Genomic DNA, 57,671 nt, shown 5'->3' with positions numbered 1-57,671 from the left:
TCGTCAGGGGGGGAGTAATTTCCCCTGTCTTCGTCAGGGGGGGAGTAATTTCCCCTGTCTTCGTCAGGGGGGGAGTAATTTCCCCTGTCTTCGTCAGGGGGGGAGAATTTCCTTCTTGTCCCCCCCCTTGGTAAGGGGGGGTGAGGGGGGGAGAATTTCCTTCTTGTCCCCCCCCTTGGTAAGGGGGGGTGAGGGGGGGTGAATTTTCTTCTTGTCCCCCCCCTTGGTAAGGGGGGGTGAGGGGGGGTGAATTTCGCAGCCATCGCTCCTGCCATTTAGCGAATTCTGCAATATCAAAAGCATTTTCTAAACTGTATAGAGGAATATTGTGCTTAACGCTATAAAATTGAGTAGCGGGCTTTTCTCCGACGCGCTGAGTTGGACTTTCTGCGGTGATTAATTCAGGATATTCGGATTCTAGGCTTTGTAATTCGCGATAAAGGCGATCGTACACCTCATCTGCCAACATCGGGGCATCCAAAACATAATAAGCATAGCCAGCTTCCTGTAGCTGCTTCCTCAATTGTTTAACTCGCTGTTTAATTTCGGGCTGCATCTTAATTTTAAAGTGTATATTTTTTAACCGCCGATACTGAGGATAAATACAGATAGTATAAATTTTAGCATTATCCAAGTCGCTCGACGGTTAAAGTTGGCACATTTAAGCTTGATTAACGATCCCAATCTTCAACTTCATAAAGGAAACGAGTTCCCCCCATCAGTTTGCGATTGGCAGAGGTACTTTGTACAAAAACCGCATACTTTTCTAGATTACTCGGTTTGATGCGAACTGTCTCGCCCATTGGTAAACCCAACATTTCTCGCGCTGCTACTCCTTCAAACAAATCCCCTGTGGAACGCTCCATCAACACAATTTCTTTCTTACCTTGAATCGTTTCTGTTTTAGTAAATTCATAAAACCCACGACCGGTTTTAAAACTCAAACCATTCTCCAGAACAAATGCTTTGATTGAAATTTCGTTGTCTACTTCCATAATCTGAAATCTCCCTGGTTTTACGGATCGCAATTCGGCTGATTCGTAAGCAGCAACTCCTTCCCGCTTCAGCATGGTATCAAACATTTTGTTTAATCCGCGATTCATCCGACCTTGACTGACAACTTCTTGTTCGTAGGCTTGTAGTTGTTCGCTAGATGACTGTTGGTAACAAACGGCTAAAAACAGGTCTGTAATGTAGGAAAATTGGTCGAGATTGAGGTGAAAACCGCCTGATTTTTCGGCTAGTTCTTTGTAGAATAAAGTAGCGTGCTTACGGTTGAGAGCTTGGATGCCATAAACGGCTATTCCCATCTGTGCTAATTTATCTACTTCGTGACGCCAGTTAAGTTTTTGAGGAGTTTGAGCCGGTGCGTGGGGGATATCGTCGCCAATTAGTACCAAGGTTTTGGAATTAGTTGGAGTCCAAGAAAGTGACTGAGCTTCGTGTAATACTAATTCGTAACATTCGGGAGCATCGCCACCACCTGTAGGCTGGACATTTTGCACAAAATTGCAAATGGTGGCGACATCGCCGGACAAATCTAGGTGTTTAGTGACGTAGGTGCTGCCAGCATCGCAATAGTCTCCGTGGGCAATAATTCCTATGCGAATGCCTGGAATTTCATCGAGCAGTCTTGTTACCGTTTCTTTAATTTTACGGCGAACTTGCGTCAAGCATGGGTACATACTGCCCGTGGTATCAAAGCTAAAAACGATTTCAATGTTGCTGGTTGTCATCAGATAGCTCTCCCTAACAAACAACGAGTTATTAACTCTATTTTACCTCAAACAAAAAGAGTCAGCAACTAGGTTAATATTTTTGAATCCTAATTCTGGCTCCCTGGATTTTCGTCAGTGTTAATGCTGCGATCTGATTAGAGATTTAGATCGGGAAATTCGTTAAATTTCTTGGTTTCTCCGGAAAGTGAAAACACTAAATTTTCAGCATCTTTTTCTCCCTTTAAATTGCCTTTTCCAGGATATTTGAGCAAATCTTGAGAGTTGACTTTGGTGAAAGCGAGGGGTTCAGCGTGTTCTACCTGAAAGACATTAGCGTAGAGGTTAGCAACAATCTGTTTTCCGCCTTGGGTTAAGTCTAGATAGTTGAGAGCGGCCGGAATGTAGGGAAACACTCCATTCCAATAAAATTTGGCATAGTTTTGTCGCAAATCTCCTGGAGATTTGTAACCTAAAATTTTATTAGTGCCGACTTCTTCAAATTCGTAGAACAGGGCACTAATTTTTCGCAGGTAATTGGGGTCGCTCAATTGACCAATTAAATCTGCGGCTCGCGCCAGTCCCGAATAATTGTTTCTGTCTTGATGGGTTTCGCTTGCAGGAACTGGAAAGCGAGTCAATTCAATATTGCGTTTGATTTGTTCGGCATCAATTAGTGTGTGGCCGCCGAAGCGTTCGTCAATTACCAGTTTGCCCCGATCGACATGATAAGGAGTTAAACTGGCGGAAGTTGCGCCAATCGGTACGGACACCATGCCGCCGTCAATACCCGTTGCGTAAAGACCGACAGCTTCTTGGTCTTGGCGACAAACGCCTTTGATGTAGCCGATATCGTGGCACAGTAGGGATATGAGGTAGTGCAGCCAATCTTCCGGCGACACTCCCCCCTCACGAATATGCTTGCCCCGGAGAATTTCTTGTCCGACTAGGGCTACGAGCATAGTATGTTCTACGTTGTGGTATAGAGCATCACAATTAGCGATATTTTCCAGAGCCATTGTCCCAGCCCAGGCGATGATTTCTGGGTAGTCTGGCTTGTATTTGCCGTAGGTACGGCGATAGCCAGCCTGTAGCTCTTGAACAAAAGCGTCTATCAGGATAGCGGTGGCATTGAACATCATAAATTCTCTCACTCAAACTTTACTTACAGATGCGATCGCAGATATCTAAATGATGGCAAAAATAATTAATGGGGATGTTAGCAGGCTTAACATCAAGACATTGAATTGGAAAAGGAAGCTAGGCTTGTTAAAGCCCAAATGTGATTTAGGGTGATGTTTTACACCATAACCTAAATTTATGGGAAACCGATCGATTTTTCCCTATTAAATATTGGTGAAACAATATAGACTGTTTGATCGACTAATTATTAGAAGTCCTGGGTATAAAAGTTATGAACTTTCTGTTTCCGAGTCCATCCCCTGGTGCCGATCGCACTCGGCTCTCTGGCATCCAAAAATACCTAGGATTGTTTGCATTTACGGCTGTTTGCACGGCCACACCTGCGATCGCAGCCGAACGGATTTACGTAACTTACGGCCCACTAGAAGTATCAGTTCCGATCGACTCCCTGGCACTGTTCGCCACAGAAGGCAAAATAGACTCCTACTTAGACGGCTTCGCTCAGTACGCCAAACCAGAACAGCTAGAGCAGATTCAGACCGCCTTGCAAGCTCGTGCTGAAATCAGCCCCGTGACGATCGCCCAATTCCTCTACACAGACCAAGGAGAATTGCTGCTGGAGCGCTTGGGTAGAGTAATTCAGACGAAAGCTAGACAGCCTGGATTTTACGCGATTCGAGCTGCCTTAATTTTAGCGGCATCAGACCCAGAAGGTGTCACAATTGTCAACGTGTTACGGAAATTTCCCACCTATGGGATCAGGATTGACATCTCTCGTGGCTTGGGCATCGCCAACGAACTGACGACGCTGATCAACCGTTCCAATCGGGCGATCGAAGGAGTCGCCAAATTGTCGGAAGAACAAGCAGTGTCAGAACCGGAAATTCCCCCCGCCCAAATACTACAGCCCCAAATACCAGGCCCCTATACCTGGAAAAAATCATCGGTAACTCTGAAAAATCCCAATCGCGATCGCACCTTTCCCATCGACATCTATCTGCCCCAGGGTAGCCCTCGACCAGCCCCAGTAGTCGTAATTTCCCACGGTTTGGGCTCCGATCGCACTTCCTTTGAGTATTTAGCCAAACACCTAGCCTCCTACGGCTTTGCCGTCGCCGTCCCCGAACACCCCGGCAGTAACGCCAAACAACTGCAAGACTTAATCACAGGCAAAGCCAACGAAGTAGTAGGACCAGCAGAATTTGTCAATCGCCCCCTGGATGTCAAAGACTTGCTAGATTATTTAACCAGCCTGTCTGTAAGCGATCCAACTTACCGAGGGCAATTAGACTTGCAGCGAGTCGGCATCATCGGCCAATCTTTCGGCGGTTACACCGCTTTGGCCTTAGCCGGGGCACCCATGAATTTGGCACAGCTAGACAAAGACTGTCGGCTAGAAAACGACACTTGGAACATCTCACTACTTTTGCAGTGCCGCGCCCGTGGATTGGACCGCCTAGAGTACAATTTCGGCGATCCGCGCATCAAAGCTGCGATCGCCGTTAACCCGATTAGCAGCAGCATTCTGGGAGAAACCAGTCTCAGTAAAATTCAAATTCCAGTCATGGTAATCGCAGGCAGCGCCGATACAGTCGCCCCCGCTTTGGTCGAACAAATTCAACCTTTCACTTGGTTGACATCACCCAACAAATATCTGGTATTAATGAAAAACGGCACTCACTTCTCCACCATCGACCAATCCCCTCAAAGCATCTTTATTCCACCTCCCGATGTCATCGGACCAGAACCCGCCTTAGCCCGTCGCTACCTCAACGGACTCAGCGTTGCTTTCATGGAAAGCTATTTGAACAACCAGTCCCAATTCCGTCGGTATGTGGAACCCTCCTACGCTCAAAGCATCTCCAGAGAATCCCTAGGGCTGAGAATTTTGCGATCGCTCACGTCGCAGCAATTGCAACAGTTACTCAACATTCCCCCACAGCCGAGTCGCCCCGCCTCTATACCCCCAACTCCTCAACCTCAGCCGAGTCCTGTTCCCCGATAAGCTGGCCATGAGGCAATCAAAAATCCGATCGCCATTGAGATCTGGGTATTCTGTGAGAAATTAGGTAAGTTAGAAGTGCAAATTTTTAATTTCTAATTACCCAGGGTCCCACAATGCCATCAGCAGTCCCTTTAAAACCAATTCCCAAACCAACCCCAACCCCAAGTCCCACACCCACCCCCGGTGGTACAACAGTGTCCCGGATTGGCAAGATTGGCACCTCCGGCCCGGACTCCCTCACAGGTACTAGCGGCGCTGATACTATTTTCGGTTTGGGAGGCCCGGATACAATTTTTGGCTTAGGAGGTAACGATCTTATCTACGGCGAAGACGGCGACGACTCCATCCGCGGCGACGCTGGCAATGACTGTCTGTTCGGCGGTAGCGGTCGCGATACTATGTTGGGTAATGAAGGCGACGACACTCTTTATGGTGGCAAAGGTGCTGATTCCCAAACTGGAGATGATGGCAATGACTTGCTATTTGGCAACCAAGACAACGATACTTTGTTGGGAGGCGCGGGCAATGACACCTTGTTTGGGGGTTCTGGCGATGACTCCTTGTTTGGGGGTGCTGGTGATGATAGTCTTTCTGGCGATAAAGGTAAAGATACTTTAACTGGGGGGCTGGGAAATGATACCTTTGCGCTCAGTTTTTCGTCAGAATCGGATTTGATTACAGATTTTACTGATGGTAGCGATCGCATTCGCTTGGCCGCCGGTCTTACTTTTGCCGAACTCACAATTGTCGCTGGTACTAGCGGAACTAGGCCAAGTACAATTATTCAGCTTACCAGCACTAAGGAAACTCTGGCTACTCTGTTCGGAGTTCCCCGCACTTCTATTAGTCAGGCTGACTTCATTCTTTAAATAGGTTAAATGACTTTTGAAGGTTTTCTAAATTTAAATAAACCAGCCGGCATGACTTCCCACGACTGCGTGGGGAGAGTCCGTCGCCTCTTGCAACTCAAGCGAGTCGGACATGGAGGAACCCTCGATCCTGCTGTGACTGGAGTTTTGCCGATCGCCCTGGGCAAGGCAACCAGGCTGTTACAATTTCTCCAACATCATAAAGCTTACAAAGGTACGATTCGGTTTGGCTTAACTACTGCTACGGATGATTTGGAAGGAGAAATCCTGACTTCTCAACCAGCACCGGATTTAAGTTTAGAAGAAGTGCAAACTCAACTGCCCAATTTTATCGGAAAAATTGAGCAGTTCCCACCTAGTTTTAGTGCCATTCAGGTGGGAGGAAAACGCCTTTATGAATTGGCTAGGAAGGGCGAAACTGTGGAAGTTGCTGCTAGGAAAGTAGAGGTGTTTAGCCTGGAAGTTTTGGATTGGCGGCCTGGGGATTTTCCTGAATTGGATTTGGCCATTTCCTGTGGGGCTGGTACTTATATTCGGGCGATCGCTCGCGATTTGGGTGCTATGTTGAATGTAGGTGGCACTTTAGCTCGTTTGACTCGTACTGAAAGTAGCGGTTTTGCGATCGAACAAAGTCTCAGTTTTGCCGAATTAGAAATACAATTGCAGGAAAATAAATTCTCCCCCATCTTACCGTCAGAGGTTTTAGCCCATTTAGGGCCGATCGTCCTTTCTCCTGAATATGCCAAACGCTGGTTTCAAGGTCAACGCCTCCCGATAGCAGAAATTATTGAAAGTAGGCACTCAGCAAAAAATACCTCCATTCCCTTATCTTCTCCGTTGCAGGTTTATCATGAAGATGGTCAGTTTTTGGGTATCGGTCAAGTAGTTGAGTCAGAGACAAACAAGATCTTGGCTCCTCAAATTGTCTTTTAGCGATCGCACACACCAAATAATAAATATCGAGATGAAAATATTGGTAATCGGATTAATACAAGGCTACAAAATCGGAATTTCCCCTTACTTACCCAACGCCTGTAGATTTTACCCAACTTGTTCTCAATATGCGATCGAAGCAATAGAAAGATTTGGAGTTGCTCGCGGTGGCTCCATGGCAATTAAGCGGATTTTGCGTTGTCAACCTCTGCATCCTGGGGGGTATGACCCCGTACCGCCCCCAGATAATTGTGAATAGTAAATTCAATACTGATACTTTTAACCGAGACATTCCCTTGAATTGAAGCAAAAGGCTCATCCCGTAAAATTTATGTTAAATAGACGACTTATTTAAGAAGTCGCTGAGTAGAGGCGATGTGGATATTGTTAATATTCAAAAAAACTCAGTAATATTACTGTTGGTCCCGACTTCTCAAAAGTTGTAAAATATGATAAAGGGACTACGGGGGATGCAAGTGAAAATGTGTACTACAGCAATCGGGTACAAAATGCTGTCTCATACGCTGGCAGTGCTCAGCCAGAAGCAAGCAACTGGAAAACTGCTATTAGAGCAAGGGGAGCAACAATGGCAACTCTACTTTTTTCGAGGCAGTCTAGTTTATGCGACTGGAGGATGGCATAGGGCGAGACGTTGGTACAGGGCTGTAGGTCAACACTGTCGCAGCTTTCAAGTGGATCTCAGAGGTCTTGATGCTGGGGAGTTGTGGGAATATCAACTGCTTCAGCAAGGAATTGCCAAAAATGAAATGAACCTGGAACAAGCTAAGGCGATCGTCCACACCAGCCTTTCGGAAGTGTTATTTTCTTTGATGGGTCAATCGAATTTGCGCCGAGAGTGGCGCCCCTCAAAAAAATATGTGTCTCATGTTATCCCTTATTTGCTAGTGTCTTTAACAGAGCTACAGCAAGTTTTGTATTCTACACAACAAATGTGGCAGAAGTGGAAAGCAATGAGTTTGTGGTTGGTAGAACCAGAACAAGCACCTCTTTTAAGATTACCGCCGGAATTAAAAAATCGATTTAGTTCTAATTCTTTCCTAACTCTAGCTAACGTCTTCAACGGCGAGAATACTCTGTGGGATATAGCATTTAAAAAAAAGCAATGTGTTACCGTCGCCACCCGCGCTTTACAGAACTACATAAAGCAGGGTTTAGTTAATTTTCGCACCGTTCCCGATTTGCCATCGCCCATCGAACAGTGGCGTTTGGCGGCGGCCATTGCTAAACCAGGTCGCCCTTTGATTGCTTGCATCGATGACAGCCCTACAGTCTGCGAATTTTTAGAGCAAGTTTTATTGGATGGAGGCTATCGAGTCCTGAAAATTCAAGACCCGATGCAGGGAGTGAGTCTCCTGGCTAAGCACAACCCTGCTTTGATTTTTATGGACGTGCTGATGCCTAAGACAACAGGCTTTGCTTTATGCAGTTTTTTGCGGAAAACATCGGCTTTTCGGGAAACTCCGATCGTATTTTTGACCGGTAAAGACAGTATCGTTGACCGCACGCGGGCGAAACTGACAGGTGGTTCGGATTTTTTGAGCAAGCCGGCTTCCCCAGAAAAAATTTTGCAAGTAGTAGACAAGTATTTGAAAGCAAAAAGCGATCGCAGCCCTCTAGCAGTTCGCCACAACGATTTACTCAATTCCCACCGACTTACCTTAGCAAATTCTTGATCTTGAGATATCTATCTGGAAACTATCCGAGGGTGCACACGTCAGCCAGCCGAGAAGGTACGATGTGAACCTGCAATAGCTTATAATTAAACACGCCAGCGGATTTCATACTCTGAGTGATGGAAACCTTGTCGGGAGTTACGAAATTTTTAATTGCTGAAACCATCGATTTGATTGCATTTCCCTTCTTCCTGATTCCTGAATTTCCCCCCTTGGGGGGGGGCTGGGGGGGTGACTTCTTCCTGATTCCTGAATTTCCCCCCTTGGGGGGGCTGGGGGGGGTGACTTCTTCCTGATTCCTGAATTTCCCCCCTTGGGGGGGGCTGGGGGGGGTGACTTCTTCCTGATTCCTGAATTTCCCCCCTTGGGGGGGGCTGGGGGGGGTGATATCAAATCCGGTAACATCGGAATTATTCATCTCTCTTATCTCCCTCTGTGTTCTCTGCGTTCTCTGTGGTTAAATCATTCCGATGCAGCCGGAAACGATATGACTTCTTCCTTCTTCCTTCTTCCTTCTTCCTTCTTCCTTCTTCCTTCTTCCTTCTGCTATATGAGTGATGTTACGAGGGATTTGGCGAACCCCCCACAAGTCAGCGTGGTAATTCCTGCCTACAATTGTGCGGCTTACATCGGTCAAGCAGTCGATAGTGTTGTGAGCCAAACCTATACTGACTGGGAAATTATTGTGGTTGACGACGGCTCCAAAGATGATACCAGATTAGTTTTAGAGAAATATGGCGATCGTCGAATTCGCTATGTTTATCAACAGAATCAAGGAGTTTCCCTTGCCAGAAATCACGGCATCAAGTTAGCGCGAGGAGAATTTGTCGCTTTTTTAGATGCAGATGACTTCTTTCTTTCCGGCAAATTAGCATCACAAATGGCGGTGTTTGCTGCACAACCAAATTTAGGAATTGTTCACAGTGGCTGGCGCTTAGTTAATAGTATAGGCGAACCACTTCAAGATGTCAAACCCTGGCAAAATGTGCCTAAATTAGACTTAGAAATGTGGCTCCGGTGGAAGCCAGTATTGCCCAGCGCGATGATATTTCGCCGCCATTGGTTAGAGCTCGCTGGTGGCTTCGATCCGCGATTTCCACCGGCGGAAGATACAGATTTAGTGCTGCGCTTGGCTTTAATGGGATGCGAAGCAGATTGGCTGCGCCAAATAACAGTTTGCTACCGCCAGCACGAACAAAGTGCCATGTACAAAGGTTTACCCCAGGCTAAATCCCTCGCAGCGGTAATGGACAATTTTTTTGCCAGCCCTGAATTGCCAGATAAAATACGTTTGCTGGAAAAGCAAATTAAGTACAGTACCTTAGTTTGGATTGCTTGGTATTTGCACCGCACTGGTCATCCCGTGGAGATGGTACAGTTTTTGCAGCGTTCTTGGAATTATACTCCTTATTTACCCGTGGAAACAGTCATTGATTGGGCGGAATGTTTCACAGAATTTTATCAAAATTCTGGCAATGAATTGGATGCAGATTTATTAGCTACGTCTGCTGAGTGGCAAGATTTAATGCAGTGGCTCCTAGTTAAAGAAGCAGTGATTCATTAGTTTGGATTGCTGATTGGTGATGCCACATCCGTGGAAAACTACTCCCTTTTTGGTGGCTCACTAATTTCTCCATCCTCCCACTCTCCCTCTAGATCGATACGGGGAACTGTCGGCAGGACAACTTTAACTGTTGTGGTTTCACCAGGTATACTTTTGATGTTTAGTCCTCCTCCATGCAGCTCTGCTAGAGATTTAGCGATCGCCAGTCCTAATCCACAGCCTTGTTGTTCGTAAAGTTTGCGCTCAAATTGCGTATAGGCTCCCAGGGAGGAAATCTGAGCGAGGGTCATACCCCTTCCGCGATCGGTGATGCGCAAAGTAAACATCCCATCGCTAGTAGTGCCGATCGCCTCAATAGGAGTTCCTGGTGGAGAAAATTTTAGGGAATTATCGATCAATTCTTCCACCAGTTTTGCGAAATGACTTTCTGACATCACAATGGTGGCATCTTCTATGTCCAAATGCAAATCATTTTCGCGATCGACTTTTTTTGCTTGTTCTATACATTGATAATTAATAACTGCTTTAGCCGAGAAAGTTTGGTGGCTGCGCATCAATTTTAGTCGGTCTGCGTCTAGTGCTACCAAATTCATTTCTGCATATAACAGATAATTTTGAATCAGTCTATACAAGCGTTGACCAGAAGTTTTGATGTAGCCCACCATCTCTCTAATTTCGGAGGGTTCCAGCAAATTACGTTTATCCAAAATCAAATCAGCCGAAACCAAAATTCCATTTAGAGGCGTTCGGAGTTCGTGAGGAAGGGACTGGTTAATGCTGCTACGCAAATGATTTAAATTTGCTTGTAATCGTTGCTCTGTAGCCATCTTTTTTTGTAATCTAGTAGAGATAGTGGCTAACAGTTCTTCTCTGGTAAATGGTTTAGTGAGATAATCATCTGCTCCCAATTCCATGCCTTGACGTAAATCATGTTTGCTAGATTTTGCCGTGAGGAAAATGAAAGGAATTGTTTCTGTTGCAGGATGTTTACGCAAATTAGCAATCACACCATAACCGTCTAGTTCTGGCATCATGACATCGCAAATAATTAAATCGGGTATAATTTCTTGTGCTAATTCTACCCCAATGCGACCATTTTCTGCCCCTGTAGTATCAAAATCCTCAGCATTGAGTATTTCTATCAGGATTTCTCGAATATTGTTTTCATCTTCAATCACCAAAATTTTTGTCATAGGTTTAAATTTCTTTATTTAAGGGAAGTTGAACTGTAAATGAAGTACCTACTCCTATTTCACTGGTGACGGATATCTCACCGCCGTGTAAATCTACCGCCTTTTTGACAATTGCTAGTCCTAACCCAGTTCCAGAGATTTTACCCACATTTTTAGCTCGATAAAACAGATCGAACAGTTCTTGTAAATCTTCTGGGGGAATGCCAATTCCTCGATCTTTGACCTCAAATCTTGCTTGTTTACCCTCAAAAGCGAGGTCGAATTCTATAATACCGCCGGTTGGCGAATACTTGACAGCATTCGAGAGCAAATTGCTGAGGATATGTCGCAGCAGTTTTTCATCCATACAAGCAGGAGTAGATTCGCCTAATACTTGAAAAGAAATTGTATACTGGCTGCCAGCACTCAGTTCCAACTCTTCCACTAAGCTACTGCAAAATTCGGTCAGATCCAATGGTAAGGGATAAAAATCTAGTTTTCCCGCTTCTGCTTGACCGATTAATAGCACGTCATCCAATAGGTGAACTAGGTGCTGAACGCTATTTTGAATGCGGTGGAGATAGGTAAGTTGTTTTTCGTGAGTCCATTTATTACCGTAATGTTCTAACAACTCTGCCGAACCCAGAATTGCCGTCAACGGAGTGCGGAATTCGTGGGAAGTCATGGTGATAAAACGAGATTTAAGCTCATTGAGTTCCTTTTCTTTTTCCAGAGAGCGACGAATTTCTGTTTCGGCTTTACACCTAGCCAGAGCAATCTCAATCGTGGTGTGTAAATCTTTTTCTTCAAAGGGCTTGATGATATAACCAAAAGGCTGTGTCTCCTTGGCTCGCTGCAAAGTAATCGGATCTGTATTGGCTGTTAAATAGACGATCGGCAAATTGAACCTTTTTCTAATTTCTGCGGCAGCCTGTACTCCATCTATGGAGCCTTTCAACATAATATCCATCAAAATTAGATTTGGCTGAAGCTGTTTGGCTTTTTCGATGGCTTTTTCTCCAGTAGCGATTACCGGTGGCACAGAATAACCCAACTTTTTTAAGCTGTTTCTAATGTCCATACCAATAATAGTTTCATCTTCGACTACCATAATCGTCGTTTGGTCCATTGTATTTTTATCCTGAGATTATCCGGTGAGTGATTTTTAGATGAATTTAATTTTTACTTATACATTTTTATGTTAACCTCAAATTCCTTACTTTTGAGATTAACATACAACCCTTATTTTTTTTTCATTTTGTTATGGTTCTTAGCTAAAATCCGGGGAAAGCTACCCCCTTTTCGGTGGCGAGTTAATTTCTGGCTCTACCCCTCGGTATGTCTCAATAAATAGGATTTTTTCACCAAGATTTGGTATCACCCCTGATTACCTGTTTAAATAAAATTTGAAAACAAGTTCCGCCATTGCTCCCATAGGTGAGGGTTCCTTCTAATTGTTCAGTTAAATTAACAACTAACTGCAAACCTAGGGATTCCGATTCTTCTAAATTAAAATCGGGAGGCAGTCCCGTACCGTTGTCTTTGATCGACAGCAAGAGATAGTCGCTGTCTTTTTTGATAAAATGAATAGATATCTCTCCACATTTTTGATGGGTAAAAGCATACTTGAGGGCATTAGAAACTATTTCATTGATGATTAATCCACAAGGAACTGCCGTATCGACATCCAGCAAAATTTTATCAACTTTTAAGCACAAGTCAATTTTTTGTGTAGAAATGTTGTAAGAACGAAATAAATTATCTACTAAGTTGCGAATATAGTCACCAGCCTCAATTTTGGCTAAATTAGAGGTTTGATAGAGTTTTTCGTGAATCAGTGCCATGGAACGGACACGATTGTAACTTTCTGTAAACAGGCTTTGCACGTTTTCATCGTCGATATATCCGGCTTGCAGTTTCAGCAGGCTGGAAATCACTTGCAAGTTGTTTTTAACTCGGTGGTGAATTTCTTTCAGGAGCACTTCTTTCTCTTTCAGGGAGGCTCTTAGCTGGAAATCTGACTGTTTGCGATCGGTAATATCTCGATCCATGCCGCGATAACCCCGAAAGGTACCATCGGCATTGAAGATGGGAACGCCACTGCTTTCGAGTACAACTAAATGACCGTCTTTGTGAATATTGGTATTTTCCACACAATTAAAGGGTTCTTGCGCTGCTGCAATGGCATAAAAAAAGTTAGCAACCCGTGCTAATTCTTCGGGAGGCATCAAGTCAAAGGGAGTTTTGCCTAGCAGTTCTTCAGGTTCATAACCTAAGAGTTCGCGTACTTTGGGACTGGCATAAGTATAGAAGTCGTTGGCATCTACTTCCCAAACCCAATCGCTGCTAGTTTCGACTAAATTGCGGAACCATTCTTCACTTTCTTTGAGGGCTGACTCAGCTTGCTTGGCGAGAGTGATATCTGTATGGGAACCGGTCATCCGCACGGGGTTTCCTGCTTCATCCCAAATCGCCTGACCTCTGGCCAAAATCCATTTGTATGTACCATCTTTGCAGAGAATGCGGTGTTCTATGATATAAAAAGGTGTTTGCTGAGCAAAATGCTCTTTAACTGTTTGCATAGTGCGGGGAAAATCCTCTGGATGTATTCGTTTTTCCCATTCGCTAAAATGATTGGCAATTTCGTGGTCTTCATAACCTATCATTTGTTTCCAACGAGGCGAGAAAAAGGTTTGATTGGTTTTGACATTCCAATCCCAAATACCGTCATTGTTGCCGCGCACTGCTAACTGCCAGCGTTCTTGACTTTCTAGTAATGCTGCTTCGACTTGTTTGCGCTGGCTGATATCTTCCACACTGCCTTCATAATAAAGCGGTTGACCCTCGGAGTCGCGGACGATGCGAGCATTTTCTGAAATCCAGATTTTCTTGCCGTCTTGACGATAAATTTGCGACTCAAACCGGAACAAAGCATCGTGCTGCTGCATCAAGCTGACAAATTCATCGCGACGGTTTGGATCGACATAAACTTGTGTTTTAATATTAGTAATATTTTGGATAATATCGGCTGCTGATTCATAGCCATAGATGGCGACTAGGGCTGGATTGACATTGATGAATTGACCATCGAAGGTGGTTTGAAAAATGCCTTCTACAGCGTTTTCAAAGATGTTGCGATATTTGGCTTCTGCTTCTCGCAGGGCATTTTCTGCTTGTCGTCGGACGGTGGTATTGCGAAATACTAATACTGCTCCGTAAAGTGAGCCGGTATTGCGGAAAATGGGGGTGCAGTTTTGGTCGATCGGTATTTCTTGACCAGATCGGGGTCGCAAAAGAGTGCGATCGCTTAATTCAAAGGCAACTTTGGTTTGCAATACCTGTTGGACAGGACTTTGGACCTCTTGTCGCGATCGCTCGTCAATCATGCAAAATACTTGGTCAATTTGTCGTCCTAAAGCTTCCTGTGCCGGCCATCCCGTCAGCACTTCTGCCCAAGGATTGATGAAGGTAATATTAGCTAGTTTGTCAGTAGCAATCACAGCATCACCGATACTAGCAAGGGTTACTTCTAACAACTCGCGTTGGCGCTGCAAGGATGCCTCGGCTTGCTTTCTCTGAGTAATGTCACTGCCGATAAACAAAAATCCGGTAATATTAGCTTCTAAGTCGCGCAAAGCTGTCACGGACAGCAGCACAGGAAAATAGGAACGGTTGTCATTTTCTAAGAAATTAGTAATATCTGAGGGTATGCTAATTTCGGCTGTATCTGTAATATTTTTGGTAATGTAAGTCCATTCACTCTCCTCAATTTTTCCCAGGAGGGCTCTCGTTACAAAAACTTCAAATCCTGGCTCAATCATCACTCCCAATTCTTGGGACAAATCTTCAGCGTGCTTGGATATTTCCTTAAAGTTGTGGAAGAGCAGAGGGGTGGTTTTTCCAACTACTTCAGAAGCATTATATCGCAACAATCGTTCTGCCGTTGGATTGAAAGTAAGAATAGTGCCGTTGACATCTGTAGAAATGATTGTGTAGTTGGCGCTGTCCAAAATTGCCCGCTGCAAGCGAGTGGTTTCTTTTAGTCTTTCTTCTACCCGCTGACGCTGAGAAATTTCTTTTCCTAGTCTCTGATTCACCCTCTCAAATGTCTGTGCCCGCCGTCGCGAAAGTTGAGTTAGATAGACTGTCCATGCTACCAGCCCAGCCATCAAAAATCCGCCAAATAATATGACTATTGGAAGAGGAGATTGTTTTTTAATTAGGGAGTTTTGAAGCGGAAAAACCTGGATTTGCCATGCTATGTTATACAGTTGTATCCTGGTGGTTTTTGACCAGCTATTCGCTGCTAAATCTCGATCGAATATAGAGCTATAAATTGTTTCATTTCTATCATAGATTGACAGCGCGTAAGTAACTTCCGAACTTAATTTTAATGAATCAAATAAAATATTAAATAATTCCTTAAATCTAAAAACACCAACAATAAAACCTGCAAATTTGTCTTCCCTGACAATCGGAACGTATACCAAAAATCCCTTGCCCCCCTGCTTGAGATTAATGCTATGGCTGACTATTACTTTCCGTTCTTTAGTGGCAATTGCTTGTGCTATCTGCTGCTTGAGTTCCAAGTTGAAGTTTTGCTCGGTTCGATCGCCTACAACTGGTAGACTCCAGGATACATTGAAGGAGGGGTCTACCCATTGTATGGCTTGGCAACTTTTGCAGCTCTCCAGATAAAATGCTGCTTGAGCTTCCCATATTTCTTTGGATGGCTTTCCTGATTTTTCCCACTGCTTAGCCATGTTAACTAGCCCGGATATTTGCTCTTGTACCTCGTGGGCGATCAGGATTTTGGTATTGGTTACTTCTAAGTTAATTGCTTTTTCAATAGAGTGGCGATCGTTTGTCAGTAGAGTGTGCGACAGAACCATAGTAATCGCACAAATACTCACCGCCACTATCATGGGTAGCGATCGCACAGTAAATACCCGCTGAGTTGTTTGGTGAATCCTAGCAAATAGTTTGATTAATTTTTTTCGCCACAGCGACGAATCTAGACTGGATTTTTTTTTATTGACACGATCGATCATAGGATTATGTTCAGCTATTTTTAAGAGCGATATTGACGATTACATTTAATTTAAGTGGTCATTAGCCAAAATTTAGAATATTTTAATTTCGCGGCTTGGGTAGATCGAAAGTAATCTGAAAACAAGTGCCAGCTTCACTAAATATTTGCAATTCACCTCCCAGTTGTTCTGACAAATTAGAAACCAGTTGTAGCCCCAAAGAGTCACTTTCTTCAATGTTAAAATCTGATGGTAATCCTACTCCATCGTCCCTCACCATCAAGAGGAATTCAGGGGAGTGATGATAGACAAATTTAATGTGAATATGGCCATTTATTTTACCTAAAAAAGCATATTTTAAACAATTAGACACAAGTTCATTGACGATGAGACCACAAGGAATAGCCGTATCAATATCTAATTCTATTCGATCGATTTCTACCTGCAATTGAATTTTGGTATCGGTTACTGTATAAGACTGGAATAAATTAGCGGTTAAATTACGGATGTAGTCCGCAGCATCAATCTTTGCCAAAGTTTGAGATTGGTAGAGCTTTTCGTGAATCAGTGCCATCGATCGGACCCGGTTGTAGCTGTCAATAAACATAGTTAATGCTTCTCGATCTTTGATATACCCCGATTGCAATTTCAGGAGACTAGAAATTATCTGCAAGTTGTTTTTGACTCGATGATGAATTTCTTTAAGCAAGACTTCTTTATCTTTGAGTGATGCTAGGAGTTTGCTTTCGGCAAGTTTGCGGTCTGTAATATCAATTCCCACGGAAACTGCGGCTGCTCCTTGCTGATATTTCTGGGCGACTACCAAGTAATTGCGGGTAGAATTGTCAATTTTTAAATCAATGATTTGACTGGTGGCGGTCCCTGGTAAAATCATAAATTTACGCATAAATTCAGCAAAGTTAGCACTGTTTTTGAGAAAGCCAATATCTTGACCAACAAAAGCATCTGGGGCTAGGTTAAAAGTGGCAGCAAGGTGTTGGTTAACCCCAAGGTATCGTAGATCGGAACCAATCCAAGAAACTGAACCAGGTACGGCATCTAATACAGCTTGCAATTGATCTTTAGCTTGTTGCAATGCTGTCTCAGCTTGCTTGAGGGCTGTGATATCGCGCATCAAAGTGGAATAAAACTCTACAGTGTCTGTGGGTGACTTGTGGGCGATGATCATTTGGGAAACGGGCATTTCCGTCCCATCCTTTCTTAATAAAGCTGTTTCACCAACCCAAACTCCGTTGTGGGTGGCAGAGGGGAGGCCTTCATTTTGAATAATTTCCAGTGCCCATTGGGGGTGATATTGGGGAATATCAGACTGCAAGACTTCCTGGTTGGTTGGGATTCCGATGGCCTGTTTCATCTGGTTGTTGTTCCAGAGTATGTTGCCTTTAATATCGGACATACCTACAAAGTCGGTGCTGGCTTCTAGAATTGCTACCAAGCGCGATCGCTCTGACTCTGCTTGTTTGCGATCGCTAATATCTGCCAAATAACCAACTATTTCCCGTGGCTTACCCTCCCCATCTCGTACTAGCTTGGTTTGATTGTATAGCCAGCGGTAAGTACCATCTTGGTGGAGAAAGCGGTATTCCTGAATGTTTGATCCTTGCTCAATTAGTGATTGTAGATTTGCCATGACGCGGGGGGCATCTTCTGGGTGAATTTGACGGTTCCAGAAACTAGAATCTGCTAGGAATTGCCACGCTTCATAGCCCACAAGTGAGGTGATATTTTCGCTAATAAAGGTAGGGCAGTAATCTCCCGCAGATTTGGTACTGTAGATTACCGCTGGACTACAGGAAAGTAAGTATTTTAATCTATCTTGGGTCGCCCAAAGTGCTTTTTCGGCAAGTTTGCGATCGGTGATATCTGTTTGAATACCTATGTAATGAGTAAGATTTTGCTGGGCATCGTAAATGGGAGAAATGCTTAACTCATTCCAGAACATAGTACCATCTTTGCGATAATTCCGTAAAATAACTACACAATTTTTATTTTCTTTGATAGCGGTACTGAGTTGATCTAACCCCGGTTGGTTGGTTTCTGTTCCTTGCAGAAAACGGCAGTTGCGTCCGATCGCTTCGGCCGCAGAATAACCAGTTATGCGCTCAAAAGCGGGGTTTACGTAGATTAATGGATTATCAGGGAGCCTCGCATCGGAGATGATAATACCATTGCTACTAGCAGTAATTGCCCGGTCTCTAATTCTTGAGGTTTCTTCAGCAACTTTGCGTTGGCTAATATCGCGACAAACACAAATAATTCCTCCTTCTTCTATTAATGTCAGAGAAATTTCCTGGGCAATTTTTGTTCCATCCCGTCTTTTACCAATTGCTTCTCCTTGCCATTTTCCTGATTGCGAAAATAGGGGAAATATTTCACGATCGAATCGTTCAATTTCTTCTTGAGAGTAGAGTTCGCGCCAAGTTTTACCTAGCAGGCTACTGCTGCTGTCGTATCCAAATATTTGGTTGTGGGAAGCGTTCAAGTAGATGTATTCACCTTGGGCATTCAGAATTGCAATCCCATCTGTTGCGGCTTCTACAGCAGCTAATTGTCGTCGCAGGGTTTCTTCGGCAATTTGGCGATCGGTAATATCTGTAGAAATACCACAAACGGCATAGGTAACTCCTTGGGCATCTTTGAGGGGAAATTTGATGGTAATATAAGTGTGGATTCCATCCTGCAAAGGTATAGTTTCTTCGCTTTTTATGGGTTTTCCGCTTTCAACTACTAGGCGATTTTTCTCAGCAAAATAATCGGCTACTTTTTCGGAAAATTGAGTGTAAATGCTTTGACCAATCAGTTGTTTTGTGGTAACTCCAAACAAGTTTTCAAATTTGTGATTAACCAGAATATATCTGTTTTGAATGTCTACTACATAAATCACCGCTGGGGAGTTATCAAGAATGGCTTGTAGCTGCTCTTGACTGGCTCTCAAGGCTGCCTCAAATTGCTGGCGCTCCCTAATTTCTTGGTGTAATTGCTGGTTGGCTGTCCTTAACTGAGCTGTACGTTCCTGGACTTTGTTTTCCAGATCTTCATTGAGTAGTTCCCAGGCTTTTTCAGCAGCTTTGCGAGCAGTAATATCGCGAGCAAAACCATAGCTGATACCTTCTTCTGGGAAAGGAATGCTGTTCCAAGAGAGCCACTTGTAAGTACCATTCAAACAACGATAGCGAATTTCCAAATCCCGCACTGCATGACCAGTGTTTTTTTCTTGATCCCATACATGGTGGACGGTTTGTAAGTCATCGGGGTGAATGAATTCAATAAAATTTTGACCTTCTAATTGGTTTTTGGTATAACCAAGGATTTCTGTGCAAGCTGGGTTGACTAGCTTAAAACAACCGTTGAATTCGGCGATCGCCATTAGATCCATCGAATTATTGAAAAAGCGATCGCGATCGTTCTGCGCCTGCTTTAATTCAGTAATATCGCGACCTTCAGCAATCAGCATTACCACTTCTCCCGCCTCGTCTTTCATTGGCTTGATGGAGAAGTCAATAGTGGCTATTGTATTACCCACACCCCAAACATCAACTTCATAACGGATAAATTTACCAGATGCGGCGTAGGCGATCGCACTTTTTAAACGTTCTTGAGTCGCGGTGGAAATTGTCCACCAGCGAGTTTCCCACAAGGGAAGCCCAACCACATCAGCTAACTGCAAGCCACCAAAATCTAGTACCGTCTGGTTTGGTTCCACCAAAGTACCATCTAATTGCAACAAGCCAGTAAACTGAAATGTATTATTGAAGATAGCACTCAATTTTATCTGGCTCTCCCGTAGGGATTCTTCTGCTTCTTTGCGTTCTGTAATATCAATCCCGACGCACACCGCTGCCGTTTCTTGTTGATATTTGTGAGCGGCGAGTAAGTAATATCGCGTTCGACCATCAATTTGTGATTCAATAACTTGGGAAGCCTCCACATCAGAACTACCAATAAACTGAATCATAAATTCTGTAAACAGGGGGCTATTTTGCATAAAACCGAGTTCTTTGCCAATAAAATCCTTGGGCATCAAGTTAAAGCTGTCAGCCAGATGTCGGTTAACACCAAGGTATTTCCCATCAGCATCAATCCAAGAAATAAATCCAGGTACGGCATCCAATACCGCTTGTAATTGCTCTTTGGCTTGTTGCAGGGACTCTTCAGCAACTTTACGCTCGGTGATATCAACACAGGAGCCAATGTAACCTGCAAAATTGCCACTGGGCGTAAACCGAGGCACGCCTCTATCTAAAATCCAACGAAACTCTCCATCAGCATTCCTGAGACGGTATTCCATCAGGAATTTTTGACTGGTGTTAAAAGAGGATAGATAGATATCTAAACAATGGTGCAAATCATCGGAATGGACTGCTGCTGTCCAACCGTTATCTAGTTGTTCTTCTAAAGTTTTACCTGTAAAATCTAACCAGCTTTGGTTAAAAAAATTCCGCAGATTATCAGTACCTGACATCCAGATAAATACTGGGGCTGTATCTGCCATTAAGCGGAAGAGTTGTTCGCTCTCCCGTAGGGCTTGTTCGGCTAATTTGCGATCGGTAATATCCGTAGCGACACCAAGGATTTGACAACTGGTACCATCGGCAGATAACAGAGGTTTTTTGACTATTTGAAAGTACCGAATTTCTCCCGTCGGCGTGGTAACGGTTTCTTCTAAAAAAAACTTGGGCTGTAAGGTGCTGGTAATTTCTCGAACATCAGCCAAAAATCTCTCAACTTGTGCAGGGTTATCAATAAATTCTGCATCTTTTTTGCCTGTCAATTTTTCTACTGTTGTACCTAAGAGTTCGGCAAGAGATTGATTAACTAAAACATATCTTCCCTCACAATCTTTAACAAAAATGGCGTGGGGGCTGGTGTCGATGACATTCCGCAGAAATTCTTTTTGTGATTGCAGGGCTGCTTCGGCGCGCTCTCGTTCGGCAAGTTCAGTTTGTAGTTGTTGATAAAGTTTGGCTTGATGAATGGCGATCGCACAATGAGTAGAAATCGTCTTGACAAATTCCAATTCGGAATCGGTCCATTCTCGTTCGCGATCGCACTGGTGCAGACAAATCGCACCCAGGAACTGTTGTTGATATACCAGCGGTGTAATCAACATAGCACGAACACTCAACTGATGGGCAACTGCTTGCAACTCTGGGGTTAAAGAGTCGTCAATTTTGCTAAATAGAACTTGATGGCCGTGAATTAATTGCTGTTTGTAGCGGTTCAATATCGGACAGTGCATTCCCAGTAATTTTTCTGCTTCTGGGGTAGCTTCACTACAGTAGGTAATGGAAATTTCTCGGTGGCTGTTTTCTTCCAAAATTACGCAGCGACTGACATTCAGGGATTCATGCAACTGATCTACCGTCGTCTGCAAGATTTGATCGACAACCATCGTATCTCGCATCACCTGAACAATTTGGTTAATGAGTGCAGCCTGTTTTGCTTGTTGTTCAACCTTTGTCAGTGCTGCTTGGAGTTCAGCAGTACGCTGCTCTACCTGGGTTTCTAGTTCCGCATTACGACTGCGTAGCAATTCAGTATTTTCGATTTGTAGTTGACGAATAGATTGCTGTGCGCGTTTGAGTCCTTTATAAATTTGGGCTGGTTGCAACAAACCCAATAAGTCTACCTGGGCGACGATTCCTAACAGAGAACTATGGACATTTTCCCGAAACTGAGATACTAATAGGGGCTGCATTTGCTCTTGCTGCATTTGCTGACAAGCACGCCACAGGGAATCTTCTGGGTTGAGGTGAGTTCCCAGCCTTCTCATAATAGCTGAAGCATGGGTTTGTGCTAAATCTATGCCGAGAGCTTGTGCTTGTAAAATCTTATGTTCTGTGACGATACCTGCGGGAATGATGCGGGAAATTTCTGCTACTTCGTACTCTACTCCCTCTCTCAGATTGTCGGTAATTAGCGCCCAACTTGCGAGATTTTGTACCATCAACTGAGCAGTTTTAAGTACGGAGGTATGTCTGGGTACGCTCAGGATTTGAGTTTTCATGACTTCTGCGACAGTGCCTAATTTGAGGAGATTAGCGCTTTGGAGATTTTCCAGGATACTTTCGGGAGTAACTATCCCCAAGAGTCGATCGCGATCGTCTACAATCGGCAGATAGGAAATTTGATGTTGGCGAAATATCAATAATGGCGTAAAAATATCTTGAGCTTCCGACAGCTTGAAAACCACTTGGGGCTGTCTCATCACATCAGCGATTTTGATCGGGCTTAAGCAAGTTATACCCGACGCCGCCAGACACATAGCATCTCTGGCAGTGAAAATTCCTGCCAGAGATGTTGTGCGATGATTGGAGGACTCCTCCACTACCAAAACGCAACCATTGTGTAAAAGTGACATCCTCTGGTTACTTTCTAGTTCATCGCCACTCTCAATAACCGTTGCTTGTGGGAACCAGAAACTATCCTCGCCATCTACTTGCCCCATCAAGCGCAGAACATCGAGGAGTGATGTTTGAGGTGCTACAGTTATGGGGTGGCGATCGATAGCTCGCTCTAGAGTTGGCAAGTCTTTAAGCTGCATGACGGATCATTTTATTAGTAAGTCTCCAAAAATAACTTTCGGAAAAAGTGGTTTTGCCATGAGATTTTCAGAGCGATCGCTATTTTATATTTATACTTTACAATCTCAATTATTTCATCAGTATATTTACTAGAAAGCTGACAGATCAAGGATGATAATCATCTCACTTGATAGTTCAACTTGGTAGTCTAGATCTGCTTATTTGAAGGTTTTTTGTAATTTTTATAAATCTTTAAATGTCATCCTCTTGGTTATTCCTTAATAATTGGTAAGGTGCGTCAGCCACTAGCATATTCACAACTAATAGAATTAGATGTAACTGACGCACTCTAGAGGTTGAGTATTTATCCCTAGGCAGAAAACGAATTGCCGCAGCTACAACTTTTAGCCGCGTTAGGATTGTGAAATCGGAAACCTCCACCCATCAAATCCTCTGAATAGTCCAAGGTGAGCTCGTTGAGATATTTTAAATGCTGAGGGTCGATCGCAATTTCAATGCCCTCCGACTCGCAAACATTGGCTTCTGAGTCGATCGCATCCTCAAAAGCCATGGTATAAGATAAACCGGAACAACCGCTAGATTCCACGCCTAGACGAAATAAAGCATTGGGGTTTGGATGCTTAGATTTGAGGCGCATTACTTCCTGAGCTGCGGTTTTGCTAAGATGAATCATTAATTTTGGGAATGGGGAATGGGGAATTGGGAATTGGGAATTGGGAATTGGGAATTGGGAATTGGGGAGGGAATTGGGAATTGGGAATTGGGAATTGGGAATTAGTTATTAGTTGCGGCTTATTACTAATTGTTTATTGCTTACTTGTTGGTGCGAATACCCTATGCCCTATGCCCTATGCCCTATGCCCTATGCCCTATGCCCTATCCCCAATTACCAGTTTATAGGTTATTTAGCCTTAGATTCAGTCCGGGCATAATCATCTTGAAAACGTACAATATCGTCTTCTCCCAGATATTCGCCATTCTGTACTTCAATTAAAATCAGGGGAATCACACCAGGATTTTCCAGACGGTGATTGATGCACTGAGGAACGTAGGTAGATTGATTAGTAAATAGAACTTGTTCATTTTCGCCGCAAGTAACTTTAGCAGTACCAGAAACCACGATCCAGTGTTCGCTGCGATGGTGGTGCATTTGGAGGCTGAGGCGATGTCCGGGCTTAACTTCTATACGCTTAATTTTATATCCTGGGCCTTCTTCAAGAGTTGTAAAAGAACCCCAAGGGCGCATTTCTGTGGCGGTAATTCCGTTGATTGCTATAGGTGCTTCTAGAGTAGATATTTGAGAAATTTCTTGAGTCTGAACCATGTTTTTACTCCTTCAGGATTGCTTGTTGAAGCTTTAGTAGACAAAGTTGGTTTTTGAGGTTAGCTAATTTGTGGTTAAAATTTAAGCTTACCTGCGCCGATGGATTAGCGAACGGTACATTTTTACTGCGAAGTCTGCTTTGCCCGATCGACCAGCCTTAACAACCATAGCAAAATCACCATAGTAGTTGTCACCTGTCATGGGTGCGATCGGGCAAATCTACATCAAATCTTTATCTGCGGCTGCTAGTTCTTTATTTAATGGGATTCTTATACTATTGTCAAGAACCGGCAAGATGCCTGTTCCACAAAGAGTAATTTTTATTGCGGGCAGTTGATCCTAGCCCGCCCGTAGAAGGCTTATTGAGAATGCTGCTGCAAAACTGCTAGCATCTCTTCATAGAAAGGTAGCCCTTGACTCTGGCTATCGCTGGCGGTGGCTAGGATTTGCAAGGTTTCGATCAGCGAGTACCGCGCCGCATCTACAATCAAATCGAGGAGTGGATGAATCCCTGAATCATCTTGTTGGGCTTGGGCGATCGCCTCAATATACGCAGCACGCACCTGATTAGATATAATCACAATGGGATATCCAGCCCGCAAGCTACAGCTTTTTTTCACTGCGGCGGACGAATTACTCTAATCAATTTACCTGTGAGATTTTCGACCGTAGAAATAGCTTCATTAATCAGTGTAGCTTGTCTCTCTGTATTCAAATCTTCTTTGCAAATAATGATACCATTGTGGTCAGGTTGCAAACGGTGCAGGTGTCTAAAATCATCCCAATTGCGCGTCAAAACGGCTCGATTGTGGCTAATAGCAAAAGCTAACACATCTTCATCAGGAATCCCCAGTCCACCATTTCCAGCTTCCTGCACTGTCAAAACATCGTGACCAAAAGTTCGCAGTAATTCCACGATTACCAGTGGAAAATTTTCATCTGCATAAAGACGCACCATTGGTCAATCTTCCTCATTTCTAGCGATTGCTGCTTCAATTTCCTCTGGGTGTGCCTCAGCATAAGCCCAAGCATTCGCCAAATCCGCTGCACTCAAATGGGGAAAGTCTTGCAAAATCCGCACATCATTTGCACCCAGAAGGCGATAATTTACCATCGACCAAATAGGTATGCGAGTGTTGGCAATTCTAGCATCCCCACCACACACGCCAGGAGTTTTTTCAATTCCTTGCCAAGTATTGCTTAAACTTTGGACTAATAGCTGTATTGCCTGAGTTTTTTCACTAGGAGTTAAGGCAAGGAGTTGTTTTTCTAATTCTTTCAGTGTCATTTTTTACAATCTCAATCATTATTACTTATCTCTCTTCTCTTCCTCTGCGTTCTCTGCGGTCTCTGCGGTTAAAAAATCTAAATATATTTAATTTATCATCTAATTAACCAACAAGCTGTTTTTAACTTATTTATGAACAGGCAAGATACCTATTCCACAAGAAAATTCACTCTTTGTGGAACAGGCATCTTGCCTGTTGCTGACAATGATGCAATATTTCACGTTTAACTATTTTTTCACGATCGCTCGATCGCACCAGCTTTGATTTTTTCCTGCATCTACCCAATGCAGTAAATCTATATATAATACATCATACTAGATCGATCGCCATCCCACGCTCTACTCTAGATCAAAATCTTTTCATCACTTTGAGAGACACATCAAAATGAACAACCACGGACTGCCACAAAAACAAGGGCTGTATGATCCGCAATTCGAGCACGATGCTTGCGGAGTCGGATTTATTGTACACGTCAAGGGTAACAAATCCCACGAAATAGTCGAACAGGCACTGACAATCCTACTCAACCTCGACCATCGGGGCGCCTGCGGCTGCGAAGCCAATACCGGAGACGGCGCGGGCATTTTGATGCAAGTGCCCCACAAGTTTCTCAAAAAAGTCGCAGCAGCCCAAAACATCGAACTTCCAGAAGTTGGCGAGTACGGCGTTGGCGCAATTTACTCGTCACCAATTCAAACTGAACGGGAAAACGGGCAACGCATTTTTGAGGAAATCGCCGCCGAAGAAGGCTGTCCCGTGTTAGGTTGGCGCGATGTCCCGACAGATAACTCGTCCCTGGGCGACACCGCCAAATTCAGCGAACCCTTCATGCAGCAAGTGTTCGTCAGCCGCGCCGCAGGTATGGACGAGGCAGCTTTTGAGCGCAAACTCTACGTCATTCGCAAACGGGCACATAATGCGATTCGCAGGACTAACGTAGACCCCTACTGGTATAATTCCACACTTTCCTGCCGGACGATCGTCTACAAGGGAATGCTGATGCCCGTGCAAGTCGGAGATTACTATCCCGAACTGCATGACCCAGACATGGAAAGCGCTCTAGCCCTAGTTCACTCGCGCTTCAGCACCAATACTTTTCCGAGTTGGGAGCGATCGCACCCTTACCGCTACATCGCCCACAACGGCGAAATTAACACCATGCGCGGCAACATCAATTGGATGAACGCGCGGCAATCGATGTTCGAGTCGGAACTATTCGGCGATGACTTGAAGAAAATCCCGAATTTAATCAATGTCGATGGTAGTGACTCCACTATTTTTGATAATGCCTTAGAATTGCTGACTTTGGCCGGGCGTTCTTTGCCTCATGCCATCATGATGATGATTCCCGAACCTTGGACAGCCCACGAGTCGATGAGTGATGAGAAAAAGGCTTTCTACGAATACCATTCCTGCTTGATGGAACCTTGGGATGGGCCGGCTTCCATCGCCTTTACGGATGGTACATCGATCGGGGCTGTGCTCGATCGCAATGGTTTGCGTCCTTCTCGCTACTGTATCACCAAAGATGACTTAGTAATTATGGCATCGGAAGCGGGTGTTTTGCCGATCGCACCGGAACGAATTCTTTCAAAAGGCCGTTTGCAACCGGGCCGGATGTTCCTGGTAAATACAGCAGAAGGCCGCATCGTTTCTGATGATGAAATCAAACATCAAATCGCTTCGGAACATCCGTACCGCGAGTGGATTGACCAGCACATGGTGGAAATTGCTAAATTACCAGATGCGGAAGTAGTGGCAGAATCCAACCCAGTGCCTTTATTACAGCAGCAAATGGCTTTTGGCTACACCTTTGAAGAACTCCGGTTGTTGTTAGCGCCGATGGCACGAGATGGGGTGGAAGCTGTCGGCGCAATGGGCGCGGATACGCCGCTGGCTGTTTTATCGAACAGGCAAAAGTTGCTTTATGAATATTTCCAACAACTGTTTGCTCAAGTTACGAATCCGCCCATTGATTCGATCAGAGAAGAGATTGTCACTTCTGCCGAAACAACGATCGGATCTGAACGCAATTTGCTCAAACCGGAACCAGAAAGCTGTCACTTGATTGAGTTGAAAACACCAATTCTCAGCAATGAAGAATTGGCTAAACTCAAACAGGTTTATGAGGGCAATTTCAAGTCTGTTACCGTGCCGATTTTGTTTGACCCCAAAACAGGAGTAAAAGGTCTGGAACAGGCGCTAGAAGATGTTTTTGCAGCAGCAGATAGCGCGATCGCCTCTGGGGTGAATATCCTGATTTTGAGCGATCGGGGAATCAATGCCGAAAACGCTCCAATTCCGGCGCTGCTAGCAGTTGCAGGCCTCCACCACCACCTGATCCGCCAAGGTACGCGGACGCGGGCGGGACTGGTGCTCGAATCCGGGGAACCGAGGGAAGTTCATCACTTTGCAACTTTAATCGGCTACGGTTGCGGTGCGATCAATCCGTATTTGGCCTTCGAGACGATCGCCGATTCGATCCGCCAAGGTTTGCTGGTAAATGTTGATACCAAGACAGCTAGCAAAAACTACGTGAAAGCCGCAACTAAAGGCGTGACCAAAGTTGCCTCAAAAATTGGGATTTCGACAATTCAAAGTTACCGTGGTGCTCAGATATTTGAGGCGATCGGCTTAAACAAATCCGTAGTCGATAAATACTTCACCTGGACAGCATCGCGGATTGCAGGAGTAGACCTCGAAGTCGTCGCCCAAGAAGCGATTTTACGCCATACTCACGCATTCCCCGATCGCCCATCCAGCGGACACACCCTTGATGTCGGCGGCGAATATCAATGGCGCAAGGAAGGCGAGGCTCATTTGTTCAGCCCGCAAACTATTCACGCCCTGCAACAAGCAGTACGCGAGGGAAGTTATCCGCTTTTCAAACAGTATTCCGGGCTGGTTAACGAACAAAGTCAACAGCATTTTACCCTACGCGGTTTGTTGGAATTCAAGCAGCGGGAATCGATTCCGATTGAGGAAGTTGAGCCGATCGAATCTATTATCAAACGCTTCAAAACTGGGGCGATGAGTTACGGTTCGATTTCCCAAGAAGCCCACGAATCTTTAGCCATAGCGATGAACCGCATCGGTGGCAAATCGAACACTGGTGAAGGTGGCGAAGATCCGGAAAGATATACTTGGACAAACGATCGCGGTGACTCGAAAAACAGTGCGATCAAACAAGTTGCTTCCGGGCGTTTTGGCGTTACCAGCTTGTATCTTTCCCAAGCGCGGGAACTCCAAATCAAGATGGCGCAAGGGGCAAAACCCGGAGAAGGCGGGCAGTTACCCGGTAAAAAAGTATACCCGTGGATTGCCAAAGTACGGCACTCAACTCCCGGTGTCGGCTTGATTTCGCCTCCTCCTCACCACGACATTTATTCGATCGAAGATTTGGCAGAATTGATTCACGACTTGAAAAATGCCAACCGGGAAGCGCGGATTAGCGTCAAATTGGTGTCGGAAGTGGGGGTAGGGACGATCGCAGCCGGTGTCGCCAAAGCCCACGCTGATGTGGTGCTGATTTCAGGCTATGACGGCGGTACAGGCGCGTCACCGCAAACTTCGATCAAACACTGCGGATTGCCTTGGGAGTTGGGATTGGCCGAAACTCACCAAACCCTGGTACTCAACAATCTCCGCAGCCGAATCGCCGTTGAAACCGACGGACAACTCAAAACAGGCCGCGATGTAGCAATTGCTGCACTGCTTGGTGCAGAGGAATTCGGTTTTGCCACCGCGCCGCTGGTAACTTTGGGCTGCATTATGATGCGCGTGTGCCACCAGAACACTTGCCCCGTGGGTGTTGCAACCCAAGACCCCCTGCTGCGGAAAAACTTCACCGGAGATCCTGAACACACGGTAAACTTTATGACATTCATCGCCCAAGAAGTCCGGGAAATCATGGCGCAGTTGGGCTTCCGCACGCTGAATGAAATGGTGGGGCGCACCGATGTTTTGGAAGCGCAACAAGCGGTGGAACACTGGAAGGCTAAGGGTTTGGATTTCTCGAACATCCTGTATCAGCCGGAAGTTGGGGCGGATGTCGGGCGCTATTGTCAGATGGCGCAGGATCACGGTTTGGAAAAGTCGATCGACCTTAGTGTACTGCTGGATTTGTGCAAAAGTGCGATCGAGAACGGCACACCAGTCAAAGCAACTCTCCCAATCACCAACGTCAACCGCGTTGTCGGCACAATTCTCGGCAACGAAATCACCAAACGCCACTGGGAAGGCTTACCCGATGACACGGTGCACCTGCACTTCCAAGGTAGCGCTGGGCAAAGCTTTGGCGCATTCGTACCCAAAGGAGTCACCCTAGAGCTCGAAGGCGAAGCCAACGACTATTTAGGCAAAGGCCTCAGCGGTGGCAAAATCGTCTTGTACCCGTCGTCAGTTGCCACCTTCGTCGCAGAAGAAAACGTGATTGTCGGCAACGTAGTGCTTTACGGAGCGACATCTGGCGAGGTTTTCATCCGAGGGATGGCCGGCGAACGTTTTGGGGTGCGTAACTCCGGCGTGAATGCGGTAGTTGAGGGTGTGGGCGATCACGGTTGCGAGTACATGACTGGCGGCAAAGTTGTAGTTTTGGGTGCCACCGGGCGCAATTTTGCAGCGGGAATGAGTGGCGGTGTTGCTTACATTTTGGATGAGGCGGGTGATTTTGCTACTCGCTGCAATATGTCGATGGTGGGATTGGAAAAGTTGGAGGATGTTGAGGAAATTAGCGATTTGCGGCAGTTGATTGAGACTCATTTCGATTTGACTGGAAGTGCGAAAGCGGCGAAGGTTTTGGCAAATTGGGATGCGATGTTGCCGGTGTTTGTGAAGGTGATGCCGATGGATTATAAGCGAGTGTTGCAGGCCATTGAAAGGGCGATCGCTGCGGGTTTGAGCGGTGATGATGCGCTGACGGCGGCTTTTGAAGAAAATGCTCGTGATGTCGCTCGGATTGGGGGTAGCTAGGCTATAATGAGGAATGGGTAATGGCTGTTACTAAGCAGCAATTACCTGTTCCTCGTTATCGATCGATTACAAACTATCAACTATAAATTACCCATGCCAGCACAAAAAAATGTCAGGTCACAAAACATCAGTATTGCTGTTGTTGGTCATACCAATACCGGAAAAACTACTCTCATTAGAACTTTGATGAAAACTTCTATTGGAGAAGTTGGAGATTCAGCCAATGTTACAAAAAAAGGGCAATCCTATTTTTTCGAGGGTCTCCAAGCAACATTTATAGATACTCCGGGATTTCAGTATGCCTCTAATGTAATGATGTACCTTGACTCATTGAATGAAAATCCTGAGTTCAAGATGCCACAGAGTTGGCAAGAAAAAATGGTCTATGATATGAACGCAATAGCTTCGATAGAATCCAGCGATCTAGTTTTATATGTAGCTAGTCTAAGTGTTGTACCTGATGATAGTTACAAGGATGAAATTGCAATTATCAAGAAAAAATGTTCAAAGGTTGTAGCTGTTATCAATCAATACAAAAAGCAACTTGAAGCAAGCGATAAGATATCTGTTGAAAATCGAGTCGCTCAATGGAAAAATATGTTTAGAGAACATTCAATTAATGATGTGATTGTTTTTGATGCTCATTGGGATAATCCTGTCAAAGTAAAGGGAATTTATGACAGCATTTTAAATATACTTGATTGTGAGGAAAAATCGCGTTTTACTGAAGGTTTAAAACGATTTAATGAGAGACAGTCAGAAATCAGGAAAGAGGCTTGTAATTTGTTGTCTGTTTTTATTATTGAACCGTATCAGGGAAAACCAATTTTGACTATTCCCAAAGCAGAATTCAATAATGAGCATAAACGCGAAATAGCAAAGGAAAAAATCGCAGACAAGATCGACAGCTCGTTTGCTGCATTCATTTATAATATCACCTATCTATACAAGGTAGCAGCAGAAAATCCCACTACTCCAAAAGAGCAGTTGGGTCTAGACTTCCAGACAGATCATAACTGGATGAATCGCCTCAGTATGGGTTCTGGATTAGCAGCAGTTGCGGCAGGTTTCTTCTCTTTTTCAATGGCTGTTGTTGGAGCAGGAGTTGTGGGTGTATTGAGTGGCGGGGCAGGTATTGTAGGTGGAGCAATTGCAGGGGCGCAGATAGGAGCATCTGTGGGGGCTGCTTTAGGTAGCTTTGCTGTTTTTTATGAGGAGCAGGATACTGTGAATATCAACATTGAAGTAGAGCAAATGAGAACTATTTTAGTTAAAGCAATTGCTCTTATATGGGGATCATCAAATAATGGTTATGGACGAGGTAGATATCTTACAGCTAATGAAGGTGAACAGATTGAGAAGCAAATTTCTATAATACAACCTTTATTAGGATCTAAAATAAATTTGGCTAGGGCTGATAAAAACACCATAATAAAACATTGCGAGAAAATCCTTGACTATCTGGAAAATGAAATTGAGTAAAGCTTGTGAAAGCAGTAGTTGACTACGAATCAAGAATTGCATATCTTTAACATAAAGACAAAGGTAGACCATGAAAGCAATTGAAACCACCGGAAAAATTGACAATCGAGGGCGACTTTCTCTCGATCGCCCCCTTGCGCTTGCCAACTACAGCCACGTTCGGATTATTGTCTTAATACCAGAAGGCACTGACATAGATCGAGATGATGACCCCATCGAAACTGTCATCGAAGGGCTTCAGCAAGGCTTCCATGAAGCAATTACCGGACAAACTCTCCCTTTGTCTCAACTGTGGGACGGCATCGATGATAATCGATCGAACTAGCTATTTATGAAAATTGCCAATAGCGATCGCGCAATTATTGAGCCATCAAAGTTGACTGACTATCTACTTAATATAGAACATAAGCGAGGAGGGACTAAAGCAAAACTGTTAATTCAATGCGGATATTCTCAAGAAAATTGGCAGCAATTAGAAACGGATATTCGCGATGCTCACCTGTCCGCAGATGTTGATGTCGTTAAGGACACAGGATACGGAACGCGATATGAAATTAGCGCCTATCTCTCGACACCTGTTGGCAGACAACTTCTTGTCAGGACGGTTTGGCAAATAGATAGAGGGACTGATTTTCCCCGTTTGATTACGTTGATTCCCGATTAAAAAGTTAACAGAGGACAATATGAACTATCAACTTTATTCAGATGTCATCTTGCTGTGCAACTTTCCCGAAGAAGGACTTTATCCCGGCGATATCGGTACGGTGGTCGAACAGCATCACGTTGAAGGACTAGAAACAGGTTATAGCGTTGAGTTCTTCGATCTGTTGGGAAACACTGTAGCAGTTGCCACGCTACCTGGAAGTTATTTGCGATCGCCCACAAGTGCAGATAGACCTACAGTTAGACTGGTTAATAGTTTTGCTGCGTAAGTAGAGGAAATAGTGCAATCGAGATGACGATCGCAAGTCCAGGAAGGCGATCGTGGAAAAATAGTGGCGATCGACTCAAATTGTCGCAACTGAGAGTAGAATTGAATATCTAGTTTCCATAGAGCAACGCCGCTTTGAGCCAGATTCAAATCTTAAACTTACAAAGCCTTAGCCAGGGACTCCCTGCGATTACACCTGCCTTTGGAGCCGCGATCGCAGAAGCAGGTGCGATTTGTCTAACCGATGAAGCTCACCAACCAGGAGTAACACTTAAAGTTGAGGGAGAATTTTCTGCCACATTCAAGTTAGATTGGCAGCCAGTCACCGAGCAAACCCGACGATGTTGGAATGACGAAGAATATACTACCGAGCAGGCTGCTTATGGAATCGCATTCCTGTTAATTCTCCAATTAACAAATCTCACAGTCATTGAACGCTCTCGCAAAGGAACTGGATTTGACTATTGGTTAGGAAATCAAAATTCATCTACCACACTGCCATTTGAGCGAATGGCTCGGCTAGAGGTTTCTGGAATTCGCAAAGGCAATCGAAGTCAAATCAATACTAGAGTCAAGCTGAAAACTGAACAAACCCGCACATCAGACGCACAAGGCTTGCCAGCGTATATCATTGTAGTAGAGTTCAGCCGACCGATTTCTATTATTAGTGCCAAGCAAAATCCTGAAGGAACCGTACTCCAATGAGCCAGATTCAATCGCTCCACAAACAAGCAATGGATTTAGCCGAAGCAGCGGCAGTCGCTCGCTTAAGAGGTGCGTTGGAGTTGGCTGCACAATTCACGCGCCAAGCCTTTGAACAAGAAACTCAGGCCGCAGCCTTAATCGCTAGCGCCCTTGATGCTGAACCCACTCGTTCAGTGCTTCACCGCAGCGCAGCATCTTTAGCGATTGAATGTGGCGAATTACGAATAGCAGAACGTCTAATTGCAACTGCGTTATCTGGCAATCCCCCGGCAGAGATTGCTGAAGAACTCAAAGATTTATTCATCCAGATTAACTTGAGCCAATATCTGAAACGTCAAGGAATCCACATCGACATTAAGGAACTGCGAGGACTGGTAAATCAATAGCACTCGTTGAAGGACTAGCCCACCCGGCGGTTGAAACCGCGACTACATAAACAAAGTCTGCCTCCGCAGACTAAGAGATAAAAGAGGTATTTTGGATTGTGACTGCTAAATTAAAGCCACTCGAATAAAATGACAAAAAAAGGTACAACAAGTGGCAGACCCTTCAATCCATCAAAAGCGGGCGGGAAAATTCTCAACTTATCTTATCAAAATGTTAAAATTACTGATAAAGGCGTTGCCTTAGTTGAAGCTCATGTTCGGAGATTTAATCCAGTTGGTGAACCTGAACTAAGAATGGTAGAAAGGTTAAGAAATATCGCCACCGAAACCCTTGTCGCTGAACCTGTTGATTTACGCTTCTATACTCACGAGTTGCGCGAGTATCTGAGGTATAAAAAACTCGGCTATCCAACGGGACAGCCAACAAACCCCGACGATGCTTATGAACTTTGGAACAATGCTCACACAGCTACTCTTGAAGATTATAAATTAAAAGAAGGATTCGGCGTTTTATTTCATCCAAGCGTAGAGGAATTTTTATGAAAAACCTAACTCAATTAACCCAGCTTGAATTAGTGCTACTGGAATTAGTAGCTAAAGGTCAAGGAAAGTGGAGTTGGTACGAACTCGCGAATGCACTTTCTCGTCGCGATGTACCGCGAGAACCTGACATGATGGTTGTCTTAAAAAAACTGGCTGCTGATGGCTTGGTTCAACGATATGTAGAAACAAATTCGCCTCGTGACAGATGGGAATTAACCCCTGTCGGTTTTATTGTGTTCGCAGACGCAAAAGCAGATAGTCAAAGCAGAATTATACGTTATGCAGTTGCGATCCAGAAATCTGAAAGCAATTATTCTGCTTATGTTCCAGATTTACCGGGATGCGTAGCAATAGGTGCAACTATCGAGGAAGTAGAACAAGAAATTAAAGCAGCAATAGTTGTTTATTTAGAAGAGTTGCGTCAATCTGGTTCGTCTATTCCTGAAGCTAGAACTTTATGTAAATATGTTGAGGTATAAATTGGTCGATCGCAAACAAGTAGAGTAAATAGTAGAATGGATAAACTAACCGAATATCCCAAGCTAATCAAACGGATTTTAACCGAGTATGTAGAATTGTCTAATCGCCGTCCTCAACCAGACATCGAGACATTCTTAATTACCGACGAACAAAACGGTCATTATATGTGGATGAATCTGGGCTGGCAAAAGGGAGAACGAATTACCGGGATGACTGTATATGTTCGGATTCGCGATCGCAAATTCTGGATCGAAGAAGACTGGACAGAAGATGGAATTGCAACGGATTTGGTGCGTGCAGGAGTTCCCAAGGAAGATATTGTGTTAGCATTTCACGAACCTGGGATGCGGCAATACACAGATTTTGCAGTAGCTTCGTAGCCTTTTATGAAACTTGGAATTGCTGTTGGGCCACCCATTTGATATAATATTGTTACTAGATTGTAGAATAGCAATCAAAAAAAAGGGATAATTATGACCGTAGAACAAACCATTTTGGAAAATGTGAAGGTCTTATCGCCAGACCAGCAACAAGAAGTCTTAGCTTTCATCAAATTCTTGCAGTCCGATAAATGGGAAGATATCTATAAAGGACGCTTCCAAGAACTGCAACAAGAAATTCGTCAAGATACTGACATCGATCGCGATGATGACCCCATTGAAACAGTCCTCGAAGGGATTCAGCAAGGCTTCCATGAGGCAATTACCGGAAAAACTCTCCCTTTGTCTCAACTGTGGGATGGAATCGATGACAATTGATCCAAAACCGATCGCAATTGAACTCACCCCTCGATTTCAAAGAGACTTGCGAACTTTAGGCAAACGCGATCGCAACATTCGCAACGACATTGAACCTGTAATCGAACAACTTCAAGCGGGGGAACTTCCGGGCGATCGCATTCCGGGAATGGAGTACGAAATTTTCAAAGTCAGAATTAAGAACAGCGACATTCAAAAAGGCAAAAGCGCGGGCTACCGTGCTATTTATTACCTCAAAACTAGCGATTCGATCGTTTTGGTGACTATCTATTCTAAATCAGACCTATCAGATATCGCCAAGCTATCTCTCAAAATTGATTGGCAAACCATCCTGAAATACCAGCAATTCCCCCGGCTGAATCTTCGTCCAATTTTCATCATCCGTAAGTGGCAAAGTAGCAATTACAGCCACGCGATCGCCCTCGTTGGTCAATTCCCGAAAATCCACCGTCACATCCTCATCGATCGAGTGGGCGCTAGCAAAAGGTGCTTGTCTCACAATATAATGCAGGTTGGTAGAACAATGCACAAACAAATGTTCTCCATCGGAAAGTAAATAATTAAAAATTCCGTAGTCTGCTAAACTTTTAGTAATTTCATTCAGCACTGGATAAAGTTCAGTTAAATCAGGCTTATATTCAGGAAAAGTCGATCGCAATTTTTCCAATATCAAACAAAACGCTTTTTCACTGTCAGTTTTACCCACAGGCTTGTAAAACCCAGCACTTTCAGGATTGAAATTTTCCAGATTTCCGTTGTGAGCAAACACCCAATAGCGCCCCCAAAGTTCCCGCCCAAAAGGATGGCAATTTTCCAGAACAATGTCACCTTGAGTAGCTTTACGGATGTGAGCAATCACGTTAGTTGAATGAATGGGATAGCGACGCACTAAATCAGCCACTGGAGAACTAATCGCTGGTTTAGAATCTATAAAAATGCGGCATCCTAAACCCTCAAAGAAAGCGATTCCCCAACCATCTTGATGAATGTCAGTTTTGCCACCCCTGGCCGAAAAACCCTCAAAAGAAAAGCATATATCTGTGGGAACGTTACAGTTCATTCCTAGTAATTGGCACATAACGGTTAATTTTAGGAAGTTAGGAATATTGATGTCTCCCACAAAGATAGTCAACAACAGGTTGTTGAGTCCTGTTCCACAGTAATTATGGGAGATGTTGATTGATGTCGCAGCTATTGGTCGCTACGGACTGACAATGATAGTATTATAGTAGTCAAGAATCTAGAATTTCTCAAAAAGTCATAAAAATTAGGGATAATCAATCCTATAGAGAGAGAAATAGCATATCATGACTAAATAGAGGATGATGTTAGTTGGCGATAATCCTCTATTTCTGCGATCGCAAAACTTCCGATATACAGCTCATGGTAAAACCGACCACAATTTTGACGAAACTTCCTTTTTCCAATCCAGCGAACCGAAAATTATCCCTGCAAACCCTCCTGATCGTTCCCTTTGTCCTACAAATCTTCGCCGCCGTAGGCTTAACCGGATATTTATCATTCCGCAACGGACAAAAAGCCATTAACGACTTAGCCAATCGACTCAGCAACGAAGTTAGCGATCGCATCCATCAGCACCTAGACACCTATCTAGCAACACCTCAACAAATCAATCAAATTAATGCCGATGCTATTAAATTAGGACAATTAGACTTACAAAACTTTCCTAAAGTAGGACATTTTTTTTGGAAAGAAATGCAGGTATTTAATGTTGGCTACATCTTCTACAGTTCAGCCAAAGGTAACTATGTTGGTTCTGGATATTTCCTCGATCCCGGAAAAGTAGCTATTGATGAACTTTCCGCCAAAACTAAAGGTAAAACTCACAGTTACCATACAGATGGGCAAGGAAATCGCATTCATTTGGAGTATGTATATGATTACGAGCCTCGGAACGATCTGGTGTATAAACAAGCCATCCGTTCGAGAAAACCGATTTGGAGTAAAATTACTAATTGGGAAGGTTTCCCCGAAATTTTATCTATTGCTTCCGGCTATCCCATATACAATAATAACAGTTTACAAGGTGTTTTGGTTGTTGATATCCGCCTTTCTCAAATCAGCAATTATCTGCGAAAAATAGCAGTTAGTTCTTCCGGTAAAATTTTTATTATAGAGCGCGACGGTATGCTGGTAGCGAGTTCGTCTCAGGAACATCCTTTTAAAATAACTAACAAAAAAGCCGAGAGAATTAATGCTGTAAATAGTAGCGAAACTTTAATTAAATCCACAGCTACTTATTTGAATAAAACCTTTGGTAGTTTTCGGGAAATCACAGAAAATCATAACTTACAATTTACCGAGAAAGGTCGTCGCCAATTTGTCCGTACAGCACCTTGGCAGGATAAATTTGGTTTAGACTGGCTAGTAGTAGTTGTCGTTCCCGAATCTGACTTTACAGAACAAATTAACGCCAATACTCGCACTACAATTGGGCTGTGTGCGGGAGCATTGTTAGTAGCAGTTTCCTTGGGGATTTGTACCTCTCGCCGCATTATCCAATCTATCTTTCGGATTGTCACCGCGTCCCAAGCGATCGCTGCGGGAGAATTAGACCAAAACGTGCCTGGATCGAGCATTACAGAAATAGGAATTTTAGCCACTTCTTTCAACAGGATGGCAGAGCGGCTGCGGGAATATTTCATAACTCTCAAAACCACTAATGAACAATTAGAAAATAGAGTAGAACAACGCACCAAAGAACTTTCGGAAGCTCTTTACAACCTTCAAACAACTCAATCCCAATTAGTCCAAACTGAAAAAATGTCTAGTTTAGGGCAAATGGTGGCAGGCATTGCCCATGAAATTAACAATCCAGTCAACTTTATTCATGGTAACATCACCTGTACTAAAGAATATATTGAAGAACTACTAGAAATAATTAGTCTCTACGAAAAACACTATCCCAGCCCTGGGGCTGAAATTCAAAAATCTTTAGCAACTTGCGATTTAGATTTCGTGAAAGAGGACTTACAAAAAATTATGGATTCCATGCAAGAAGGAACGAATCGCATCACAGATATTGTGCTGAATTTGCGAAACTTTTCTCGACTAGACGAATCAGAATTGAAACCAGTTGACCTGCGCTCTGGTTTGGAAAGCACTCTGATGATTTTACAACATCGTTTGAGAGCGACTGAGCAAAAACCTGCAATTGAAGTGATTAAAAACTATGGCATTTTATCAAAAGTAGAGTGTTATCCTGGTTTATTAAACCAAGTTTTTATGAATATTTTGAGTAATGCGATCGACGCTGTTCAACAATCAAAAATGGATGAAATTAACAATAATCCAACTATTGTAATTTCTACGGAAATGACCCCGGAAAATTTGGCGATAGTCAGAATTAGAGATAATGGGTTGGGTATAAAAGAAAATTTAATATCTAAGATATTCGATCCCTTTTTTACCACAAAACCTGTAGGAAAAGGTACAGGATTAGGATTGTCGATAGCTTATCAGATTGTCCGAGATAAACATCAAGGAGATCTGATTTGCACTTCTACACCAGGAGCAGGTACGGAATTTGCGGTCGTACTCCCTCAAAATATTAGAACCCGCCAAAATGATTTGTCAAATTAAATTTAGTTTAAAAAAGAGCGCCTAACCACAGACCGGGGATGATATGATGGTAGGAGTGATTTGTTTTTTCAGTTGCAATAAATACTAAGATAGATGGCTGAATTCTTAACCGCTGCATTATATAAGTTCGTTGAATTATCGGATTTTGCCGAGCTCAGAGCACCGCTGCTCGCCTGCTGCGAGGCAAATCAAGTCGTTGGTACTATTCTGCTTGCCCAAGAAGGCATCAATGGGACGATCGCAGGTGCACCCGAAAGCATCTATGCAGTGCTGGCATTCCTGCGAAGTGACAGCCGTTTTGCGGATTTGGTACACAAGGAATCCTACTCAGAAAAATTACCGTTTTATCGCCTCAAGGTACGCTTGAAGCGGGAAATTGTCACGATGGGTGTACCTGATATTAATCCTAACCACATGGCTGGTCAATATGTCAAGCCCGAAGAGTGGAACAAACTGCTTGATGATCCTGATGTTGTCGTGGTTGATGTGCGTAATGACTACGAAGTGTCGATCGGCACTTTTAAAGGTGCGATCGATCCTAAAACAAAAAGCTTTTCGGAATTACCAGAATGGGTACTTAAAGAAACGGCGTTACGGGAAAAACCCAAGGTAGCCATGTTCTGCACAGGTGGGATTCGGTGCGAGAAATCTACTGCTTTTTTACGTCAGGTAGGTTTTGATGAAGTCTATCATCTGGAAGGCGGAATTTTGAAATATTTAGAAACTGTCCCGGAAGCAGAAAGTCGTTGGGAAGGTGAATGTTTTGTCTTTGATGAACGTGTGACAGTTGGTCAGGGATTAAAGCCCGGTGACTATGAACTTTGTCGCGCTTGCCGCCACCCGATTAGTCAGGAAGATCGAGCTTCGGAATTATTTGTATTAGGGATGAGTTGTCCTCATTGCTATGGTACAAAAACGGAAGCACAGAAACAAAGTTTATCCGAACGGCAACGTCAGATTGAGTTGGCTAAGAGTCGCCACCAAAAACATATTGGTGCGCGTTATCATGCTCAGGAAAAACCCGATGATAGCACAAGATGAAGCTATTTCAAATTACCCAATTTTGTATTCTTTTCGCCGCTGTCCCTATGCTATGCGGGCGCGTTTGGCGTTAGTTGTGAGCGGGATGGTGTGTGAGTTACGGGAGGTTGTCTTGCGCGACAAACCCCAGGAAATGTTGGATGTATCTCCCAAAGGTACAGTGCCTGTATTAGTCGATCGCGATGGACGGGTATTTGACGAGAGTATTGACATCATGTTTTGGGCTCTGGAGCAACACGATCGTGAACAATGGTTAACGCCAGAGCAAGGTTCTGTTGAGCAAATGCTGGAATTAATCGATAAATGCGATCGGGGTTTTAAATATGATTTAGACCGTTATAAATACCCTAATCGTTATGAAAATACTGATGCAATTGTTCATCGAACAGAAGGTTATTTATATCTGGAATTACTCAACTCACGGTTAAGGGAGACCAGATATTTGTTTGGGAATCGTGTGGCTTTGGCAGATAGGGCGATCGCCCCTTTTGTTCGTCAATTTGCTCATACTGATTTAGGATGGTTTAACCAACAGCAATTACCACATTTGCAGGCTTGGTTAAGTGACTTTTTACACTCGGAAATTTACAATCAGATTATGCAGAAATATCCGAAATGGGAATCCGGGAATGAATGCGTTGTTTTTCCTTAACTCAAGTGCAAGTTATGACAAGTAATCAGTCTGCATTAGCTAAATTACTATGTGGAAATTTAGTCCCTGATAGAGGAGGTATTGATGAGGTACTAAGTCATTTATCATTGTCAATAGATAATGTTGTTATAGAGCTTATAAGACTAGAATCCTTAACTCCTAACCAAATTTCATTATTTGCCCCTTTTTTAGGAAGAAGTATACTAGAATTGGGATGTACGGCACTGATTGCGAGGCTCGATCCTTTTAGAGTTCTCCTGATTAGGGAATATCAAAAGCAGCCCAATTATCTAGATAGTCTAATGGATAAGCCTAATAAGTCGTCTATACGTTGGCAAGGTGATGTTTTCGCAGACAAGGTGACTGATATTTTGGCTGATAAATCACTGCAAAACCCTACTAGAGCTTTGCTTGGAGATTATTATAAGACACTAATATGGTCTGCTAACTTTGATGAGCTACAGGATGCAATTAGAGATGTCAGTGGGGATGAATGGATAATCGATCTGAGACAAAAAGATTTTGCAAGATTCTATAATGAAACTTTAAGCGATTTTTCAAGTCTATACTCTAAGCTTTCAAAAGGAATACATCATGAACTGGTAATTCCTTTAAGTTCAGCCTTTGATCAAGAAACAACTAGACTTCTGATACAGAAAACTGTTCGTAATATCGCTACCCTTGGCTTATTTGTTTCTGTAGTCAGTCATACAGTGAATAAACTCGATATTCAAGAAGCGATAGCAGCGTATAAAGAAATTCAAGAAATTGGAGTTTTATAATGGTTAATCTTATTTCTGAAAATCCATCCCTGATATTAGCCGCAGAAGACTGTCCGGCTGAAGACTTTGAACAACTGCATTATTTTTCAAAACAAGAGCAGCGTTTTATTTCTAATTTAATTGCTCATGGTCCAGTGTTACTAAAAGGCCCACGCGGCAGTGGGAAAAGTGCGCTGATGATCGAAGCATCGAGAAGAATGTATCCTGCAAACCCTCTAAGCTCTGCATTTGGAATATACATCAGTCTTCGTCATCTTGAATTACTCAGAAGTGAAGGTGAAAAGTATGAAAGAATGTTATGTCAACTAATAATTGATGCAGTAAATCAAACAATTATCAAAACAGCGGATATTTTTGAGTTTTATCCTCTGCCAAATATCACATCACTTCAAAGAGAATTATCTAGTTTATCGATTGCATCTCGGAAAAGAATAGTTATTTTATTTGATGACGCGGCTCACATTGGTCGGGAAGCCCCGCTCCATGAATTTTTCGATATATTTAGGACTTTATCAAGCAGTATAATATCATGCAAAGCTGCTATTTACCCTGGAGTTACTAAGTTTGGAACAAGGTTTGATGTATATAATGATGCTACTGTGATCGATGTTTCAAGGAATGATGAACTAGAAGGGTACAATGCTAACTTTACTGAGATAATTAAAAAACGGTCTTTTATGGGAATTCCTCAAGAGTCTTTCTCTGGTGAGCTTAATGTAGAAAACGTTGCTGGGTTTATGGGACGGGCTGTACTTGGAAACATGAGAGGGTTTATATTTGCATGGAATCATCTATCTAAAAACTGTAAAGATGGCAAAAAGATTAGTTACGCAAATCTCACAAAAACACTGATAGATATTGCCAGTAATTATTATTGGCCATTGATTGAAGAGCTGAAGCCAAAACTGGGTATATATGCACCAATGATCGAGCCGGCAACTGATATTGCGGAATTGATATTTCGGGAAGCTGGTGAGGATAATAAGCAGGATGTACTTATTTTAATGGAGATTGCACAACGTCTGTCAAAGCCATTAGAACTACTGGAATATACTGGGTTTATTTCAATCCGAGATGTTTCACGGGCAATGAAATCGAGAGGAAGAGGAACAAGATATAGCTTGAATCTATGCACATTGTTAGAAAAGATTCATGGAGCTAGAGTGACTCGCGAAATTTATAGTAGGTGGTTAAATGAAAGTAATGAGAGAAATGAGTCCTTAGAATTACACAAAGCAAGTGAATTGTTTAAGATGCAATTGCCTGAATTACTTAAGGATGGCGAGATGCTAATCTTCAATGAAGATATTAGCAAACTAAAAAAATCTAACGCATATCCTTATGGACTCACACAGGATAAAATAGATATACTCAAAGCTGCCAATTATAATACTGTATCTGCATTGGCAGAAGCTAGCGACAAGTCTTTATTAGCTTTGAATGACATAGGGGAGGCAACATTAAAGCGAATTCGCAGTACAGTTGCTCAAGCAATCTGGATGTAATAAAAAGCCAATAAAGTTCTTGAGTCGGATTTCTGCTTTGTCTCCAAATTGTATACACTAATCAACATCCTGTATCTAAATCCAAATGGAAACTAAACCACCTCTACCACCTTTTACCTTAGAAACTGCTAAAATTAAAGTTCAAGCCGCAGAAGATGCTTGGAATAGCCGCAATCCAGAACGAGTAGCCTTAGCTTACACCGAAGATTCACAGTGGCGAAATCGTGCCGAATTTTTCAGTGGAAGAGCAGAAATCAAGGCTTTCTTAAAACGCAAATGGGCAAAAGAATTAGACTATCGTTTGAAAAAAGAACTATGGAGTTTTACAGACAATCGAATTTCTGTGCGCTTTGAATATGAGTGGCATGATGATTCTGGCTACTGGTATCGCGCCTATGGTAACGAACAGTGGGAATTTGCCGAAAATGGGTTGATGCGAAGACGTGAAGCTAGTATTAATGATGTGCTAATTCAAGAGTCTGACCGTAAGTTTAAATGGGAACGCCCATGATTTGTCCTCTAAAAACTGTGTTAAAAATATGAGAAAACCGCAAACAGTAAAATCTCTGGAAGAATTAGGACGCATCCAACTTTCAAAGAGCTTTTTTATGCGTGAATTTCTGTATTCGGAAATATCACAAATTGAAAGCATTCCCAATATCCCGGACGATCCAGATTTAGCAATTGAAGCCGGGAAAAATCTGTGCGAAAAAGTGCTTGAGCCAATTCAAGATGCACTCGGTCGAATCAGTGTCCGTTCGGCTTTCCGTGCTAGTGCTGTCAATAAAATAGGTGCGGAAAATCAAAATCAATATAGTTGCGCCAGTAATGAGTATAATTATGCAGGGCACATCTGGGATGTCAGAGATCAGAATGGGTATATGGGTGCAACTGCCTGTGTGGTTGTGACTTCTTTTATTCCTTATTACCATCAGACAGAAGATTGGACAGCATTAGCTTGGTGGATTCACGATCGAATTGATGCGTATTCAGAAATGACTTTTTTCCCAAAATACGCAGCTTTCAACATTACCTGGCATGAGAATCCAGAGCGTCAAAAAGTGATTTACAGCTATGTAAAAAATCCACATACTCAAAAGAATAGTGGGTATTTAACAAAGACTGGAATGGAAAACTTTTCAGGCTCACATGAGCAGTTTTATCAAGAGTTTATTCGGCAGTTGCACCAGCCACCTAACCAGGGCTTGTAGCAGAACGGATGTTGGCGCTATCAGTTATGATACAAAGTGCAAGTCCGTCCGCTGAAGCCCAAGCTGTTAGGCAACTTATTCACAGGATGAGTCAAGGATAAAGGTGCGTCGCTTTCTACAATCAGCAATTTCCATTGAATATCCGGCGGCGACGCACCCTACAAAGCTACTTCGTGTCCTTCGCGTCTTCGCGGTTCAATAATACTAAAGTCCTGAGATAATTGTGAAGCAGTTAACCAGGGCAACAACATGAGTATTGACCAATTAAACACCGACTACGGCATTGCCGGCCACCTCACCTTTGCCGCCGGAAACGGCGGTTTTCCGATGATTCACATCGACAATGGCCAAGCCAAAGCCTTGATTTCTGTGTATTCTGGCCAAGTGCTCTCCTTCCAACCAGCCACCGAAACCGCCGATTTGATGTTCCTCAGCGATAAAGCCTACTATGCGGAGGGGAAAGCCATCAAAGGCGGTGTACCCATCTGTTGGCCTTGGTTTGGCCCAGATCCCGAAGGCTTGGGGCGGCCCAGTCATGGATTTGTGCGGAATCGTCTCTGGAATGTGGTATCAACCAGCACTACTCCAGAGGGCGCAACTCAAGTCATTCTGGGGCTTCAGGATACTGAGGAAACGAGGGCGATTTGGCCTCAAGCTTTTGAATTGGCGATCGCCATTACGGTCAGCACCACTCTCACGGTAGAATTAATTACCCGCAATTTAGGCGATAAAGTTTTTCCCCTTACCCAAGCTTTCCACACCTATTTCCAAGTAGGAGATATCAACCTCGTGCAGGTTTTGGGATTGGAAAATACCCAGTATCTTGATAAAGCCGATGGTGGTGTGGAAAAAACTCAAGTGGGTGGAGTGGTAGCAACTGGTGAAGTCGATCGCATTTATCTAAATGTTACCAATGAATTAGTCATTGACGATAGCAGTCTTAATCGTCGTATTCGCATTAAGTCCTCTGGTAGCAAATCTGCTGTAGTGTGGAATCCCTGGGTGAAAATCTCTGCAAGTATGGCCGACCTTGATGATAGCGATTATCAGCGTTTAATCTGCGTGGAAACGACCAATGCGGCGACGGATATTGTCGAAGTTCCTGCTCATGGTGAGTTCCGATTGGCTGCAATTTACAGCGTTGAGCGCGATTAAGGAATGAGAGCTTAATCTCAGCGGTGATGGGGCTATATTTTTCACTATTGTATTGAAAAACTCTGTCACCGTAATGTCTAAGATTTAACCGCAGAGAGCGCAGAGAACGCAGAGGAAGATAAGAGAGAGATGAATAATTATTTGTGACTGATTGTTTCGGCTATCATAATGGCGATCGCAACAAATGTAACAATATTTAATTTCAACTTGCTGTAAACTAAGGTATCGTAGATATTACCATCAATGATTATGCAAAATTATAACTGGAAAAAACTCCAAAATGGCTCAGATATTCGCGGTATCGCTCTCGAAGGGGTGGCCGATGAAAAAGTTAACCTCACGCCGGAAATTGCCACAATTTTGGGTCAAGCATTTGCCACTTGGCTGGTGGGAAAAGTCCATAAACCTGCGGAAAAGTTAACGATCGCGATCGGGCGCGACAGCCGCCTATCTGGGCCCACTTTAATGCAAGCAGTCATGGCGGGAATAACCTCAGTTGGTAGCCAGGTATACGACTTTGATATGGCTTCAACCCCGGCGATGTTTATGAGCACAATTACTCCTGGTTTTGATTGTGATGGCGCGATTATGCTGACGGCTAGCCATTTGCCTTTTAATCGCAACGGCTTAAAGTTTTTTACCGCTAATGGTGGTTTACAAAAAAAAGATATTACAGATATCTTAGCATTAGCTGAAAGCAATGAGTTTGAAAAAGCAACGGTTATAGGTAGCATTGAAAAACATGATTTCATATCAGTTTATGCGAACCAATTTGTGAGTAAAATTCGGAAATCTGTGAATCATGCCGATAATTTTGAGCGGCCACTGACCGGGTTAAAAATTGTTGTGGATGCGGGCAATGGTGCTGGGGGATTCTATGTGGATAAAGTTCTAAAACCTTTGGGTGCAGACACCACAGGTAGTCAGTTTCTTGAACCCGATGGCACTTTTCCGAATCATGTGCCAAATCCAGAAGATAAACAGGCAATGCAGTCAATTTGTCAAGCGGTAATTGCACATCAAGCTGATTTTGGGATTATTTTTGATACGGATGTCGATCGTAGTGCCGCAGTCGATGGAACCGGCAAGGAACTCAACCGCAATCGCTTAATTGCCTTGATTTCGGCGATCGTCTTACAAGAACACCCTGGTTCCACCGTTGTCACCGATTCCATTACTTCCGATGGCTTAACGCAATTCATCGAACAGGATTTAAAAGGAATTCACCATCGCTTTAAAAGAGGCTACAAAAATGTGATTGATGAATCGATTCGTCTCAATCAAAGCGGACAGGAATCTTGGCTGGCTATTGAAACTTCTGGCCATGGAGCTTTGAAGGAAAATTACTTTCTGGATGATGGTGCTTATTTGGTTAGTAAATTATTGATTGAATTGGCTAAATCCCAGCTCCAAAATAAGTCATTGCCAGCTTTAATTGCCAATTTACAAGAACCGGAAGAAAGTGCCGAGTTTCGGATTAAAATTAATGTGGATGATTTTAGGATTCTGGGCGATCGCGTTATTGAACAACTGCAAGAATTTGCATCAAATCAAGCGGACTGGAAAATCGTTCCCAATAACTATGAAGGGCTGCGGATTTCCTGCACATCACCTCACGAATCAGGCTGGTTTCTGTTACGTTTATCTCTGCACGATCCGGTGATGCCTTTGAATGTTGAGTCTAACGTCCAAGGTGGTGTCCGTCGCATAGTCGATCGGCTTTTAGTTTTTTTCCAAACAACAGAATCTCTTGATTTTTCTACACTGTTGAAGTAGAAACTCACTCCTAACGCCTCCGTGGAGGGGAACCCACCCCTAACCCCTCCCTGGAGGGGAACTGGATCTAATCTACCTTTTCCTCATCGGGGAACTGGCTCTTGCTCCCCTCTTGAGAGGGGCTGGGGGTGTGTCTTCTTGAGAGGGGCTGGATCTAATCTACCTTTTCCTCATCGGGGAACTGGCTCTTGCTCCCCTCTTGAGAGGGGCTGGATCTACCTCCTCCTCATCGGGGAACCCACCCCTAACCCCTCCCTGGAGGGGAACTGGATCTAATCTACCTCTTCCTCATCGGGGCTGGGGGTGTGTCCTCGGCTTTTGAGGGGGATTGGGCTGTATCCATTCTGCAAAACCCAAGCCTGAATCACCTCTAAAACACCTTCAACCTGATGCTTTGCATCCTCCTCTGTAAACCGTAAAAATCTCACGCCTAGCGATTCTAAGCGAGCTTGTCGTTCTCGATCGCGCTTTTGTGCTTCCTCACTGTCATGAGAATATCCATCAATCTCGATCGCCAGCATTAATTGTTTGCAATAAAAGTCTACAATAAATTCATCGATAGGCCGTTGGCGATCGAAGTCATAGCCCATCATTTGTTTGCCTTTGATGTATTTCCAAAGACTGATTTCGCCTGGACTCATATTGTTGCGAAGCTGGCGGGCAAGTTCCTTAAGTTTGGGGTTATAGGGGATGATGTTGTATTTCATCAATTCCAAGACTGGTCATTGTAATTTATTTTATGATAAACCTCCCCTAGGGAATGGAGCATGATGGCTCTCTCCCAAACCACAAGATTATTAATAATATCTGAGCGCGCCTGCGATTTACCAAATCGTGGCACAATAAGTTTCAGACTATTGGCAAATCGAATCCAACCAGGAATTTAATTATGTGGCGTGTAAGCATTAACTGCTCAGCAGCAAGCTGGGATATCCATTCTAAGGCATTCAAGGCGATCGCTGAAAAATATCCGGGAACACCTCTTTCTTCAAAAAAAATGAAAGGTGACGGCCAACGCATCATGGAATATCAAATTGAAAACGTCAATGACGCAGAGGATTTTATGGAAGAATGTTTTACCTTAGATGGTTTTACTGCTACTTTTGAATCCCTATAGAGACGAGGAATATGTCATCTAACAGTGGAGAGTCTAGCAGTAAAATCCCTAAGACTAAATCTGCTAATCAAACTAATAGAGATGTGGACATTGCAGTCAAGCTCGCTCTCCTGATTTTGCTGCTAACTATCTTATCGAGGTTTTTTGCGATTGTCAATGCTGGCAAACGAGGGGTACTCATGCACTTGTACTTGGCAGTATAAATCCAGCGGCTAGAGTCTTTTTTATGATGGCGCGCCACGGTTTATTTCACTCTTCATGAGGTAGGACTCATTCCTCTAACAGAACTCCCCACGTTGCTGTGACGATGTGTACGTTTATGACATTTTTGGTTCCGGCTGTAATGTCTTTGTTTAATATCAAGCTGTTTGATTGCATGGGTTATTTAGGAGCAATTTATAGCTATGGATTTTTAACAGTTTACGTCTTAATTTCGATCGCCGCACCAGTTTACCTGCACAAAATTGGTAAATTGCGCCTGCAAGATATCGTATTTTCGGTCGTAGCGATCGCATTTATGATGATTCCTGTGGTGGGCAGTGTTGGCATTCCCGGTAGCACTATGTTCCCACCTCCAGAAGCTCCTTATGATAAGTTTCCTTACTTGTTCTTGATGTACTTAGTTGCTACTTGCGGATGGTTTGTGTTGCAGCGGCTGCGTTCTCCTGAACTGGCGGGATCGATGCGGCATAGAGTGGATGCAATTCACTCCAAATTCGACAGCGAAGGAAATGCTATTTACGGCAGTTCTAAGTTGAATCCACTCCCCATTGACAGTGATAGTTTTGATTAGCAGTTACCAGTTAGTAGTCAGAAATTAATTCCTCAAAACAAATTATAGACCAAATTACATACTACGAACAGGAAACAAAATAATTAATTTCCCTCGAATACAACAAATAAAAAGCCCTAGGAGTCCAAAAATAAATGAACGAATTAGCAACAGCAATTGCCACTGGAATCACAGCTTTTACAGCTACCAACCTAGACGATATTGTCATCCTGCTGCTATTCTTCTCCCAAGTAAATGCTGCGTTCCGGCGACGGCACATTATTGCTGGTCAGTATTTAGGATTTGCTGCATTGGTGTTTGCTAGCCTTCCCGGTTTTTTTGGTCGCTTAATATTTCCCCCAGAATGGATTGGAATGCTTGGGATTTTGCCGATCGCAATTGGAATCGGTCGCTTGTTGAATGCAGATACAGATGACTCTGAAGAAGCGGAAGCACAGCAGTCCGAACCATCGGCTTTTAGCAGTTTTCTGTCTCCCCAAACTTACAGCGTAGCAGCGGTGACGGTGGCTAATGGCAGTGACAATATCAGCATCTACGTGCCGCTGTTTGCTAGCACTACCTTGGAGAATTTGGTGGTGATTCTCGCTGTATTTTTTACCCTAGTTGGGGTTTGGTGCTATGCTCCTTATCGATCTGATAGAGAGCGGTACTTATCGCTTACTGCCACTCTCCCCCTAAAGATAGATGTTGTTTTTAAAATTGTCAACAAGATTTGGCAATAAAGATTTTTAAAATCATGTAATTAGACTTGACAAAAGTGACAAAAATGATAATATTAATCGTAATTTTACGTCTGAGTTTGCCTCAACATTAACATTCCCATGATCCGGCAATAGGACAATCACAAAAGCACCTACCAAAGGAGAAAAATCGTGAGATTCTTGAAAATTGTTTTAGTAGTTTTAGTCATGGCGGCAAATTTAGTTTTTGCTCCCGCCTCTCTGGCTGGTTCAGACAAGCCTAAATACACTAGCAATCCCGACTACCTAGAGGTAAATCAAACTCTTAACACTCTATTAGAAGCGAAAAAATCCACCGAATAAAATCAGAATTACACGCCGGAAGAACTTCAGAAAAAAATAGCTCAATTGGAGTTTCAAAAATATACTTTAGAAACGGGCAAAAGTTGGGGTCAATGTCGCAACGATACAGGAAAAACCCTAGCAGTTTACGGCCCGAAACGCAAAAAATCAGCTTCTGATTACGAGAATGCTCTTTATTTTCTGGGGGCTGGCCAAATAACAGAACACAAATGGGATTGTGATGGAATTTATCTACCCAGCGATGTCAAAGCCACCGATTTAAGTGTGGGCGATCGAGTTGCACAAGCATTGACCGGCCGCGTAGCTGTTAAAATAGTTGACGGAACTCAATTTGTAGCGACAGCTAATCCCCAGACGGCGGCTATTGAATTTAACGTTCCTACTGCTAAATTTTTCCAGCCTGGGGATGCGAATTGGTTTGTTCCTGACGTGACTCAGGCTTACCAAGAAATTGGGTCTAAAGCCCCGTCCTTCTAGGACGGCTTTAATTAATTATCAACTTTTGTTAAGTGTTTTCTTGAACTTTCTTGCATTGTGTTCATTGTAGAGTAAAATAACTATACTACAGGTAGAATAACCGCCGATACACATGAGACACCACGCTCAAACGACTGGTCGGAAAACAATAATGGTTAGTGGGTGGCGAACACCACGAAAAACATAGCTGGGCTAACTAATGTAAGCCAAAATCAGAGACCAAACTTTTTATTTCTAAAATGTACTGTGGGGCACACAGAAACAAGAGAAGCAATTCTCGAAAGCTTGGGGAGACAAACCCTCTGAGGCTATCTAAATTAAGCTCGATATTTGGTTCTTTTGAACGGATACCTGGTTTAAACACTGCCGCAAGGATAGATAGTTTTAAGGTATGTCGCAGAACCAAGAATCCCCTCGCCTTCAGGCAGGGGAGTGTCAAATAGATACCCAATTACCCAACGCACCTACTGAGGAAAATGATTGATTGGGCTGTAGTTGAAACGCCCTCGGCTTTGTAAAAACAGGTAAGTAGAAGGAAGAAGTAACCCCCCCTAGCCCCAGGGCGGTTTCATTCTCCAAAAAACGAGGGCTTTGTAGGGGTAGTGGATGGTGCGTGCCTACCCCCCCCACCGACAATTTTCCGTCATTTCAGGCATTGGGGCAACCGGGCGTGGGATTGCCCCTACAAAGAATGAAACAGCCCTGCTTGCACGAGTAGTAAAGTTTTTTACCCCACCCCAACCCGGACCTTATTAAGGTCCGGGAGTAAGAAATGCACAAATGATACGAGGGTTGCTATATTTGCAGTCACGATTAAAAGGTTGAGCCATGCTATTAAAGTTCACATCCACAAAAGTAAATACAGAAAAGACTAAGCGACCAAATCCGTCGCGGGTGCGGGATCACTTGGCAAACGAGCGCACTTATTTAGCATGGATGCGGACAGCAATATCGCTGATGGGTTTTGGCGTAGTTATCGTGCGCCTTCGCGCCTTCCATCCTCCTATGCTGCCAACTCCCGGTAATGGCTGGAAGTTGGGTTTGCTTTTTTCGGCAGTGGGTTTGCTGACGGTGCTATTCTCAACTAAGCACTACTTCGGTGTCCGCCACGATATCGATTATGATACCTATGAACCTACCGATCGCTGGGTAATTCTGTTTAGCCTCGCGATCGCCATCCTAGGGGCGGGAGTAATTTATTATATATTCACAGTTCCTGCCAGTTCATTTGGTTTGATGACACCAGAATAATGGTGGGTTTTAATATAAAAGTTGATTTGTAGGGTGCGTTGTTGCAACCTGTTAAATTGAACTGCCAAATTTTCCAGGGCGACGCACCTGATTTACCAAAAAAAGGCTAGATAGTGGGCACCGATGACAGTAGATGAGGAGAAACTAAAACAGCAAAATCTGTCGCGGGCGATCGATCTTTCTGCCAATGAACGCACTTTTTTAGCATGGATGCGGGCCGCGATCGCACTTATGGGTTTTGGCGTCGTCATCGTGCGACTGCGCGTTGTCCAACTCCCCCTACAGCACCGTCACACGATGGGGTGGAAATTGGGCTTAATCTTCTCTCTAGTAGGTTTGGCGACAGTCTTAATCTCAACCAAGCACTACTTCACCGTTCGCCACCAAATTGACCACGATACCTACGAGCCACCAGACGGCATGATCTTATTTTTCAGTTTTGCCCTCAGCTTATTGGGAATAGGAGTAATTTATGTGATTTTGGCCTCAGCCCAGGGTTCAGTCACTGTTCCCATCCCCGATTAAGCGCACAGCAGTTAACAGACAACGGCTATTATTGAGTGTAAATACCTAAACTTTCCTCGATTTCGAGAAAGTCCAGTAACTCGATCGAGTTACTGGACATATTCTCGGTTTTAATGATAAACTACGGTAGATCGATCGAGTTATGAAGATTTTGACGTGAAAAATGCTAAAAAAGTCAGTGAAGAGTCCCAGATTTCAGCACAGTCAGCAAGCGAGAAGTTACCCGAAGCTAAGCGAGACGGCTTGAAAAAAGGCTGGTTGAAAAAACTCAGAGGCGGATTGCTTCTAGTAATTGGATATTTGCTATCACCGCTGTGTTGGTGGAACGATTTATTTTTCAATCTGCCCATTGCTTATGGCTTTGGGTATCTCTGTAGCTTGCTTTCCCCAGATTTACTATTTCCTTGCTCAATTGTCGGCTACTGGCTGTCCAATATTGCTGGAATTCTGTTGATGCAGCTAGGGAGTGTAGAGGTTTTTACAGACAAACCCAAGGAAAAAAACCTCAAAAAAGAGTTATTGACCGGTTTCATCTCATCAACCGCCTTCACTCTTGTGATTGTGGCATTGATTCATTTTAATATTCTCGATACTCCCGACCTATTTTCCACCCAGCAGTCGATCGACCTTTTGGGGAGCTAACCGTGAACTACTTATTACTATCATTTTTCAGTTTTTTCGTGGGAATTATCGTTGGTTTGACCGGAGTAGGAGGAGCTTCACTCATTACGCCGATGTTGATTTGTGTCTTTCAAGTTCCGGCATCGATTGCTGTGAGTTCAGATGTCGTAGCAGCCACATTTATGAAAGTTGTTGGTGGCTTCAAACACTGGCAACAACAAACCCTGGACTTGCAAGTAGTTAAATGGTTGGCTTTAGGAAGCGTGCCTGGTTCCCTGGGTGGTGTGTGGATATTACACTGCATCAAAGGGAGCGGCACTGAGAACTTAGATTACATCTTGTTGCACTGTCTGGGAATGGCGATCGCCCTAGTTGTCATGTTAGCAATCTCCCAATTATCGCTCAAAATCCTTCTCCCTAATTTGAAATTACCACAGCCCCCAGAATGGGAATTAAATACTAATTCTGGTCGTATTTTTACGGTGATTGCGGGAGCAATTTTAGGCTCCATAGTGGGAATCACTAGCGTCTCTTCCGGTTCGATGTTTGCATTGTTATTGATTACTTTTTTCCGCCTGGATTCTTCAAAATTGGTGGGTACAGATATTTCGCAGGCGGCAATTTTGTTGATGTTTACCTCTCTGGGACACCTCAGCCTGGGAACAGTAGACTGGAGTTTAGTATTGCCAATTTGGTTGGGTTCGGTGCCGGGAGTTTTAGTAGGTGCTAAATTCTGCCAAATTATGCCTCAACGCCCGCTTAAGTTTGTGATTTACGGAATGTTGGCGATGGCGAGTTGGAAGTTGTATCAAGTCTGAAAAGTAGGGTAATTTCAGGAGTATTGCTGTCAACAAATATGCGCTTTCGGTGCAGTCCGGCAAGGGTTCAAACCCCTGCCTCAAAGCTGAAGTCCTCTGAAGAGGACTATTAACTCATTAGTCCTCTTCAGAGGACTTTCGCTTTGAGCCAGGGAATTAATTCCCTGGCGGTCTTTCGGGTTAAGCTGATATCAATGTCGCAGGAGGGACGATCGCCCTACTGCGGATTAATTGCTAATTAATGCTTCGAGTTCGCTGACTGTCGGTAATTCTAAATCTTTGAACAGCACTGTACTAAGGTAGCGTTCGCCAAAAGAAGGCTGCACAAAAACTATCAATTTTCCAGCATTTTCGGGACGCTTGCCGATTTCAATGGCTGCAAATAAAGCTGCGCCTGCGGAGATTCCTGACAATAATCCTTCTTCTCTCGCTAGCCGACGACTGTAGGCGATCGCATCTTCATCGCTAACAGTAATTATTTCATCAATTAACTCTGGTTTCAAGACTTCCGGGATGAATCCTGCACCAATTCCTTGAATTTTGTGGGCACCAGATTTGCCTCCAGAAAGCACGGGGCTGTTTGTCGGTTCAACTGCGATCGCCCTAAAACTCGGCTTGCGCTGTTTAATTACTTCAGCAACTCCCGTAATCGTACCGCCGGTGCCAACTCCAGCCACTAAAAAGTCTATTTTACCGTCAGTATCGGCCCAAATTTCCTCCGCCGTAGTTTCCCGGTGAATTTTCGGATTAGCGGGGTTGCGAAACTGCTGCAACAAAAAAGCACCGGGAGTTTCTTCTGCAATTTCTTCGGCGCGGGCGATCGCGCTTAACATCCCTTCATGTCCGGGAGTTAATTCTAACTGAGCACCGTAAGCTTTTAACATCGATCGGCGCTCTAAACTCATCGTATCCGGCATTGTCAAAATCAATTTGTAACCCTTAGCCGCCGCCACCATTGCCAAAGCAATTCCAGTATTGCCCGAAGTCGGTTCCACTAAAATAGTTTTCCCCGGTGCAATTAATCCCGCCTCTTCTGCCGCCTGAATCATGCTCGCCCCGATGCGATCTTTCACCGAAGCAGCCGGATTCATCCCTTCCAATTTTACCGCAATTTGAGCAACTACTCCTTCGGCTTGGGGAATTTTATTGAGCTGAACTAAAGGAGTTCTACTATGTGTATAGTGGTATTTTTTGGGGTTTTGATGAAAAAATCGCTTGAGCTAGTACCTAGCTAGCGATATGGCAACTGCCAAGGCTGTTAAGGCGGTTTGGTCAATAAGTAACCTGTCGCTACCAGAGTTAAGACAATGCCACAAGTTAAAACACTCAAAGAAGGCCAAAATCTTTGAGGATTTATGTATTACCGCGTGACCAGATTTTGAGTAAGATGCAACCGTGGATTTAGATAGAATAAGCAGGAAAAGTCATCGCGTGTTTGGGTTTGACATAAACCCTTTGATTTCGCACTAACTGTAGTTGATCGAAGCGCTCGCGGCTGACGTAAGCGGTCACAGTTTGACCCGATTCTAATAACAATTCGGTTTGAATTTCGCGTCCCAGATGAATGATGCGGCTGACTTTTGCTTCCGCAAAACCGGACTCCGGCTGAGTATTAATTACCACATCATGGGGACGCAAAAATACTACTTGAGAATGAGCAGCTCCATGGTTAGAGAGTTCTTCAGCATTTCTGTTAAACAGCCCGATCGCATTCGGCAACACATTAACAGGCCCAATAAAACTCATCACAAAAGCCGTTGCCGGTTTGTCATAAATTTGAGCAGGAGTGCCAACTTGTTCCACTCTACCTTTGTTCATCACTACAATTTCATCGGCTACTTCCATCGCTTCTTCTTGATCGTGAGTCACAAAAACTGTAGTGATATTCACTTCTTTGTGGAGTTGGTGCAGCCACGATCGCAATTCTTTGCGAACTTTAGCATCCAACGCTCCGAAAGGTTCATCTAATAGCAGCACTTTCGGCTGAACTGCTAGAGCTCTGGCTAAGGCCACCCGCTGTCGTTGGCCTCCCGAAAGCTGGGAAGGGTAGCGATCGCCCAAACCACCCAACTGCACTAACTCCAAAAGTTCCTCAACCCGTTTGGTAATTGTGCCTTTAGGAAGTTTGCGAATTTCCATCGCAAAAGCAATATTTTTTCGGATCGTCATGTGCTTAAACAAAGCGTAATGCTGAAACACAAAACCGATATTCCGTTCCTGCACCGACTGCTGAGTAGCATCTTCACCAATCAAATAAATGTTACCGCTATCTGGGGGTTCAAGTCCCGCAATCATCCTCAGCAAAGTCGATTTCCCGGAACCCGAAGGGCCCAACAGCGCCACTAGAGAGCCGTTTTTAATTTCCAAACTCACGCTGTCAATGGCATGAAACGACCCAAAGTGCTTGGATACGTTCTCAATTGTAATGCTCATAACCTTTAACTCCTGTTCGTTGACCGATTTTATGTACTATACATTAAATACGGTAGTATGTCATGGTCGTAACTTTTTTTTAGACCTTGACATTTTTATTAACTCCAGTTAGTATATCTATTTACAGTAGTATGTGGTAAACTCTATCTCTTGTTCGGAGAAATTCCTGACTCTAGATCTGTAACTGCCAGGAATATATAGCAGCCACATTCTCGGCGGTGATGAACAGCATTCTGAAGCAGTAGATGATGACTACTTGCTAGAAGATTGGCTGCAAGTCAGGTCCCAAATCAACAGCGATGCCGTTCATCTGTGGCGCGGTAAATAAGCTGTTTTTGGTATATGATTGGATAACAAAAGTGCGATTGCCTAACTGTAATATGCAGGCGATCGCATCACAAACCTATTCAGGGTTGGCTCTCTTGGATTTGTGGTAGTAACTGTATCGAAAAGTACAAAATTTTGGTGATGAAATCGCTGAAATCCTTACCCTGAGACACATAATATTAAATCCGGTAGCATCTGAATTATTAAGATCTCTATTTTCTCCCTCTGTGTCCTCTGTGTTCTCTGCGGTTAAATCATTCAAATGCAACCAGAAACGATATAAGCTATATCAATCATCGGATACCAGGAGAGCCGCTTTGCGATCGCCTACATCTCTCGACGGAACGCTCTAATAGCTTCCCCAGCATCAGTTTCCGCCATCAAAATGCAGCGTTTGAACAAATCGAGATTCAGGTTACTAAGTCCGGGTAGCTGACTGCGATCGCTCTTTTCATAGCTACCGTCTTGGAGATGATATATTTTCAGCAATCCATCTTCCCAAAACCAAACCTCTGGAACACCCAAAGCTTTATAGCGATCTAACTTACTGATGCCTCCACTGGTAAAGACAACTTCGATCGACAAATCTGGAATCTGTTTTACACTCCCAATGCAGTAGGATTCATCTGCTTGTACAGAGACAACTCCCGATCTTTCCTGCGTCATTGCCCCTGTGGGCTTGAAGAAAATTCCCTGTTCGACGAGAAAGGTAGTCAATAAGTAACCGATAACATGAGCAAAAGCTTCGTGGTCTTCTCCAGGCATCAGAATCTCGATCGTCCCATCATAGTAAAATAGTCGCACTCCAGGGGAGCCTTCAAAGCCTTTTTGGATAAATTTAAACCGTTCCCACATTCCATGATGAACAATTCGCTGATCTGTGGTTTTGCTAAGTAGTGGAGGCATCGCGCTCAGATCCAGTCTAGAATTTATCTTGATTGTAGCTCATATTTAACAATTCAACCGCAGATGAACGCAGAT

The 57,671-nt window shown here is 43.7% G+C and carries 52 protein-coding genes and 2 pseudogenes (1 of these 54 running past the window's edge); 36 read left to right on the top strand and 18 right to left on the bottom strand.

Annotated features, from left to right (window positions below):
* The 3 genes and pseudogenes from AAFP11_RS17675 to AAFP11_RS17665 all read right to left on the bottom strand — a co-directional run.
* A pseudogene (locus AAFP11_RS17675) lies at positions 1 to 556 on the bottom strand (hypothetical protein); its annotated part reaches 22 nt to the left of the window's first position; the annotation flags it as partial.
* Between the two features lie 115 nt (positions 557 to 671).
* The gene (locus tag AAFP11_RS17670; protein ID WP_341738260.1) at positions 672 to 1,736 is read right to left on the bottom strand and encodes a vWA domain-containing protein; all 1,065 of its coding nucleotides are present in this window, start codon (positions 1,734 to 1,736) and stop codon (positions 672 to 674) included.
* 137 nt (positions 1,737 to 1,873) lie between these two features.
* On the bottom strand, positions 1,874 to 2,854 hold the full coding sequence (locus AAFP11_RS17665; RefSeq protein ID WP_341738265.1) for an Npun_R2479 family HD domain-containing metalloprotein: 981 nt from the start codon (positions 2,852 to 2,854) through the stop codon (positions 1,874 to 1,876).
* A gap of 275 nt (positions 2,855 to 3,129) precedes the next feature.
* Between AAFP11_RS17665 and AAFP11_RS17660 the strand changes: the two genes are divergently transcribed.
* The 5 genes from AAFP11_RS17660 (at position 3,130) to AAFP11_RS17640 (ending at position 8,359) form a co-directional block, all read left to right on the top strand.
* Complete coding sequence (locus AAFP11_RS17660) at positions 3,130 to 4,863, top strand: alpha/beta hydrolase (RefSeq protein WP_341738259.1); 1,734 nt, start codon at positions 3,130 to 3,132, stop codon at positions 4,861 to 4,863.
* A gap of 113 nt (positions 4,864 to 4,976) precedes the next feature.
* Positions 4,977 to 5,732 carry a calcium-binding protein gene (locus AAFP11_RS17655; RefSeq protein WP_341738258.1) on the top strand — a complete coding sequence of 252 codons (756 nt, stop codon included), beginning with the start codon at positions 4,977 to 4,979 and terminating at the stop codon, positions 5,730 to 5,732.
* Between the two features lie 9 nt (positions 5,733 to 5,741).
* Positions 5,742 to 6,665 (top strand): tRNA pseudouridine(55) synthase TruB, encoded by a 924-nt coding sequence (gene truB / locus AAFP11_RS17650; protein ID WP_341738257.1) that lies wholly within the window; start codon positions 5,742 to 5,744, stop codon positions 6,663 to 6,665.
* Between the two features lie 31 nt (positions 6,666 to 6,696).
* Entirely contained in the window at positions 6,697 to 6,924 is a 228-nt protein-coding gene (yidD, locus tag AAFP11_RS17645; protein WP_341738256.1) for a membrane protein insertion efficiency factor YidD, read from the top strand.
* Between the two features lie 223 nt (positions 6,925 to 7,147).
* The gene (locus AAFP11_RS17640) at positions 7,148 to 8,359 is read left to right on the top strand and encodes a response regulator (RefSeq protein WP_341738255.1); all 1,212 of its coding nucleotides are present in this window, start codon (positions 7,148 to 7,150) and stop codon (positions 8,357 to 8,359) included.
* 22 nt (positions 8,360 to 8,381) lie between these two features.
* On the opposite strand, the gene AAFP11_RS17635 is transcribed toward AAFP11_RS17640, so the two are convergent.
* Positions 8,382 to 8,777, bottom strand: a complete 396-nt coding sequence (locus AAFP11_RS17635) for a hypothetical protein (RefSeq protein ID WP_341738254.1) — start codon at positions 8,775 to 8,777, stop codon at positions 8,382 to 8,384.
* A gap of 132 nt (positions 8,778 to 8,909) precedes the next feature.
* Between AAFP11_RS17635 and AAFP11_RS17630 the strand changes: the two genes are divergently transcribed.
* Entirely contained in the window at positions 8,910 to 9,923 is a 1,014-nt protein-coding gene (locus tag AAFP11_RS17630; RefSeq protein ID WP_341738264.1) for a glycosyltransferase, read from the top strand.
* 38 nt (positions 9,924 to 9,961) lie between these two features.
* Here AAFP11_RS17630 and AAFP11_RS17625 read toward each other — a convergent pair whose 3' ends face one another.
* The 9 genes from AAFP11_RS17625 to AAFP11_RS17585 all read right to left on the bottom strand — a co-directional run bounded on the left by AAFP11_RS17625 (position 9,962) and on the right by AAFP11_RS17585 (position 25,303).
* Positions 9,962 to 11,116: a response regulator gene (locus AAFP11_RS17625; RefSeq protein WP_341738253.1), complete on the bottom strand. Its 1,155-nt coding sequence runs from the start codon at positions 11,114 to 11,116 to the stop codon at positions 9,962 to 9,964.
* A gap of 4 nt (positions 11,117 to 11,120) precedes the next feature.
* Positions 11,121 to 12,224 (bottom strand): ATP-binding protein, encoded by a 1,104-nt coding sequence (locus AAFP11_RS17620; RefSeq protein ID WP_341738252.1) that lies wholly within the window; start codon positions 12,222 to 12,224, stop codon positions 11,121 to 11,123.
* Between the two features lie 232 nt (positions 12,225 to 12,456).
* Entirely contained in the window at positions 12,457 to 16,146 is a 3,690-nt protein-coding gene (locus tag AAFP11_RS17615) for a PAS domain S-box protein (protein WP_341738251.1), read from the bottom strand.
* 82 nt (positions 16,147 to 16,228) lie between these two features.
* The gene (locus tag AAFP11_RS17610) at positions 16,229 to 22,690 is read right to left on the bottom strand and encodes a PAS domain S-box protein (protein WP_341738250.1); all 6,462 of its coding nucleotides are present in this window, start codon (positions 22,688 to 22,690) and stop codon (positions 16,229 to 16,231) included.
* A gap of 350 nt (positions 22,691 to 23,040) precedes the next feature.
* A complete protein-coding gene (locus AAFP11_RS17605) occupies positions 23,041 to 23,364 on the bottom strand; it encodes an iron-sulfur cluster assembly accessory protein (RefSeq protein ID WP_341738249.1) in 324 nt (107 codons plus the stop codon).
* 228 nt (positions 23,365 to 23,592) lie between these two features.
* The gene (locus AAFP11_RS17600) at positions 23,593 to 24,015 is read right to left on the bottom strand and encodes a phosphomannose isomerase type II C-terminal cupin domain (protein WP_340518866.1); all 423 of its coding nucleotides are present in this window, start codon (positions 24,013 to 24,015) and stop codon (positions 23,593 to 23,595) included.
* Between the two features lie 359 nt (positions 24,016 to 24,374).
* On the bottom strand, positions 24,375 to 24,635 hold the full coding sequence (locus AAFP11_RS17595) for a hypothetical protein (RefSeq protein WP_341738248.1): 261 nt from the start codon (positions 24,633 to 24,635) through the stop codon (positions 24,375 to 24,377).
* Positions 24,632 to 24,973 carry a DUF5615 family PIN-like protein gene (locus AAFP11_RS17590; protein WP_341738247.1) on the bottom strand — a complete coding sequence of 114 codons (342 nt, stop codon included), beginning with the start codon at positions 24,971 to 24,973 and terminating at the stop codon, positions 24,632 to 24,634. The genes AAFP11_RS17595 and AAFP11_RS17590 overlap by 4 nt, the downstream gene beginning before the upstream one ends.
* Positions 24,974 to 24,976: 3 nt before the next feature.
* Positions 24,977 to 25,303, bottom strand: coding sequence for a DUF433 domain-containing protein (locus AAFP11_RS17585; protein ID WP_341738246.1), 327 nt, complete (start codon positions 25,301 to 25,303; stop codon positions 24,977 to 24,979).
* A 385-nt stretch (positions 25,304 to 25,688) separates the two neighbouring features.
* On the opposite strand from AAFP11_RS17585, the gene gltB reads away from it, so the two are divergent.
* From gltB to AAFP11_RS17530, 11 genes are all read left to right on the top strand, one after another.
* Positions 25,689 to 30,275 carry a glutamate synthase large subunit gene (gene gltB, locus AAFP11_RS17580; protein ID WP_341738245.1) on the top strand — a complete coding sequence of 1,529 codons (4,587 nt, stop codon included), beginning with the start codon at positions 25,689 to 25,691 and terminating at the stop codon, positions 30,273 to 30,275.
* A gap of 93 nt (positions 30,276 to 30,368) precedes the next feature.
* The gene (locus AAFP11_RS17575) at positions 30,369 to 31,757 is read left to right on the top strand and encodes a GTPase domain-containing protein (RefSeq protein WP_341738244.1); all 1,389 of its coding nucleotides are present in this window, start codon (positions 30,369 to 30,371) and stop codon (positions 31,755 to 31,757) included.
* A 70-nt stretch (positions 31,758 to 31,827) separates the two neighbouring features.
* Positions 31,828 to 32,082, top strand: coding sequence for a hypothetical protein (locus tag AAFP11_RS17570; RefSeq protein WP_341738243.1), 255 nt, complete (start codon positions 31,828 to 31,830; stop codon positions 32,080 to 32,082).
* 6 nt (positions 32,083 to 32,088) lie between these two features.
* Positions 32,089 to 32,421 (top strand): DUF6883 domain-containing protein, encoded by a 333-nt coding sequence (locus AAFP11_RS17565; protein ID WP_341738242.1) that lies wholly within the window; start codon positions 32,089 to 32,091, stop codon positions 32,419 to 32,421.
* Positions 32,422 to 32,440: 19 nt separating this feature from the next.
* Positions 32,441 to 32,689, top strand: coding sequence for a DUF4926 domain-containing protein (locus tag AAFP11_RS17560; RefSeq protein WP_341738241.1), 249 nt, complete (start codon positions 32,441 to 32,443; stop codon positions 32,687 to 32,689).
* 134 nt (positions 32,690 to 32,823) lie between these two features.
* Complete coding sequence (locus AAFP11_RS17555; RefSeq protein WP_341738240.1) at positions 32,824 to 33,393, top strand: hypothetical protein; 570 nt, start codon at positions 32,824 to 32,826, stop codon at positions 33,391 to 33,393.
* Positions 33,390 to 33,779: a hypothetical protein gene (locus AAFP11_RS17550; RefSeq protein WP_341738239.1), complete on the top strand. Its 390-nt coding sequence runs from the start codon at positions 33,390 to 33,392 to the stop codon at positions 33,777 to 33,779. Before AAFP11_RS17555 ends, AAFP11_RS17550 begins: the two co-directional genes overlap by 4 nt.
* Positions 33,780 to 33,908: 129 nt before the next feature.
* A complete protein-coding gene (locus tag AAFP11_RS17545; RefSeq protein WP_341738238.1) occupies positions 33,909 to 34,322 on the top strand; it encodes a hypothetical protein in 414 nt (137 codons plus the stop codon).
* The gene (locus AAFP11_RS17540; RefSeq protein ID WP_341738237.1) at positions 34,319 to 34,801 is read left to right on the top strand and encodes a type II toxin-antitoxin system HicB family antitoxin; all 483 of its coding nucleotides are present in this window, start codon (positions 34,319 to 34,321) and stop codon (positions 34,799 to 34,801) included. Before AAFP11_RS17545 ends, AAFP11_RS17540 begins: the two co-directional genes overlap by 4 nt.
* 36 nt (positions 34,802 to 34,837) lie before the next feature.
* A complete protein-coding gene (locus AAFP11_RS17535; protein WP_341738236.1) occupies positions 34,838 to 35,182 on the top strand; it encodes a XisI protein in 345 nt (114 codons plus the stop codon).
* 93 nt (positions 35,183 to 35,275) lie between these two features.
* On the top strand, positions 35,276 to 35,560 hold the full coding sequence (locus AAFP11_RS17530) for a hypothetical protein (RefSeq protein WP_341738235.1): 285 nt from the start codon (positions 35,276 to 35,278) through the stop codon (positions 35,558 to 35,560).
* 301 nt (positions 35,561 to 35,861) lie between these two features.
* On the opposite strand, the gene AAFP11_RS17525 is transcribed toward AAFP11_RS17530, so the two are convergent.
* Positions 35,862 to 36,620 (bottom strand): class II glutamine amidotransferase, encoded by a 759-nt coding sequence (locus AAFP11_RS17525; protein WP_341738234.1) that lies wholly within the window; start codon positions 36,618 to 36,620, stop codon positions 35,862 to 35,864.
* Positions 36,621 to 36,892: 272 nt separating this feature from the next.
* Between AAFP11_RS17525 and AAFP11_RS17520 the strand changes: the two genes are divergently transcribed.
* The 9 genes from AAFP11_RS17520 to AAFP11_RS17480 all read left to right on the top strand — a co-directional run bounded on the left by AAFP11_RS17520 (position 36,893) and on the right by AAFP11_RS17480 (position 47,285).
* Positions 36,893 to 39,163: an ATP-binding protein gene (locus tag AAFP11_RS17520; RefSeq protein ID WP_341738233.1), complete on the top strand. Its 2,271-nt coding sequence runs from the start codon at positions 36,893 to 36,895 to the stop codon at positions 39,161 to 39,163.
* Between the two features lie 93 nt (positions 39,164 to 39,256).
* Positions 39,257 to 40,204 carry a rhodanese-related sulfurtransferase gene (locus tag AAFP11_RS17515; protein ID WP_341738232.1) on the top strand — a complete coding sequence of 316 codons (948 nt, stop codon included), beginning with the start codon at positions 39,257 to 39,259 and terminating at the stop codon, positions 40,202 to 40,204.
* Complete coding sequence (locus AAFP11_RS17510; protein WP_341738231.1) at positions 40,188 to 40,856, top strand: glutathione S-transferase; 669 nt, start codon at positions 40,188 to 40,190, stop codon at positions 40,854 to 40,856. Before AAFP11_RS17515 ends, AAFP11_RS17510 begins: the two co-directional genes overlap by 17 nt.
* 14 nt (positions 40,857 to 40,870) lie before the next feature.
* The gene (locus AAFP11_RS17505) at positions 40,871 to 41,638 is read left to right on the top strand and encodes a hypothetical protein (RefSeq protein ID WP_341738230.1); all 768 of its coding nucleotides are present in this window, start codon (positions 40,871 to 40,873) and stop codon (positions 41,636 to 41,638) included.
* On the top strand, positions 41,638 to 43,143 hold the full coding sequence (locus AAFP11_RS17500) for a hypothetical protein (RefSeq protein ID WP_341738229.1): 1,506 nt from the start codon (positions 41,638 to 41,640) through the stop codon (positions 43,141 to 43,143). Before AAFP11_RS17505 ends, AAFP11_RS17500 begins: the two co-directional genes overlap by 1 nt.
* 85 nt (positions 43,144 to 43,228) lie before the next feature.
* Positions 43,229 to 43,654, top strand: a complete 426-nt coding sequence (locus AAFP11_RS17495; protein WP_341738228.1) for a nuclear transport factor 2 family protein — start codon at positions 43,229 to 43,231, stop codon at positions 43,652 to 43,654.
* Positions 43,655 to 43,682: 28 nt separating this feature from the next.
* Positions 43,683 to 44,354, top strand: a complete 672-nt coding sequence (locus AAFP11_RS17490) for a peptidase M15 (RefSeq protein WP_341738227.1) — start codon at positions 43,683 to 43,685, stop codon at positions 44,352 to 44,354.
* Positions 44,355 to 44,603: 249 nt separating this feature from the next.
* Positions 44,604 to 45,509 (top strand): D-hexose-6-phosphate mutarotase, encoded by a 906-nt coding sequence (locus AAFP11_RS17485; protein WP_341738226.1) that lies wholly within the window; start codon positions 44,604 to 44,606, stop codon positions 45,507 to 45,509.
* Between the two features lie 249 nt (positions 45,510 to 45,758).
* Positions 45,759 to 47,285: a phosphomannomutase/phosphoglucomutase gene (locus AAFP11_RS17480; protein ID WP_341738225.1), complete on the top strand. Its 1,527-nt coding sequence runs from the start codon at positions 45,759 to 45,761 to the stop codon at positions 47,283 to 47,285.
* Between the two features lie 272 nt (positions 47,286 to 47,557).
* Here AAFP11_RS17480 and AAFP11_RS17475 read toward each other — a convergent pair whose 3' ends face one another.
* Positions 47,558 to 47,992 carry an endonuclease domain-containing protein gene (locus tag AAFP11_RS17475; protein ID WP_341738224.1) on the bottom strand — a complete coding sequence of 145 codons (435 nt, stop codon included), beginning with the start codon at positions 47,990 to 47,992 and terminating at the stop codon, positions 47,558 to 47,560.
* A 182-nt stretch (positions 47,993 to 48,174) separates the two neighbouring features.
* Here AAFP11_RS17475 and AAFP11_RS17470 point away from each other — a divergent pair, with 182 nt between their 5' ends.
* The 10 genes from AAFP11_RS17470 (at position 48,175) to AAFP11_RS17425 (ending at position 53,930) form a co-directional block, all read left to right on the top strand.
* Positions 48,175 to 48,402, top strand: coding sequence for a hypothetical protein (locus tag AAFP11_RS17470; protein ID WP_340523228.1), 228 nt, complete (start codon positions 48,175 to 48,177; stop codon positions 48,400 to 48,402).
* An 11-nt stretch (positions 48,403 to 48,413) separates the two neighbouring features.
* Complete coding sequence (locus AAFP11_RS17465) at positions 48,414 to 48,605, top strand: hypothetical protein (protein WP_341738223.1); 192 nt, start codon at positions 48,414 to 48,416, stop codon at positions 48,603 to 48,605.
* 116 nt (positions 48,606 to 48,721) lie between these two features.
* On the top strand, positions 48,722 to 49,195 hold the full coding sequence (locus AAFP11_RS17460) for a hypothetical protein (protein ID WP_341738222.1): 474 nt from the start codon (positions 48,722 to 48,724) through the stop codon (positions 49,193 to 49,195).
* A 134-nt stretch (positions 49,196 to 49,329) separates the two neighbouring features.
* A complete protein-coding gene (locus AAFP11_RS17455; RefSeq protein ID WP_341738221.1) occupies positions 49,330 to 49,917 on the top strand; it encodes a cadmium resistance transporter in 588 nt (195 codons plus the stop codon).
* Positions 49,918 to 50,067: 150 nt separating this feature from the next.
* Positions 50,068 to 50,238, top strand: a complete 171-nt coding sequence (locus tag AAFP11_RS17450; protein WP_341738220.1) for a hypothetical protein — start codon at positions 50,068 to 50,070, stop codon at positions 50,236 to 50,238.
* Positions 50,239 to 50,283: 45 nt separating this feature from the next.
* Positions 50,284 to 50,715: a hypothetical protein gene (locus AAFP11_RS17445; RefSeq protein ID WP_341738219.1), complete on the top strand. Its 432-nt coding sequence runs from the start codon at positions 50,284 to 50,286 to the stop codon at positions 50,713 to 50,715.
* A gap of 828 nt (positions 50,716 to 51,543) precedes the next feature.
* A complete protein-coding gene (locus tag AAFP11_RS17440; protein WP_341738218.1) occupies positions 51,544 to 51,966 on the top strand; it encodes a DUF202 domain-containing protein in 423 nt (140 codons plus the stop codon).
* Positions 51,967 to 52,089: 123 nt separating this feature from the next.
* A complete protein-coding gene (locus tag AAFP11_RS17435; protein WP_341738217.1) occupies positions 52,090 to 52,491 on the top strand; it encodes a DUF202 domain-containing protein in 402 nt (133 codons plus the stop codon).
* Positions 52,492 to 52,647: 156 nt separating this feature from the next.
* Complete coding sequence (locus tag AAFP11_RS17430) at positions 52,648 to 53,133, top strand: hypothetical protein (RefSeq protein WP_341738216.1); 486 nt, start codon at positions 52,648 to 52,650, stop codon at positions 53,131 to 53,133.
* A gap of 2 nt (positions 53,134 to 53,135) precedes the next feature.
* Positions 53,136 to 53,930: a sulfite exporter TauE/SafE family protein gene (locus AAFP11_RS17425; protein ID WP_341738215.1), complete on the top strand. Its 795-nt coding sequence runs from the start codon at positions 53,136 to 53,138 to the stop codon at positions 53,928 to 53,930.
* Between the two features lie 227 nt (positions 53,931 to 54,157).
* Here the strand turns inward: AAFP11_RS17425 and cysK are convergent.
* The 3 genes and pseudogenes from cysK to AAFP11_RS17410 form a co-directional block, all read right to left on the bottom strand.
* Positions 54,158 to 55,099, bottom strand: a pseudogene (gene cysK, locus AAFP11_RS17420) (cysteine synthase A); the annotation flags it as partial.
* A gap of 232 nt (positions 55,100 to 55,331) precedes the next feature.
* Complete coding sequence (locus tag AAFP11_RS17415) at positions 55,332 to 56,363, bottom strand: sulfate/molybdate ABC transporter ATP-binding protein (protein ID WP_341738214.1); 1,032 nt, start codon at positions 56,361 to 56,363, stop codon at positions 55,332 to 55,334.
* A gap of 654 nt (positions 56,364 to 57,017) precedes the next feature.
* Positions 57,018 to 57,596, bottom strand: coding sequence for a Uma2 family endonuclease (locus AAFP11_RS17410; protein ID WP_341738213.1), 579 nt, complete (start codon positions 57,594 to 57,596; stop codon positions 57,018 to 57,020).
* Between the last annotated feature and the right edge of the window lie 75 nt (positions 57,597 to 57,671).

This window comes from Microcoleus sp. CAWBG640, assembly GCF_020883015.1.
GTDB lineage: Bacteria > Cyanobacteriota > Cyanobacteriia > Cyanobacteriales > Microcoleaceae > Microcoleus > Microcoleus anatoxicus.
This window is presented reverse-complemented; position numbering and strand designations above follow the sequence as displayed.

What these genes read in the sequence shown, in the direction of transcription:
- AAFP11_RS17670 (WP_341738260.1), bottom strand. Translation starts at nt 1,736, where the DNA reads ATGACAACCAGCAACATTGAAATCGTTTTTAGCTTTGATACCACGGGC.
- AAFP11_RS17665 (WP_341738265.1), bottom strand. Translation starts at nt 2,854, where the DNA reads ATGTTCAATGCCACCGCTATCCTGATAGACGCTTTTGTTCAAGAGCTA.
- AAFP11_RS17660 (WP_341738259.1), top strand. Translation starts at nt 3,130, where the DNA reads ATGAACTTTCTGTTTCCGAGTCCATCCCCTGGTGCCGATCGCACTCGG.
- AAFP11_RS17655 (WP_341738258.1), top strand. Translation starts at nt 4,977, where the DNA reads ATGCCATCAGCAGTCCCTTTAAAACCAATTCCCAAACCAACCCCAACC.
- truB (WP_341738257.1), top strand. Translation starts at nt 5,742, where the DNA reads ATGACTTTTGAAGGTTTTCTAAATTTAAATAAACCAGCCGGCATGACT.
- yidD (WP_341738256.1), top strand. Translation starts at nt 6,697, where the DNA reads ATGAAAATATTGGTAATCGGATTAATACAAGGCTACAAAATCGGAATT.
- AAFP11_RS17640 (WP_341738255.1), top strand. Translation starts at nt 7,148, where the DNA reads ATGTGTACTACAGCAATCGGGTACAAAATGCTGTCTCATACGCTGGCA.
- AAFP11_RS17635 (WP_341738254.1), bottom strand. Translation starts at nt 8,777, where the DNA reads ATGAATAATTCCGATGTTACCGGATTTGATATCACCCCCCCCAGCCCC.
- AAFP11_RS17630 (WP_341738264.1), top strand. Translation starts at nt 8,910, where the DNA reads ATGAGTGATGTTACGAGGGATTTGGCGAACCCCCCACAAGTCAGCGTG.
- AAFP11_RS17625 (WP_341738253.1), bottom strand. Translation starts at nt 11,116, where the DNA reads ATGACAAAAATTTTGGTGATTGAAGATGAAAACAATATTCGAGAAATC.
- AAFP11_RS17620 (WP_341738252.1), bottom strand. Translation starts at nt 12,224, where the DNA reads ATGGACCAAACGACGATTATGGTAGTCGAAGATGAAACTATTATTGGT.
- AAFP11_RS17615 (WP_341738251.1), bottom strand. Translation starts at nt 16,146, where the DNA reads ATGATCGATCGTGTCAATAAAAAAAAATCCAGTCTAGATTCGTCGCTG.
- AAFP11_RS17610 (WP_341738250.1), bottom strand. Translation starts at nt 22,690, where the DNA reads ATGCAGCTTAAAGACTTGCCAACTCTAGAGCGAGCTATCGATCGCCAC.
- AAFP11_RS17605 (WP_341738249.1), bottom strand. Translation starts at nt 23,364, where the DNA reads ATGATTCATCTTAGCAAAACCGCAGCTCAGGAAGTAATGCGCCTCAAA.
- AAFP11_RS17600 (WP_340518866.1), bottom strand. Translation starts at nt 24,015, where the DNA reads ATGGTTCAGACTCAAGAAATTTCTCAAATATCTACTCTAGAAGCACCT.
- AAFP11_RS17590 (WP_341738247.1), bottom strand. Translation starts at nt 24,973, where the DNA reads ATGGTGCGTCTTTATGCAGATGAAAATTTTCCACTGGTAATCGTGGAA.
- AAFP11_RS17585 (WP_341738246.1), bottom strand. Translation starts at nt 25,303, where the DNA reads ATGACACTGAAAGAATTAGAAAAACAACTCCTTGCCTTAACTCCTAGT.
- gltB (WP_341738245.1), top strand. Translation starts at nt 25,689, where the DNA reads ATGAACAACCACGGACTGCCACAAAAACAAGGGCTGTATGATCCGCAA.
- AAFP11_RS17575 (WP_341738244.1), top strand. Translation starts at nt 30,369, where the DNA reads ATGCCAGCACAAAAAAATGTCAGGTCACAAAACATCAGTATTGCTGTT.
- AAFP11_RS17570 (WP_341738243.1), top strand. Translation starts at nt 31,828, where the DNA reads ATGAAAGCAATTGAAACCACCGGAAAAATTGACAATCGAGGGCGACTT.
- AAFP11_RS17565 (WP_341738242.1), top strand. Translation starts at nt 32,089, where the DNA reads ATGAAAATTGCCAATAGCGATCGCGCAATTATTGAGCCATCAAAGTTG.
- AAFP11_RS17560 (WP_341738241.1), top strand. Translation starts at nt 32,441, where the DNA reads ATGAACTATCAACTTTATTCAGATGTCATCTTGCTGTGCAACTTTCCC.
- AAFP11_RS17550 (WP_341738239.1), top strand. Translation starts at nt 33,390, where the DNA reads ATGAGCCAGATTCAATCGCTCCACAAACAAGCAATGGATTTAGCCGAA.
- AAFP11_RS17545 (WP_341738238.1), top strand. Translation starts at nt 33,909, where the DNA reads ATGACAAAAAAAGGTACAACAAGTGGCAGACCCTTCAATCCATCAAAA.
- AAFP11_RS17540 (WP_341738237.1), top strand. Translation starts at nt 34,319, where the DNA reads ATGAAAAACCTAACTCAATTAACCCAGCTTGAATTAGTGCTACTGGAA.
- AAFP11_RS17535 (WP_341738236.1), top strand. Translation starts at nt 34,838, where the DNA reads ATGGATAAACTAACCGAATATCCCAAGCTAATCAAACGGATTTTAACC.
- AAFP11_RS17530 (WP_341738235.1), top strand. Translation starts at nt 35,276, where the DNA reads ATGACCGTAGAACAAACCATTTTGGAAAATGTGAAGGTCTTATCGCCA.
- AAFP11_RS17525 (WP_341738234.1), bottom strand. Translation starts at nt 36,620, where the DNA reads ATGAACTGTAACGTTCCCACAGATATATGCTTTTCTTTTGAGGGTTTT.
- AAFP11_RS17515 (WP_341738232.1), top strand. Translation starts at nt 39,257, where the DNA reads ATGGCTGAATTCTTAACCGCTGCATTATATAAGTTCGTTGAATTATCG.
- AAFP11_RS17510 (WP_341738231.1), top strand. Translation starts at nt 40,188, where the DNA reads ATGATAGCACAAGATGAAGCTATTTCAAATTACCCAATTTTGTATTCT.
- AAFP11_RS17505 (WP_341738230.1), top strand. Translation starts at nt 40,871, where the DNA reads ATGACAAGTAATCAGTCTGCATTAGCTAAATTACTATGTGGAAATTTA.
- AAFP11_RS17500 (WP_341738229.1), top strand. Translation starts at nt 41,638, where the DNA reads ATGGTTAATCTTATTTCTGAAAATCCATCCCTGATATTAGCCGCAGAA.
- AAFP11_RS17495 (WP_341738228.1), top strand. Translation starts at nt 43,229, where the DNA reads ATGGAAACTAAACCACCTCTACCACCTTTTACCTTAGAAACTGCTAAA.
- AAFP11_RS17490 (WP_341738227.1), top strand. Translation starts at nt 43,683, where the DNA reads ATGAGAAAACCGCAAACAGTAAAATCTCTGGAAGAATTAGGACGCATC.
- AAFP11_RS17485 (WP_341738226.1), top strand. Translation starts at nt 44,604, where the DNA reads ATGAGTATTGACCAATTAAACACCGACTACGGCATTGCCGGCCACCTC.
- AAFP11_RS17480 (WP_341738225.1), top strand. Translation starts at nt 45,759, where the DNA reads ATGCAAAATTATAACTGGAAAAAACTCCAAAATGGCTCAGATATTCGC.
- AAFP11_RS17475 (WP_341738224.1), bottom strand. Translation starts at nt 47,992, where the DNA reads ATGAAATACAACATCATCCCCTATAACCCCAAACTTAAGGAACTTGCC.
- AAFP11_RS17470 (WP_340523228.1), top strand. Translation starts at nt 48,175, where the DNA reads ATGTGGCGTGTAAGCATTAACTGCTCAGCAGCAAGCTGGGATATCCAT.
- AAFP11_RS17465 (WP_341738223.1), top strand. Translation starts at nt 48,414, where the DNA reads ATGTCATCTAACAGTGGAGAGTCTAGCAGTAAAATCCCTAAGACTAAA.
- AAFP11_RS17460 (WP_341738222.1), top strand. Translation starts at nt 48,722, where the DNA reads ATGACATTTTTGGTTCCGGCTGTAATGTCTTTGTTTAATATCAAGCTG.
- AAFP11_RS17455 (WP_341738221.1), top strand. Translation starts at nt 49,330, where the DNA reads ATGAACGAATTAGCAACAGCAATTGCCACTGGAATCACAGCTTTTACA.
- AAFP11_RS17440 (WP_341738218.1), top strand. Translation starts at nt 51,544, where the DNA reads ATGCTATTAAAGTTCACATCCACAAAAGTAAATACAGAAAAGACTAAG.
- AAFP11_RS17435 (WP_341738217.1), top strand. Translation starts at nt 52,090, where the DNA reads ATGACAGTAGATGAGGAGAAACTAAAACAGCAAAATCTGTCGCGGGCG.
- AAFP11_RS17415 (WP_341738214.1), bottom strand. Translation starts at nt 56,363, where the DNA reads ATGAGCATTACAATTGAGAACGTATCCAAGCACTTTGGGTCGTTTCAT.
- AAFP11_RS17410 (WP_341738213.1), bottom strand. Translation starts at nt 57,596, where the DNA reads ATGCCTCCACTACTTAGCAAAACCACAGATCAGCGAATTGTTCATCAT.